Origin of the sequence: Ramlibacter ginsenosidimutans (assembly GCF_016654015.1) — a bacterium.
GTDB lineage: Bacteria > Pseudomonadota > Gammaproteobacteria > Burkholderiales > Burkholderiaceae_C > Ramlibacter > Ramlibacter ginsenosidimutans.
Window position 1 is genome coordinate 497,911 of sequence record NZ_JAEPWM010000002.1, and the last position, 54,881, is coordinate 552,791.

A 54,881-nucleotide genomic window follows, 5' to 3' on the forward strand; every position below is an offset into this window, starting at 1 on the left:
TTGCGGCGTGACGTCGTCCGCCGCGGGGCAGGGCGCATCGGCAAAGGCGCCGCCGGCCAGCAGTGCGGCCGCAAGCGCGAGCAGTGCGCGCTTCACGGCGTCCCAGCCGCCGCCGCGGCCGCAGCCGCATCGGCGCTCTTCTTGGCGAACTCCGCGCGCAAGGCCTTGAGCTTTTCTCGCGGGTCTTCCTTCACCGTGGTCTTGTCGAGGGCCATCTCCGCGATGAAGCGGCTCGGTTGGGCCGCCACCAGCTCGCGGCCCTTCTTGCGCTTCTTGCTCCAGCTCACCACCAGCGAGCGCTGCGCCCGCGTGATGCCCACGTACATCAGGCGGCGCTCCTCCTGCAGGCGCTGCGCGTACGCCTCGCTCGCCGGTCCGCCGTCCTCTTCCGGCTTGAAGGGCAGCATGCCCTCGACGCAGCCGGCCAGCACCACGTGCGGCCACTCCAGCCCCTTGGATGCATGCAGGGTGGAGAGCGTGACCACGTTCTGGTCCTTCTCGCGCTCGCTGATGGTGGACAGCAGCGAAATGGTCTGTGCGACTTCCAGCATCGTCTTGCGCTCGTTCGCGGTGGTCACGCCGGCGGTGTCGTCGATCTGGCCGCCGCAGCGCGCCGCCATCCACTCGCAGAAATCGAGCACGTTGCTCCAGCGGGCCGCCGCGACCTTCTCGTTCTCCTCGCTGTCGACCAGATGCTTCTCGTAGCCGATGTCCTTCAGCCAGTCGGCGAGGAAGGTCTTCGCGTCCTCGGCGCCCACGGTCTGGCGCGCGCGGTACTCCAGGTCGTTCACGTAGCGGCCGAACTCGTGCAGGCTGCCGACCGCCCGCGCGTTCAGCACGCTGGGCAGCGAGGGCGAGAACAGCGCCTCGAACAGCGAGACCTTGTACTGGCTCGCGAACACGCCGAGCGAGGCCAGGGTCTGGTGGCCGATGCCGCGCTTGGGCGTGGTCACGGCACGCAGGAAGGCCGGGTCGTCGTCGTTGTTGACCCACAGGCGGAACCACGCGCACAGGTCGCGGATCTCGGCGCGGTCGAAGAAGCTCTGGCCGCCCGACACCTTGTACGGAATCTGCGCCTTGCGCAAGGCCTGCTCCAGCACGCGCGCCTGGTGGTTGGCGCGGTAGAGGATGGCGAATTCCTTCCACTCCTGGGCGAGCCCGTTCGCCCGGATGGACTGGATGCGCGCGACGGTGCGCTCGGCCTCGTGTTCCTCGTTGTCGCAATCGACCACGCGCACCGGCTCGCCTTCGCCCAGCTCCGAGAACAGCGTCTTGGGAAAGAGCTTCGGGTTCGGCTGGATGACGTTGTTGGCCGCGCGCAGGATCGCGCTGGTGGAGCGGTAGTTCTGCTCCAGCTTGATGACCTTCAGGTTCGGGTAGTCGACCGGCAGTTTGCGCAGGTTGTCCAGCGTCGCTCCGCGCCAGCCGTAGATGGACTGGTCGTCGTCGCCCACGGCCGTGAAGCGGCCGCGTTCGCCCACCAGGAGTTTCAGCAGCTCGTACTGCGTGGCGTTGGTGTCCTGGTATTCGTCCACCAGCACGTGCCCCAGTTGCTGCTGCCACTTCGCGCGGACTTCCGGGAAGTCGCGCAGCAGCTTCAGCGGCATGCCGATCAGGTCGTCGAAGTCCACGCTCTGGTAAGCGGCCAGGCGTTCCTCGTAGCGCTGCATGATGGTGGCGGTGACGCGCTCGTTGTCGTCCTTCGCCTGCGCCAGCGCCTGCGCCGCGTTCAGGCCCATGTTCTTCCACAGGCTGATGCCCCACTGCCACTGGCGCGCGGTCGCCGCATCGGTGGTGCCGCCGGCGTCCTTCAGGATGCTGGTGACATCGTCGGAGTCCAGGATGGAGAACTGGGGCTTCAGGCCCAGCACGCTGCCGTCCTGCCGCATCATCCGCACGCCCAGCGCGTGGAAGGTGCAGACCAGCACGTCCTTCGCACCGCGGCCCACCAGCGACTTCGCGCGTTCGCGCATTTCGGCGGCGGCCTTGTTGGTGAAGGTGATGGCGGCGATGCGCTTCGCTTCCAGGCCCGCCTGGATCAGCCGCGCGATCTTGTGCGTGATGACGCGCGTCTTGCCCGAGCCGGCGCCCGCCAGCACCAGGCAAGGACCATGCAGGTAGTTCACGGCTTCTTGCTGGGCGAGATTCAGGCCGGCGGACATCGGGGGAGCAAAGGACTGCGCGAAAACGGGAGCGGCCAATCATAAGCGCCGCCCTCGGCGCGTCGCTCGCACGCCTTGTGGTATCCGCGCACGGCGCCGTGCCGCGCTTGCATCGACAATACGTCCCGTGCTAAGCATCCTCGCGATCACCTTTCCCTTCTTCGCACTGGTGCTGGCGGGCTATCTCGCGGCCCGCCGGCGCATGCTGCCGTTCGAGGCGATCAGCGGCCTGAATACCTTCGTGCTGTTCTTCGCGCTGCCCTGCCTGCTGTATCGCTTCGGCGCCAGCACGCCGATCGCGCAGTTGCTGGACCCGCTGGCGCTCGCGACCTGGGTCGTGTGCGCCCTGCTCGTGGTGGCCGGGACTGTGAAATTCAGCATGAATGCGCGCATCCGCTGGAACGACGCCGCCTTCGGCGCGCTGGTCGCGGCCTTCCCGAACACCGGCTTCATGGGCGTGCCGCTGCTGGTCGCCTTGCTGGGCGCGCGCGCGGCGGGTCCCGCGATCCTCACGATCCTGATCGACCTGGTGGTGACCAGCTCGCTGTGCATCGGCCTGTCGCGCCTGGACGGCGCCGACGAACACGGCGCTGCCGAAGCGGCGAAGAAGGCGCTCAAGGGCGTGGCGCTCAATCCCATGCCCTGGGCCATCCTGCTGGGTGGCCTCGCTTCCGCCGCCGCCTGGAAGCCGTTCGCCCCCGTGATGAACACCATCGGGCTGCTGGCCGACGCCGCCTCGCCGGTGGCGCTCTTCACCATCGGCGCGGTGCTCGCGCGTTCGCAATTCGTGGGTTCGCAAACGGAGCACGCGTCGCTGCCGGCGCGCGATTTCGTGCCGGTGTCGCTGGTCAAGCTGTTGGTGCATCCCCTGCTGGTGTGGGGCGTGGGCATGGGCGTGCGCGCCGCGGGTCTGCCGCTCGATCCCTTCACGCTGCACGTCATGGTGCTGGTCGCCGCGCTGCCCAGCGCGAGCAACGTGTCGCTGCTCGCCGAGCGCTTCGGCGCCGATACCGGGCGCATCGCGCGCATCATCCTGCTCACCACCGCGGCCGCTTTCCTCACCTTCTCCGCCGCGGTCGCGTTGCTGGAGTGAAGCTTGCGCGCGGCGCGGGCGGTCGCGTGCGCGGGATGAGCGGCCTGCCTTGTGGCGAACTGCCAGGAAGCGCGTTGCGCGATGCGCGCCGGCGCTGACGCGCCGCGTCCCCCTCGATATATTGGTTCCGAAAGAGGCCGCGGGCCTCGCAGGAGGACGTCATGGGGACGGAGGGTGGTTTCTATGCACTGTCGGACGACCAGCTGAAACGGCTGCTGGCCGGCGAGCTCGCGCATGACCCCTTCCTGCAGGCCGGCGCCGGCGAGAAGCCGCGCGAGGCGCACCTCGATGCGCTGCCGGTCTGGTATGAACTGAGCCAGGTGCTGCAGTCGGAAGCCGCCTGCGGCGCCGAGCTGACCGACCGGATTCCCATGATGGCCGCCTATTCCTGGTCGCACCAGGTGCAGGACACCGCGATGCAGCTGGCCGCGCTCGCCGAAGGCACCGTGCGCCAGCGCTGCGAGGCGGCGCTGATGGATGCGACGCCCGAGCAGGTGCTGCAGGCCGTCCAAGGCCTCAAGGCGTTCTACCAGCGTGCCGCCGCCAACAAAGACGCGGTGCTGTTTCGCATCGCCTGAAGCCCCTTTTCCGTTTTTTTTTCATCACCAAGCAGTAGCAGTTCCATGTCCGCCCCTACGCAGATCCGCCTCGCATCCCTCACCGCCGCCGCCTACGGCGCGCTCCTGGTCAGCGGCGCCGTCTACCGGTTCCAGCGCACCGGCAACGTCCCCGCGCTCGTCCACGCGCTGTCGCATCCCGCGTTGTGGGTGGCGCTGCTGCTCGCCGCGTTGATCACGTTCGGCCTGTGGAAGCGCTACGCGTGGGCATGGTGGCTGGCGATCGCGGCGGCCGTGTTCCAGGGCTGGCGCATCGTCTCGGGCTGGTTTGCCCGCGGTTTCGCCCATGTGCCCGGCATGCCCACGCTCATCGCGCTCGCGCTGCTGCTGGCCCTGATCGCGCTGCTGTTGCCGCGCCGCTCGCGCCTGGGCTGCAGCCGCTGAAGGAAGCACGATGCGCCGGTGGCTCGCATCCCGACACGCCAGCGCCATGCTGGCGTGGCTGGCCACGCTGGCCTACGGTGTCGCGGCGCTGTGGCCGCACCTGTCGGACCTGCCGCAGCCGCTGCGCGGACTGCGCATGCTCGCGGACCCGCACCTCGGCATCCCGCTCACGCTGGTGAGCGCCGTGCTCGCGCTGTTCCTGTCCGTCCCGGGGTGGCAGTCGCGCGATCGCCTGCTGGTGTGCGCGGGCGCCTCGCTCGCCTTCTGCGCCTTCGTCGCCTTCGCCGTCGCCGCCTCGGCGGCCGTGCCTTTCGCCTTCATCGGCGCCATCATCCTGCGCGACGTCCGTGGACACCGCGCACGGTCCTCGCCCTTGTGGGCGGAGACGCAATGAGAGAGCAAGGAGGAGTCACCATGCGCTTCGTCGGACTCGGCCTCTGTGCCGCGCTGGCCACCCTGTGCGCGACCCAGGTCGCCCGCACCGGGCAGCCGCTCTATGCGGTCCTGATCATCTTCGCGCTGCCGGTGCTGGGCAGCTTCCGCGCGCAACGCCGCTGACGGGCGCGGCGCGCCTCCTGATCACCAGGCGTCCACGCTGCACGCGCCGGAAGGCGGCGCCGTGCGCGCGGACTCGAGTCCGCGCAGCAGCCACGCGCGCGTCGCAGCCGGATCGATCACGGCGTCGATCTCCAGCGTCGCGGCCATGTTCATGGCCTCGCCTTCCTCGTACTTCTTCTGCACCAGCGAGTCGAACAGCGCGTCGCGCTGCGGCCCTTCCGGCAGCGCCTGCAGTTCCTTGCGGTAGCCGAGCCGCACCGCACCTTCCAGGCCCATGCCGCCGAACTCGCCGCTCGGCCAGGAGACCGTGAACTCCGGCGCGTGGAAGCCGCCGGCCACCATCGCCATCGCACCCAGGCCGTAGCCCTTGCGCAGCACCACGCCGAACAGCGGCACGCGCAGGTGCGCCGCGGCGATGAACATCCGGCTCACGTGCCGCACCTGCGCCTGCGCCTCGATCGCCGGTCCCACCATGAAGCCGGGCGTGTCGACGAGGCTCACCACCGGCAGACCGTGCGCGTTGCATAACTGCAGGAAGCGCGCGGCCTTGTCGGCGGCGTCGGCATCGATCGCGCCGCCAAGGTGCAGCGGGTTGTTGGCCAGCAGGCCGACGGGCCGGCCCGCGATGCGGCCCAGCGCCGTATGGATGCCGATGCCGAAACCGGTGCGCAACTCCAGCAGGCTGCCCGCGTCGACCAGCCCTTGCAGCGCGGCGCGGCTGTCGTACACGCGCAGGCGGTTTTCCGGCACGACCGAACGCAGCGCCTGGGCGTCCGGCGCCTCGAAGGCGTCGACACAGCCCTGGAAGTAGGACAGGTAGCGGCGCGCGGCGTCCACCGCTTCCGCTTCGTCCGCGACCAGCAGGTCGATCACGCCGTTGCCGTGCTGCACGGGCGCCGGCCCGATCTCCTCGGGCCGGAACACGCCGAGGCCGCCGCCTTCCACCATCGCGGGGCCGCCCATGCCGATGTTGCTGTCCGCCGTCGCGATGATCACGTCGCAGCATCCCAGCAGCGCCGCATTGCCGGCGAAGCAGCGGCCCGCGACGATTCCGACGACGGGCACCTGCCCGTTCAGGCGCGCGAAGCTCGCGAAGGTGGGGACGTGCAGGCCCGCGACGATGGGCATGTCGGTGTCGCCGGGCCGGCCGCCGCCGCCTTCGGCGAACAGGACGACGGGCAGCTTGTGCTTCAGCGCGATGCCCAGCAGGCGATCGGTCTTCTGGTGATTGCGGAAGCCCTGCGTGCCGGCCAGCACGGTGGCGTCGTAGGCGAGCACGGCGACCTGCGCGCGCTCCGCGGGAAACAATGCGCCATTCACGCGCGCAAGCCCGGTGACCATGCCGTCGGCCGGCGTGTTGCGCTGCAGGTCGTCGTCGCTGCGGCGGCTGCGCTGCGCGGCGACGGCGAGCGCGCCGTATTCGACGAAGGAGTCGTCATCGCAGAGGTCGGTGATGTTCTCGCGCGCGGTGCGCAGTCCGAGCGCGTGCCGCTTCGTGACGGCGTCGGGCCGCGCGGCATCGAGCGTGAGGGCGTGGCGGTCGAGGACGCGCTGCAGGTCGGGGCGGGGAGTGGCGGATGCACTCGCGCTCCCCGGCCCGGAGAGGGGCGGCGTCGCGGCGCTCCCCGCCGCCACCGCCTCCAGCACCAGCAGCAACTCCCCCTCGTTCACCGTCTCCCCTTCGGCGAACAAGCGATCCCGCACGCGGCCCGCGGCGGGGCTGCGGATCTCGTGCTCCATCTTCATTGCTTCCAGGATCACCACGACGTCGCCCGCGCGCACCGCGTCGCCGGGAGCGACCAGCCACTGGACGACCTGGGCCTGCAGGGGAGAGCGCAGTTCGGTCATGGCCGGCATTGTGCGGTGGCCTCGCCGCGGCGGCGCGTCAGGCAGGCGACAATGCCCGCATGAGCGACCTCGTTCCCCTCGTCGAGACCACGCGCGGCGGCACGCGCGAGTGCCTGTACTTCGGCGCCATCGCCGTCGTCGACACGCGCGGGCGCGTGCTGGCGAGCGCCGGCGATCCGTACTGGACCACCTTCACGCGCTCCACGCTGAAGCCGCTGCAGGCGCTGCCCTTCGTGCAAGGCGGCGGCGTGCAGCACTTCGGCCTGAGCGCGTCCAACCTCGCGCTGCTCTGCGCCAGCCACAGCGGCGAGCCCATGCACGTCGAACAGGTGCAGCAGATCCTGGACCACGCCGGCGTCGGCTACCGGCGCCTGCAGTGCGGCTGCCACGTGCCCTATTACGCGGAGCTGGGCGCCTGGCCGCCGCCGGCGCCGGGCACGTACGACGAGCGCAACCACAACTGCAGCGGCAAGCACAGCGGCTTTCTCGCCTACTGCGTGCAGCACGGGCTGCCGCTGGACACCTACCTCGATCCCGCGCATCCGCTGCAGCGCGCGATCCGCGGCACGGTCGCCGAGGCGGTCGGCTTGCAGGAACACCAGCTGGCCATGGGCATCGACGGCTGTTCGGCGCCCAACTACGCGATGCCGCTCGCGAACCTCGCGCAGGGCTTCGCGCGCCTGGCCAGCGGGACGCGCGATGCGCGCTTCGGCGAGAGCTTCGCCGCACTGGCCGACGCGATGACGGCGCACCCCGAGCTGGTCTCCGGCACCGGCCGCAACGACCAGGACTACATGCGCGCGGGCCGCGGCGACTGGGTCACCAAAGTCGGCGCCGAAGGCGTGCAGGTGGTGGCGAGCCGCAGCCGCGGCGAGGCGCTGGCGATCAAGATCGGCGACGGCAACAAGCCGGCGCTGTTCGCGGCGACGGTGGAGGCGCTGGACCAGCTTGGCTGGCTGGACGAGGAACAGCGCCAGGCTTTGCAGCCCTGGCGCAATGCGGTCATCGCCAGCATCAAGGGCGCGCCGGTCGGCGAGCGGCGCGCCGTGTTCCGGCTCGCGACGCCCGCCAAGGCCTGAATCACCGGCGGCGCGTGCGCCGCGCGTTCAACACCAGCAGCACGGCGACGATGCCGCCTGCGATCGCGGCCTTCCGGTAGAAACCGGCGCGGTTGTATTTCCATTCGGCCGGGCCGCCCATCTCCTTGAAGAGATTGGGCACATGCCCGTGCGCCAGGTCGTCGATGATGCCCTCGACCACGTTCACGCGGTCGGCGAACAGCAGCATGAGCCAGTGGCGCAGGTCGTTCTCGCTGTAGCGGAAGGCCACGTCGCGCAACTTGCCGGAGACGCCGGAGGGCGGCTGCGCGGTGCCGAACACCGGGGTCAGTCCGGGACGCTCGGTGGAGTGGAACACCTTGACCGTGCGCGGCTGGTGCTCCAGCTCGTCCCAGTGGCGGTTGATGAAGCGCGGCGGCGTGCGCTCCATCGGGTACGCGGGGCGCACCTGCGGGTCGAGGTCGGCGCCCCAGCCCTCGATGCCGCCGGGAGGCTTCTTCTGGTGCTGCTCGGGCGAGGTCTTCTCGACGTAGATCGTCATGTCGTCGTGGCGGTTGCTCATGGTGCCTCCCTCAGTGCATCGCCAGCTGGCGTTCGTACTGGCGCGCCCCCGGCGGGATCAGCACGGTCTTGACGCAGTTGTCCAGCTTGCTGGAGAAGATGTGGTACGCGTCGGCGACCTCCTCCAGGGGCAGGCGGTGCGTGATGATCTCGCTGGGCTTCAGGCGCCCGGCCTCGATGTGTTCGATCAATCGGGGCAGGTGCCGCTTCACGGCCGCCTGGTTCATGCGCAGCGTGAGGCCCTTGTTCAGCGCGTTGCCGATCGGAACCGTGTTGCCGGTGGGTCCGTACACGCCGACGATGGACACGTTGCCGCCCTTGCGCGCGGCGTTGATCGCCCACCACAGCACGGTGGCCGAGCCTGCCTGCAGCTTCATGTAGCGGCCGGTCACCTGCTGCAGCATGTTGCCCACCGCCTCGGCGCCCACGGCGTCGATGCAGACGTCGGCCCCCAGCCAGTCGGTCATCTTCTTGATGTGGATCGCCATGTCGTCCACTTCCAGGAAGTTCACCGTCTCGCATTGCGCGAACTTGCGCGCGAACTCCAGCCGGTACTCCAGGTGGTCCACGACGATGACGCGGCCGGCGCCCATCAGCCAGGCGCACTTGGCGGCCATCAGGCCGATCGGTCCGGCGCCGAAGACGACGACGGTGTCCCCTTCGGCGATGTCGCCCATTTCCGCGGCCTGGTAGCCGGTGGGACACACGTCCGTGAGCAACACGGCGTCATCCATGGACAAGCTCGCCGGGATCTTCATCGGGCCGATGTCGGCCAGCGGCACGCGCACGAACTCCGCCTGGCCGCCGTCGTAGCCGCCGGTGGTGTGCGAGTAGCCGTAGATGCCGCCCACCGCGGTCGCTTCCGGGTTGACGTTGTGGCAGTTGGAGTACAGCTCGCGCTGGCAGAAGAAACAGCTGCCGCAGAAGATGTTGAAGGGCACCAGGACCTGGTCGCCCTTCTTCAGGCTCTGCACGGAGGGCCCGACCTCCTCGACGACGCCCACGAACTCGTGCCCGAAGGTGTGGCCGATGCGCGTGTCCGGAACGAGCCCGTGGTAGAGGTGCAGGTCGGAGCCGCAGATGCAGGCGCGCGTCACGCGCACGATCGCATCGTTGGGGTGTTCGATCTCGGGCTCGGCCTTCTGGGTCGCACGGACGCGGTAGGGGCCTCGGTATTGCATTGCCAGCATTCAGTTCTCCCTGTTGGTTGCGCCCCATTCTGCGAATCCGAAGCCAGCCATGGGCGACTTCGATGCATCCTGTAGCAATCCTTCCGGCGCCCACCCGCTTGCGACACAATGCGGCCTGCATGAAATGCATCAGCCTCATCGGCGCACCGACCGACGTCGGTGCCAGCGTGCGCGGCGCCGGAATGGGCCCGGACGCCTTGCGCGTGGCCGGAGTGGCCGAGGCACTGCGCGGCCACGGCTACGACGTCATCGACCGCGGCAACCTCGCCGGCCCGCCGAATCCCTGGCAGCAACCCCAGCAGGGGCTGCGGCACCTGCCCGAGGTGGTCGCCTGGAATCGCGCCGTGTTCGAGGCCGTCGCCACCTCGCTGGCGCTGGACCAGGTTCCGCTGCTGATGGGTGGCGACCACTGCCTGGCGATCGGCTCCATCAGCGCCGTCGCCCGCCAGTGCCGGCAGGAGCGCAAGAACCTGCGCGTGGTCTGGCTCGATGCGCACACGGACGTGAATACGGCCGCGATCAGCCCCAGCGGCAACATGCACGGCATGCCGGTTTCCTGCCTGCTTGGCCACGGGCCGGAAGACCTGGTGGGCTGGAGCGGCGAACGCGCGGCGATAGTCGCCGACGCGCTGGATTTCATCGGCATCCGCAGCGTCGACGCCGACGAGAAGCTGGCCATCCGGCAACTGGGCCTGCAGGTGTTCGACATGCGGCACATCGACGAACACGGCATGCGCAACACCATGACCGAGGTGCTGCAGGACGTCGACGAGGACACGCACATCCACGTGAGCTTCGACCTGGACTGCCTCGACCCGTTGGACGCGCCGGGCGTGGGCACGGGCGTGCGCGGCGGCCCCACCTACCGCGAGATGCAGCTGTGCATGGAGATGATCGCGGACACGGGCCGGCTCGGCTCGCTGGACGTCGTGGAGATCAACCCCGCCCTGGACGTGCGCAACCGGACGGCGGAACTGGCCGTCGAATTCATCCAGAGCCTGTTCGGCGCTTCCACGCTGGCCCGGTAAGCCACCGCTAAGAAATCCGCCGGGCCCGGCGGCCGGACACGGTAGAGTTCGTCCGTGGAAGCCGCTCCTGCCAGCCAGCCTGCCGATCGCGCACGCGAGCTCCGCCGCGTCGAGGCGCTGCATAGTCTCGGTGTGCTCGACACCCCGTCCGAGGCGCTGCTGGACGGACTCACGCGCAGCGCGGCGGCGGCCTGCGCCACCCCGATCGCCGTGCTGAACCTGCTGGACGGACAGCGCCAGTGGACCAAGTCGCAAGTGGGCTTGCCCGGGCTCGGCGAGCTGCCCCTGGAGGAATCCATCTGCGGCTTGACGGTGCCTACCGGCGCGTTCCTCGAAATACCCGACACCCGCCTCGACGCCCGCGTGTCCGCCAAGGCCTGCGTGCGCGGCGACCCCGCGCTGGTCTTCTATGCCGGCGCGCCGCTGGTCACCTCGGACGGACTGGTGATCGGCGCGCTGGCCGTGCTCGACTACCAGCCGCGCGCCGGCCTCACGCCGACGCAGCGCGCCACGCTGGAGGAGCTCGCGCGCACGGCCATGCAGGCGCTGCTGCTGCGCCAGGCCGCGCACCGTTCGCTGCATGCGTCCAGCGAGCAGATGTTCCGCGAAGTGTCGGAGTCCTGCCCGGTCGGCATCTTCCACACGGATGCGCCCGGCCAGGTCGTGTACGCGAACCCCGAGGCGGCGCGCATCTTCCAACGGCCCGTGGCGGAGCTGATGGGGGACAGCTGGGTGGGCAGCCTGCACCCGGACGATCGCACCGAGGTCCTCGTGCGCTGGCAGCAAGCGTCCGCGGCGGGCCGGGTGTTCGACCACACCTACCGCGTGCAGCGTCCCGACGGCAGCAACGTGAACGTGCGGGTGCGCGCGCAAGCCGTGCGGCTGCCCGATAGCTCCACCGGCGGCTACGTCGGCTCCATCGAGGACGTCACCGAGCAGCTGCGCTCGCAGGAGCAGATGCGGGCCAGCAACGAATTCCTCGCGCGCGCCGAACAGATCGCGGGGATCGGGGCGTGGCGCATGAACCTGCTCACCCGCGAGGTGTTCTGGACGAACCAGACGCGCCGCATCTACGAGCTGCCGCCGGACTACCAGCCGCGCGGCGACGAGCAGTCGCTCTATTTCGACGCCGACGCGCAGAAGCTGATCCGCGACACGGCCAAGGCCTGCATCGAGAGCGACCAGCCCTGGGACCTGCTGCTGCGCATGACGACGGCGCGCGGGCGCAGGATCTGGGTGCGTTCGGTGGGCCAGGTGCAGCGGCGCGGCGGCAAGCCGTATGCGCTGGTGGGCGCGCTGCAGGACGTGACCGAGAGCCAGCTCGCGCGCGCCGCGCTGGAGCGCAGCGAGGAGAGGCTGCAGCGCGCCCTGGAGGGCTCGGCGCTGGCCTTGTGGGACCTCGACGTGGCCGCGGGCGACGTGTACCTGTCCGAGCAGTGGGCCGTGATGCTGGGCGGCGAGCCCGGGGAGACGCGCTGCGCGGTGCAGGAGCTGCTCGAACTCGTGCCGGCCGAGGACATGCCGCAGATCCAGCGCGCGCTGGAAGCGGTCCTGGGTGGCAGCTCCGCCAACTACGTGGTGGAGCACCGCGTGAAGAAGCGCGACGGCTCGCTGCTGTGGATCCACTGCGAAGGCCGGGTGGTGGACCGCAACGCCAAGGGCGCGCCGGTGCGCATGGTCGGCACCAACCGCGACATCAGCCAGGGCAAGGCGGCGGAGCACGAACTGCGCATCGCGCGCGACGCGGCGGACGCGGCCAGCAAGGCGAAGAGCCAGTTCCTGGCCACCATGAGCCACGAGATCCGCACGCCCCTGAACGGCATCATCGGCATGACCAAGCTGATGCTCGACGAGCCGCTGACGCCGGAAGTGCGCCGCCATGCCGACCTCATCGACCGCAGCGCGGAGTCGCTGCTGGCGCTGGTCAACGACATCCTGGACGTCTCCAAGATCGAGGCGGGCCAGATGGAGATCGAGCGCGTGCCCTTCGACCTGCACGAGCTGATCCAGGACCTCGCCTCGCTGTACCGCCTGCGTGCCACCGAGAAGAGCCTGCTGTTCCACGTGCGGCTGGACCCGGGCGTGCCGCAGTACGTGCTGGCCGATCCCACCCGCGTGCGCCAGGTGCTGGTCAACCTGCTGGGCAACGCGCTGAAGTTCACCCAGTCCGGCTGGATCGGCCTGGACGTGCGAGCGACGCCGGAAGAAGCCGCGTTCGTGCTGCGCTTCATGGTGGCGGACACCGGCGTGGGCATCCCGCCGGAGGTGCAGCCGCAGCTGTTCCAGCGCTTCATGCAGGCGGACAGCTCCACCTCGCGCCAGTTCGGCGGCACCGGCCTGGGCCTGTCCATCGTGCGCCAGCTGGTGGACCTGATGGGCGGCGCCGTGGAAGTCGCCAGCACGCCGGAGAAGGGCTCGCGCTTCACCGTCACCATCCCCGTGCTTGCCGCGCAGGAGCCGGCGGCGCCTTCGGCGTGGGTGGACCTCAGCTCGGCGGCGCAGCACGCGCGCATCCTGCTCGCCGAGGACAACCCGACCAACCAGGTGGTGGCCTTCGGCATGCTGCGCAAGCTGGGCTACGACGACGTGAGCATCGCCAGCGACGGCGCCGAGGCGTGCGAGATGGCGCTCACGGGCGACTACGACGTGATCCTGATGGACTGCCAGATGCCCGAGATGGACGGCTACGAGGCGACGCGCCAGTTGCGCGCGGCCGGCTGCACGATCCCGATCATCGCGATGACGGCCAACGCCATCAAGGGCGATCGCGAACGCTGCCTCGAAGCGGGCATGAACGACTACCTGAGCAAGCCCATTGACCTGCGGGTGATGCGCTCGATGCTTGCGCGCTGGGCCGGCCTGCAGCCCTCGCGCCTCGCGGAGCTGCCGCTGTTCGACGCCGGCGGCCTGCACTCGCGCTTCGGCGGCGACGAGGAACTGAAGGAAGTGGCGCTGGCCGCGTTCCGCCAGACCACGCCCGCCTTGCTGGAGAAGTTGCGCCTCGCGCTGCAGGCGGGAGATCGGCAGAAGGTGGGCCTGTTCGCGCACTCGGCGAAGGGGGCCGGCTCGATGATTGCGGCGGAACGGTACGCGGCGATTGCCGCGGCCCTGGAGGAGCGCGCCGCCACGGCCCCCGTCGAGGAACTGCAGCGCCTGCAGGAGGACCTGCAGGCGGCGTTCGATCTGTTCCTCGTGTTCGCCAGCCCGGCGTAGAAGGCCGCCGCGCAGCCTCCTGCGCTTACTGCGGCTCGAGTCCGACCTTCTTCACCAGCGCCGCGTACTTCGCCATCTCGCTGCGGAACGCGACCTGCGCCTGTTCCGGCGTGCTGATGTTGATGGTGTTGCCCTGCCTGGCCATCGCCTCCTTGACGGCCGGGTCGTTGAACGCGGCGACCACGGCGTCGTGCGCCTTCTTCACGTTGGCGGCGCTCAGGCCCTTGGGCCCGATCACCGCGAACCACGCGTCGACGGAGAAGTTGGCGAGGCCCTGCTCGGCGAAGGTGGGAATCTCCGGTGCGGCGGGCGTGCGCTGCGCGGTGAGCAAGCCGATCGGGCGCAGCGCGCCGGCCTTGATCTGCCCCTGCACGCTGGGCAGGGCCGCGGTGGCGAAGTCGATCTGGCCGCCCATGAGGTCGGTCACCATCGGACCCACGCCCTTGTAGGGGATGTGGCGCGCCGTGGCGCCGCCGGCCTCGAGCACCATCTCGCTGGCCAGGTGCAGGATGGTGCCGTTGCCGCCGGAGCCGAAGTTGTAGCTCGCCGGCTTGGCCTTCAGCAGCGCGAAGAACTCGCGCGCATTGTTCGCCGGCATCTTCGCCGGGTTCACCACCAGCACCATGGGCGTGGCGCCGACGATGGCGATGGGGGTGAAGTCGCCGGGCATATCGAAGGGCAGCGACTTCAGCACGCTCGGGAAGATGACCACGTTGTTCGACACCACGGACAGCGTGCTGCCGTCGGCGGGCGAGCGCGCCAGCGCCTGCAGTCCGACCACGCCGCCGGCGCCCGAGAGGTTCTCGACCACCACGTTCGCACCGAGCGCCTTGGACAGCGCAGGGCTGGCGGCGCGCACGATCGCGTCGACGCCGGAGCCGGTGGCGTTGGGCAGGATGAACTTCACGACGCCGGACTGGGCCAGCGCCGGGCCGGCAGCTGCGGCGGAGGCGAGTGCCAGCAGCAGGCTGCGGCGCGACAAGGTGTTCTTCGGGTCTTGCATGGTGTGTCTCCAGGTTCGGTGGTTCAGGCGACGACCGCTTGCGCCTTCAGCGCATCGATTTCGGTGTCGGGCAGGCCGAGGGATTGCAGCAGCTCTCGGCTGTGCGCACCCAGCACGGGCGGGTCCAGCCGCACGCCCAGGCGCTCGCCGGCGAGCGTGAAGGGCAGCAGCGTGGTCTTCACGGTCTCGCCGGCCCGCGGCCCGTCGGGCAGCTTCACGTCGGCGAGCCCGCCGGTGGCCAGCAGGTGCTCGTCATCGTACAGGTCCTCGGGGCGGCGGATCGGCGCGTAGGGCAGGCCCGCCTTCTCCATCAGCGATGCCAGCTCTGCCGCGCCGCGATGGGCCAGGCGCTCGCGCAGCGTCGCGAGCAGGCGCGGGCGCTGCTGCACGCGTTCGTTGTTGGTGGCGAGACCGGGTTCGGCCAGCAGGTCGGCGAAGCCCAGCACCTGGCAGAACTTGGTCCACTGCGCGTCGCTGACGGCGGCCAGGAAGATCTGCTCGCCGCCCTGCACGGTGAACACGTCGTACACCGCCCAGGGGTTGTCGCGCGCGGGCAGCGGCGCAGCGGGCTTGCCCGTCATCGCGTACTGCATCATGTGCTGGCCGACCAGGAACACATTGTTCTCGTACAGGGCCGACTGCACCTCCATGCCGCGTCCGGTGACCCCGCGCTGGATCAGCGCGCCCAGCACGCCCATCGCGGCGAAGAGGCCGCCCATGATGTCGTTGACGCTCGTGCCGGCGCGCAGCGGGTCGCCCGGCCGCCCCGTCATGTAGGCGAGGCCGCCCATCATCTGCACCACTTCGTCGAGCGCCGTGCGGTGCTCGTACGGGCCCGGCAGAAAGCCCTTGCAGGTGGCGTAGATCAGTTTCGGATTCACCGCCTGCAGCGACGCGTAGTCCAGTCCGTACTTCTCCATGGTGCCGGGCTTGAAGTTCTCCGCCACCACGTCGGCGCTGGCGCACAGCCGGCGCGCCAGCGCCGCGCCTTCCGGCCGGTGCAGGTCGATGGCGATGCTCTTCTTGTTGCGGTTGAACATGGGGAAGAAGCCGCTGCCGGCGCCGAGCAGCCGGCGCGTGCGGTCGCCATCGATCGGCTCCACCTTGATCACTTCGGCGCCGAGGTCCGCGAGCACCATGCCGCAGGTGGGCCCCATGACCATGTGGGTGAATTCGACGACGCGCAGGCCCTTCAGGGGCTGGTTCACGGAGGCCTCAGGCATGCGCGGCCTCCATCGCCTTCATCGTCCTGGGCAGGCCGGCCTTCCAGATCGTGCCGTGCGTGGGTTCGCCGGCCAGCCAGTGCACGATCTTCGCGCGCAGCGCGAGCAGCCGGTCGAAGTCCAGACCGGTGGCGATGCCCATGCTGTGCAGCATGTACACGAGGTCTTCGGTCGCCACGTTGCCGCTCGCACCGGGCGCGTGCGGGCAGCCGCCGATGCCGGCGCTGCAGGCATCGAAGCGCGCGATGCCCAGTTGCAGCGCTGCGTACACGTTGGCGAGGCCGAGGCCGCGCGTGTCGTGGAAGTGGGCGGCGACCAGGCGCTCGCCCGCGACCTTCAGCACCTGCTCGAACAGCCGCGACACCATGGCGGGATCCGCATAGCCGACCGTGTCGGCGAGGCTCACCGCATCCACGCCGATGTCCAGCACGGCCTGCACGAGGCGCACGACTTCGGCAGGATCGACCGCGCCCTGGATGGTGCAGCCGAAGGCGGTGCTGAGGCCCACCTCGATCTGCGTGCGCGCGCCGCTGGCGTCGCGCTCCGCGCGCATGCGGGCGATCTCCGCGAGCACCTGGTCCGGCGTCTTGCGCAGGTTGGCGAGGCTGTGCGCGTGGCTGGCCGACAGCGGCACCAGCATCATCTCGGCGCGCGCCTCGAGTGCGCGCTGCGCGCCCTTGAGGTTGGGCACCAGCACCGTCGCGCGCAGCCCGGGCAGCGTCTGCGCGAAGGCGAGCACTTCGGCGGTGTCCGCCAGTTGCGGCAGCAGCCGGGGTGGCACGAAGGAACCCACCTCGATCTCGCGCTCGCCGGCGGCGTAGGCGTCGCGGATCCATTCGATCTTGGCGGCGGTGGGGACGATGGTGGCCACGCTTTGCAGGCCGTCGCGCAGGCCCATCTCGCGGACGACCACGCGGCGCGGCAGGGAGGCCGTCGCGGATGGAGGGGTCGCTTGCATGGCCGGGAGTCTAGAATTTCCGAAACGAGCGGATGGCTCATTTTGGGAACGCTCATGTTCCCGATCGGAATATCTTGCGCGACCTCGACCTGACCACGCTGCGCCTGTTCGTCTCCGTCTGCGAGACGGGCAACATCGCGCGCGCCGGCGAGAAGGCAAGCATCGTCGGCTCGGCGATCAGCAAGCGACTGGCCCAGCTGGAACACCAGGTCGGCACGCCGCTGCTGGTGCGCAAGCGCCATGGCGTCGTGCCGACGGCCGCGGGGCAGACGCTGCTGGAGCACGCGCGCGGCATGCTCGATTCGGCGGCACGCATCGAGCGCGACATGCAGAGCTACGTCGCCGGCGGACGCGGGCAGGTGCGCATCCTCGCTTCCGTTTCGGCAATGACCGAGTCCCTGGCGGACGACGTCGCCTCGTTCCTGCGCCGGCCGGCGAACCGCAACATCCGCGTCGACCTGGAGGAACGCGTCAGCCCCGAGATCGTCCGAGGCGTGCGCGAAGGCCTGGCCTCGCTGGGCGTGTGCTGGGATGCGACGGAGCACAAGGGACTGCACGCGCGGCCCTATCGGAAGGACACACTCTGCGTGGTCGTGCCGCAAGGGCATCCGCTCGCCGCGAAGCGCAAGCTGCGCTTTGCCGACACGCTGGACTACGAACACGTGAGCCTGCCGGTGAACAGCGCGGTGCAACTGATGCTGCAGCGGAACGCATCGCAGCTGGGGCGCACGGTGAACCATCGCGTGGTCGTCACCAACTTCGAGGCGGCACTGCGCGTCGTGCACGCCGGGCTCGCCATCAGCCTCGTGCCGCGCGAGGTCGCCGAGGCGCCCGCCGCGTCCATGGGCCTGCGCCTCGTCCCGCTTGCCGAGCCCTGGGCGGAGCGGCGCTTCATCCTGTGCTTCCGCGACGCTGGCTCGCTCACGCCGGCGGCGCAGATGCTCGTCGATCATCTCGCTTCGCTCGCTCCCCCATGAACGACACCCTGGACCTCGGCCGCGCGCCGCGCCTTCTGTTTCTTGCGCGCGGCGGCGACGTCGTGCGCGCGCAGGTCGCCGGCGCGCGGATGGATCGCGCTGCCGCCGGCGCGCTGCGCGACGACATCTCCACCGACGAGATCACGCCCGTGCGCATCCTCTCGCACTACGACGCGCGCCTGGCGCGCTTTCCCTACACGGGTTTCACGGCGGAAGACGGGACGCGGCCGATCGCTGCTGGCGCGGTGCAGGCCGGCGGCTTCCAGGTGACCGTGGCGGGCCGGCGCTACGGCAAGGGATCGTCGCGCGAGCACAGCCCCGCGGCTGAAAAGCTGGCGGGCATCCGCCTCGTGATCGCGAAAAGCTTCGAGCGCATCTACCGGCAGAACGCGGACAACATCGGCCTCTTCACGTCGACCGACTTCGGGCTGGTCGAGCGCATCCAGCGCGGCGAGGCGATCCCGGTGGACGAACTCGTGGCCGGCCGCGATGCGCTGGCCGCCGCCATCCTGCGCAGCGGCGGGCTGCTGCGCTTCGGGCAGCAGCACTTGCGCGCGGCCAGTCCGGCCCCTGCGCCAGTCGCGAGCGGAGCGCGCACGCTGTTCGAGAAGATCGTGCAGCGCCACCTGCTGCGCACGACAGCGACGCCGGACGCGCCGGCGCCCGGCGAAGGCTGCTTCGTGCGGGCGGACTGGCGTTTCATCCACGAGTACTACACGGGCATGGCGGCGCACATGCTGCATGCCACGTTCGGCCAGCCGCTCGCGCTGCGCGATCCGGCCTCCATCGTGGTGTTCGAGGATCACACTTCCTACGTGGACGAGAGTCCCGCGCATGCGGGCTCCCCGCTGCTGCCCAACATGCGGGCGATGCAGGAGGCGCAGCGGCAATTCGCGCAGCAGTACGGATTGCGCCAGCATCGCACCTTGACCGAGCAGGAAGCGCGCGCGGACGACGGCAGCAACGTCGCCGGCATTTCGCACGCCATGATGGCGGAGCACTACGCCTTGCCGGGCCAGCTCGTTGCGGGCACCGATTCCCACACGCCACACAGCGGCGCTCTTGGCTGCGTCGCCTTCGGCGTGGGCACGACCGACATGGCCAATGCCTTCGTCACGGGCGCCGTGCGCCTGACGATGCCGCGCGTGCTGCGCGTGGAGCTGGAAGGCGCGCTACCCGACGGGGTCGCCGCGAAGGACATCGCGCTGCACCTGCTGCAACTGCCATCGATCCGTGCGGGCGGGGGCGTCGGCCAGGTGTTCGAGTTCGCCGGTCCCGTGCTGCGCGCGCTGTCCACCGACGAACGCGCGACGCTCACCAACATGACGGCGGAACTGGGCGGCCTCACCGGCATCGTGGAACCCGATGCGGAGACCGTGCGCTTCCTGCGGGAACGGCGCGGCGTGGCGTTCCAGCTGGAAGACTGGATGCGCAGCGACCCGGGTGCGAGCTACAGCGACGTGCTGCGCGTGGATTGCGGCGGCTTGTCGCCCATGGTGGCGCGGCCGGGCGATCCGGGACAAGGCGTGCCGCTGGCAGCACTCGGCGAGCGCGTCCGCGTCGACATCGCGTACGGCGGCTCCTGCACGGCCGGCAAGCGCGAAGACTTCGACCAGTACCACGCGGTGCTCGCGTGGGGACTGGAGCAGGGCCTGCGCGTGGCGCCCCACGTGCAGCTGTTCCTGCAGTACGGCACGACGGCCGTGCGCGACTACTGCAGCGAGCGTGGCTACGACCGCACCTTCGCCGCCGCGGGTGCGCGCATCCTGCAGCCGTCCTGCGGGGCCTGCGCCAACTGCGGCCCGGGCTCGTCGACCGACGCAGGGCAGGTCACCGTGAGCGCGATCAACCGCAACTTCCCCGGCCGCTCGGGGCCGGGGCAGGTCTGGCTGGCGAGTCCCGCGACCGTGATGGCCAGCGCGCTCGCCGGCGAACTCACGTCCTGGGCGCAGCTGCGGGCGCATCCGCGCTGAGCAGCCCGCGCGCGACGAGCGCCTGTCGCACATCGTCCGGGCTGGTCACGCGCACCGCCTGCAGGCCGAGCGCGGCAGCGGCCTCGACGTTCGGCTCCAGGTCGTCGAACAGCAGCACTTCCGCGGGCGGCACGCCGATGGCGCGCAGCACGTGCTCGAAGCTCTCGGGTTGCGGCTTGCGGTGGCCGATCTCGTGCGAGGTGAACACGCGCGCGAAGCGGTCCAGGAATCCCGGAAAGCCGCGCTGCATCTGCGCGACGTGCGACGGATTGGTGTTGCTGATCGCATAGCAGGGCACACGATCGCGGATCGCGTCCAGCATCTGCACGGTCTGCTCGATCTCGCCGGCCAGGATCGCATCGAAGCCCGCGCGCACCTGCTGCGGCTCGCACTCGAGCTCCAGCACGTGGCGCAGGTGCGCGAAGTAGCCCTCGTCGGGCAGGTGGCCGGTCTCGTGGCGGCGGAAGGCTTCGTCGAACGAGAAGCGCTCGCGCAGCCCCTCGGCGGGCAGGCGCGAGTGCGGCGCCCAGGTGGCGAAGGCGCGCTCCCAGTCAATGGTGAGCAGCACGCCGCCGAGGTCGAAGAGCACGGCGCGCGTGGCGGGACGATGGTCGGGCATGGCGCCATTGTCCCCGCGGCCGCGCGCTTTCGGATAAGGTCGCGCAGCATCCATGTCCGTCCTCGACCTCATCGCCGTCCTGCTCAGCGCCGTCGGCGTGCTGGGTTACTTCAACCATCGCGTGCTGCGCCTGCCGGACACGATCGGCATCACCGCGATGGGCGTGGTGGTCTCGCTCGCCATCGGCATCGCCGGCCATGCGGTGCCGGGTGCGGCGGACTGGGCGGGCAAGCTCGCCGACCGCTTCGACTTCCCGGAACTGGTGCTGCACGGCTTGCTGAGCGTGCTGCTGTTCGCCGGGGCCCTGCACGTGAGCTTCGGCGACCTCGCGCGGCAGAAGCTGCCCGTCCTGGTGCTGTCGACGGTGGGCGTGGTGCTGTCCACCGCACTCGTCGGCGGCGGCGCGTGGCTGCTGCTGCACGCGCTGCACGTGCCGGTCGCCCTGCGGCACTGCCTGCTGTTCGGCGCGCTGATCTCCCCCACCGATCCGATCGCGGTGCTGGGAGTCCTGAAGACCGTCGGCGTGCCCAAGGCGCTGCAGACCGACATTGCCGGCGAGAGCCTGTTCAACGACGGGACGGGCGTGGTCGCCTTCCTGGTGATGCTGTCGCTGACTGCCGGAGGCGGTTACCCGAGCGCCGAAGGCATCGGCCTGCTGTTGTTGCGCCAGGTGGTGGGTGCGCTGCTGCTGGGGATCGCCTGCGGCTACGTCGTGTTCGTGCTGCTGCGGGGCGTGGACAGCTACCCGGTGGAAATCATCCTCACCCTGGCGCTCGCGACCGCAAGCTACAGCCTGGCCGAGCGCCTGGGCGTCTCGGCGCCGCTCACGGTGGTGGTGGCGGGACTCGTCATCGGCAACCACGGCGTGCGCCACGCGATGAGCGAGAGCACGCAGGAGCACCTGCTGTCGTTCTGGGACCTGCTGGACGAGGTGCTGAACCTCGTGCTGTTCGGCCTGGTCGGACTGCAACTGCTCTCTTGGGACGGCGGACGCATCGCCTGGGCCGGCGCGTTCCTGATGATCCCGGTGGTGCTCGTGGCGCGCTTCGTGAGCGTCGGCGTGCCGGCGCTGCTGCTGCGTCCGTGGCTCAAGCGGCGCACGCCGCACGCGGTGAAGGTGCTGACCTGGGGCGGGCTGCGTGGCGGCATCTCGATTGCGCTGGCGCTCAGCCTGCCGGCCTTCCCGGCGCGCGACACGCTGGTGATGGGCACCTATGCCGTGGTGTTCTTCAGCCTGCTGGTGCAGGCGCCGTCGCTGGGCTGGTTCCTGCGGCGCATGCGCGTCGGCGAGCCGCGCTGATCAGTCCGCCTTCGCACCCGAGTCCTTCGCGAGCTTCGCCCAGAAGCGGTTCTCGTCCTGCACGAAGGCTGCGAATTCCGCCGGCGAGGCGGACGCCGAGACGTCGGTGCCTTCGCGCGCCAGCGCCGCCCGGACCTCCGGCTTCTGCAAGGCGAGCTGGGTTGCATCGAACAGCTTCTTCACGATCTCGGGCGGCGTGCCGGGCGGCACGAAGAAGCCGTACCAGAAGTCGATCTTGTAGGCGGGCAGGCCGGCTTCCTTCATGCCGGGCAGTTCGGGTACGAGCGGGAAGCGTTCGGTCGTGGTCACGCCCAGGCCCACCAGCCGGCCGCCCTTGATCTGCGGCAGCACCGAGGGCGGCGTGGCGAAGGTCACCTGCGTGTCGCCGGCGATCACCGATTGCACGGCGGGCGCGCCGCCCTTGAACGGAATGCCCACGAGGTCCGTGCCCGCGAGCTGGTTGAACAGCACGCCGCCCAGGTGCGGGGCCGATCCCATGCCGGCGTGCGCGAAGTTCACCTTGCCCGGATTCTTCTTCGCGTACGCGATCAGCTCGGGAATGCTCTTGACGCCCAGTTGCGGATTGGCCGCGACCACCAGGGGCGAGGCGGTGAGCTTGGAGACCGGCACCAGGCTCTGCACCGATGGCGCGCGCCTGGGATCGATCGCAGGGTTCACCGAGATCGCGCTGGGGCTCGCGATGAGCACCGTGTAGCCGTCGGGCGCCGCCTTCGCGACATAGTCCGCCGCCAGGCTGGAGCCCGCGCCCGGCCGGTTGTCGATCACCACAGGTTGCCCGAGCACGCGGCCCAGCGCGTCACCGACGCTGCGGCCCACGTAGTCGGCGGCGCCGCCGGGCGTGAAGCCCACGACCAGCCGCACCGGCCGTTCGGGCCAGGATTGCGCCGCGGCATGGCCGCACAGAGCCACTGCGAATGCGAAGGCGAGCCAGCTACGGGTCATGGAAACTCCTTGCGGCTCACTTGCCACGGAACACCGGCGTGCGTTTCTCCATGAAGGCGCGGCGGCCTTCGGCGTAGTCATCGCTTTCGAAGCAGTCGAGGATCAAGCGCTTGCACAGGTCGCGGTCGAGGTCGGCATCGTCCTTCAGCATCTCCTCGATGATCCGCTTGCCCGCACGGATCGTGAGCGGCGCATTGGCCGAGAACATCGTCACGTACTCGCTGAGCAGCGAGGCCAGTTGCTCGCCCGGGCACACCCGCGTCACCAGCCCGAGCGACTTCGCCTCGGGTGCGCCGATGCGGCGGCCGGTGAAGAACAGGTCCTTCGCGGCGCCGACGCCGACCAGGTTGACCAGGTTCTTGAGCGCGGACAGGCGATAGCCGAGGCCGAGCCGGGCGGCGGGAATGCCGAACTGCGCATCCTCGCTGGCCAGCCGGATGTCGCAGCTGATCGCGACGTTGACGCCGCCGCCGATGCAGTAGCCGCGGATGCAGGCGAGCGTCGGCTTGGCGCAGCGGTAGATCGCCATCAGCGCTTCTTCCGCCATCGCTTCGTACACCTTCACCGCCTCGCGCGCGGCCCGCATGTCCTCGAACTGGGAGATGTCGGCGCCCGAGACGAAGGCTTTCTCGCCGGCGCCGGAGAACACCACGAGCCGGATCGCGTCGTCGGCCTCGGCCTGCGCGAGCAGCGGCGGCACCGCCTGCCACATGTCCACGGACAGCGCGTTGTGCTTGGCAGGCTGGTTGAATCGGATGTGCAGCGCGGCCCCTTCGGTCCAGGCCTGCACGCGTTCGGTGTCGGAGCGGTAAGCCCCTGGGGTCGTCGCCTCGGTCATGGGCGGCAGTATGTGGTGCGCGACCCGCTCACGGATGCGGGCTTTCCCGCTGCGCACACCAAAGCATCAACCGCGCGTGCGCGGCCAGGCCGGCGCCTCAGCCGCCGTGGAAGCCTTCGAGGATGTCGTCGGGCGGCTTGTCCGGCTGCACCGTCGATTCGTTGGTGCGCGCCGGCGAATCCAGCTTGCGGCTTTCCTCCTCGGCGCGGCGCAGCTTGGCCTCGCTCTCGGCGGGCGGCGTGGGTTGGGCGTTGTTCAGATCGGCCATGAGGGCCATGCTAGGCGGCGGGTGTGGGCGCCGGGATCGTCCTGCGCGCCATCGTGCTGTAGTCCGCATGTGCGCCCGAGCTCGGGCGTGGCTTCTGCCGCGTGATCCGTGTTCAGTGCAGCGCCGTCTCCACGGCCGGCACCGACAGTTCGCGGCCGACCATGGCGCGGGCGTAGAAATAGTTGTTGCGCGCGCGCTCGGTCATGCTGTCGAGGTCCACGTGGCCGGTGGGGTCGCAAGGGAAGGCATAGCCCCGGCCGCTATGGAACAGCGAGCGGAAGCACAGCTGGTGGACTTGGGACCGGGACTCGTTCATGTCTCTCTCTCCTTGGCCTGGAGGGCGTGTCGCCCTTCCTGTGCCTTCAATATGGTTTGCGTCCTGGGCTCCCGCCATCAGCACTTGCTGAATTGCAGCCTAGGCCGGCGGCCCTTCGCAGGCGGGCGCGCGGCCGAGGCGGCATCGGCGCCGTCCTATGCCGAGTCGGGTCAACGCTGACCCAGCCGCGGTCCGTTTCTTCTGCCTTGTCCTAGCACATGTCGGCCGGCGCCCACAGGGGAACGCACGTGAGCCCGACTGCGCCGGCCGCGCATGCGGGACACGATGGCCTGCACACCACAGGAGCAAGCATGAGCGACAAGAACCCGCACGAGGTCCTCTGGGACCTGATCCAAGACACGCGTTTCTGCATGCTGGCGCACCGCCACGCGGACGGCACGCTGCACTCCCACCCGATGACGACGCAGAACAAGAAGCTCGAGGCCGATGCCTGCCTGTACTTCTTCGTCTCGCGTTCGACCGAGGTGGGCGAGCGCCTGCAGCAGGACGGCAACGTGAACCTCGCCTACGCCAACCCGGGCAAGGACTCGTGGGTTTCGATCACCGGCACGGCGCGCCTCCTCGAGGACATGGAGAAGAAGAAGGAGCTGTTCAACGCGATGGCCAAGGCCTGGTTCCCGAACGGGCCGGACGACCCGGACATGGAGCTGGTCGAAGTGAGGATCGACGAGGCCGAGTACTGGAACGTCAAGGAGAACAAGCTGGTGCAGATGATGAAGATGGGCAAGTCGGCCGTGACCGGCAAGCGTCCCGGACTCGGCGAGCACCGCGAGCTGCAATTCCACTGAAGGCGACGCGCCTACGCGGGCGCGCCGTCCTGCGCGCGCTGCTGGCGCGGCGCGCGTGCCCGCCGCACGAATTCGGGCAGGAAGCTGCGGCGGCTGCGGTCGGCAAAGGCGACGGTCACCTGCGTCGCAGTGGCTTCCTCCACCACGCCGCGGCCATAGCGGCGCACCTCGACCAGGTCGCCACGCGTGAAGACCGCCGGCGCCTGCTCGTGTTCGCCGTCTCCGTTTTCCTGCGCATCCGCTTCCTTGCGCCGCAGCAGGTCCTCCACGACGGCTTCGTGCGCGGCGATGCGGCGGCAGTTGTCGCAGTGGCCGCAACGCTCGAACGGCGCGGCGTCCTCCTCCAGGTGCTCGAGCAGCACGCGCCAGCGGCACTGGCCCGTCTGCGCATAGAACACCATCCGTTCCAGCGCCTCGCGGTCCAGGTCGCGCTTGCGGCCATAGCCTTCGGTGAGCGCGCGCAGGCGCGAGGCCGGCGCGGATTTCGCCAGCAGGCGCAGCGTGCCGTCGCGGGCCATCGAGACGATGCGGTCCTTGCGCAACAGGCCCAGCGTGACCTGCAGCTTCGAGCGCGGGCGGCCGATGCGTGCCTGCAGCAGCGGCAAGGTCCAGGCCGGCGCTTCCGCGGGCTGCTCCTGCAAGGCATGCACGATGGCCATCGCGTCTTCCTCGCCGGGGTAGCGTCCGGCCATGAAGAACTGCTGGATCGCCTTGTCGCCGCGCAGGAACAGCAGCGTGCAGCGCGCCGTTTCGCCGTCGCGTCCCGCCCGCCCCGCTTCCTGGTAGTAGGCCTCCAGCGTGGCCGGCAACTGGTAGTGCAGCACGAAGCGGATGTCGGGCTTGTCGATGCCCAGGCCGAAGGCGTTGGTCGCGACCATCACGCGGCGCTCGCCGTTCATGAAGGCCTCCTGCACGGCGGCGCGTTCCGCCGCGGGCAGCTTGCCGTGGTAGAGGCCCACCGATTCATCGGCTGCGGCCAGCGCCTCGTGCACTGCCGCTGCCGCCTTCACGGTCGCGGTGTAGACGATCCCGCTGCCCTGGACCGCACGCACGATCTTCAGCACCTGCGCCAGCTTGTCCGCTTCCTTCGCCAGGGACACCACGCGCAGGTCGAGGTTGGGGCGGTAGGCGCTCGTGTTGACGACGCCGTCCGCGGGGATCTGCAGCTGCTGGCAGATGTCCTGCGCGATGCGCTCGGTCGCCGTCGCGGTGAGCGCCAGCACCACGGGCCGGCCCAGGCGGGGCAGCACGTGCGCGATCTCCAGGAAGGCCGGGCGGAAATCGTGCCCCCACTGCGAGATGCAGTGCGCCTCGTCCACGGCCAGCAGGCCGACCGGATGTTTCGTGAGCAGCTCGAGAAAGGCCGGGTCCGACAGCCGCTCGGGCGTGGTCATGATGATGCGCGCGCTGCCGTCCGCCACCGCGGCTTCGGCCGCCCGCGCTTCCTCGCCGTCGGTGCCGCTGTTCACCTGCACGGCCGCGATGCCCAGCGCGCGCAGCGACTCGCATTGGTCCTTCATCAGCGCGATCAGCGGCGACACGACGACGGTGCGGCCTTCCAGCAGCAGCGCGGGCAGCTGGTAGCACAGCGATTTGCCGGCTCCCGTGGGCATGATGGCCAGCGTCGGCTGGCCCGCGAGCACGCGCTCGATCACTGCGGCCTGCCCGGGCCGCAGCCGCGACAGGCCGAAGGTGTCGCGCAGCAGGGTGCGAACGCGCCGCATCGCGGCGGTGGGCGATGCGGTGCGGGGCATCCGCTTCAGCGCTCGGTGTCCGGCGAGTCGCCGTCGGCGAGCGACTGCGCGTCGTCGTTGTCGAGGTCGGTCATCTCCATCGCGTCGGGATCGGCTTCGGGAAATCCTTCGCCGTCCGCGAGGTTCACCACGCGGTCGGGCATGATGTCCGCGCCTTCGCGCGCATCGCGGCCGTCGATCGAGGCGCGGTCGCCGGTGAGGCCCGAATCGGTGCTTTCCTGGTCGGCTTCGATCGTGCCGATGGTGTCGCTGCCGCTGTCCGAGTTGTCGCTCGGGCCCAGCAGTTCGGCTTCGCGGCCCTCGGGCTCCAGCGGCGCCTTGTCCGCTCCGAGGATGCTGCTGTACGCCATGGGGTGTCCTTCCGGTTGGTGATGCACCAGTCTGCAACCGGGCCGTGCAGCACGGCGTCGGCACCTGCGCCAGCGACTTGTCGGACGCAGCCGCCCCGGGCGGTCGCGTGCGCAACCGGCGGCCGGCGCCGCCTCGCGTACAGTTCCCCGCAAGGAGACACCATGCCTGCAGCAGCGACGCCGGCGCCCGTGGGGCTGCCGCCTTTCCGGGCCATTCCCGACCTCATCCGCGAACACGCGCGCGCGCGGCCCGCGCAACCTGCCCTGCGGCAGGGTGCGCAGGCGATGACGTGGGCCGAGCTCGATGCGCAGGTGGACCGCATCGCGGCGCAGTTGCAGAGGCAGGGGCTGCAGCCGCGGCAAGCCATCGCGATCGCGGGCGCGAACTCCCTGCCTTATGCCTGCCTGTTCCTCGGCGGCTTGCGCGCGGGACTCGCCGTGGCGCCGCTGCCCACGGGCGCGACGGCGGAACAGCTCGCGGGCATGGTGCGCGACAGCGATGCGCGCATCCTGTTCGCGGACGCCTCGGTGCCCGCGCTCGCCACGCCGGTGCAACGCGTGCGCATGGACCTGGACGAAGGTCCGGACAGCCTGGCAGCGTGGCTCGCCGATGCGCCGCCGCGGCCGTCGTCCGTGGCCATCCAGCCCGACTGGGCCTTCAACATCATCTATTCGTCGGGCACCACCGGCACGCCCAAGGGCATCGTGCAGCCGCACGGCATGCGCTGGGCGCACGTGGCGCGCGGCGAGAACTACGGCTACGGCCCCGACACGGTGGCGCAGGTCGCCACCTCGCTGTGCTCCAACACCACCCTGGTGTCCGTGTTCCCCGCGCTCGCCAAGGGCGGCACGGTGGTGCTGGCCGAGGGCCGCTTCGATGCGCGCGCGTATCTCGCGCTGGCGCAGCAGGTGCGCGCGACCCACGCCATGCTGGTGCCCGTGCAGTACCAGCGGCTGATGGCCGTGCCGGACTTCGACACCTTCGATCTCTCCTCGTTCCGCATGAAGTTCTGCACCAGCGCGCCGTTCGCGGCGCAGCTGAAGGCGGACGTGCTGGCGCGCTGGCCCGGCGGACTGGTCGAGTACTACGGCATGACCGAGGGCGGCGGCACCTGCATCCTGGAAGCACACGCCTGGCCGCACAAGCTGCACACCGTGGGCAAGCCGGCGGAAGGGCACGACATCCGTCTCATCGACGAGGACGGCCGTGAACTGCCGCGCGGCGAGGTCGGCGAAGTGGTGGGCCGATCGGGCGCGATGATGACGGGCTATCACCACCAGCCGGCGAAGACGCGCGAGGCCGAGTGGTTCGATGCGCAGGGCAACCGCTTCATCCGTACGGGCGACGTCGGGCGCTTCGACGAGGACGGCTTCCTCACGCTGATGGACCGGCGCAAGGACATGATCATCAGCGGCGGCTTCAACATCTACCCGAGCGACCTGGAAGCCGTGCTGCGCGAGCATGCCGGCGTGGCCGATGTCGCGGTGGTGGGCGTGCCGTCGCCGGAATGGGGCGAGTCACCGGCGGCCTTCGTCGTGCCCGCCCCGGGTGCGCCGGCGGCGGCGGACCTGCGCGCCTGGGCCAACGCCCGCCTGGGCAAGACGCAGCGGCTCGCGGAACTGCGCTACCTGCCCGAGCTGCCGCGCAGCGACATCGGCAAGGTGCTCAAGCGCCAGCTTCGCGACAGCTTGAGCCGCCCGTCCTGATCCGCCGCCCGGCCGTCGCCTGACGGGGCAGTGTCGGCCTTGACAATATTTGTCTAGGCAAGTATATTCGCCGGCTCCATGGCCACACGCAAGCCTTCCGCCGAGCCCCCGACCGTGTACTACCGGCCGGAGGGTTACGAGCCGCACGAGAGTGCCGCTTACCTGATGAAGCGCATCCTCGCGTGCGTCACGGCCGAGGTCGACAAGGCTTTCGAGCCGCGCGGCCTCACGAACGCCCAGTGGGTTCCCCTGTTCAAGCTCAATCGTGGCGACGCCTCGACGGTGGCCGAGCTGGCCCGCGAATGCCAGCTGGACACGGGCGCGATGACGCGAACGCTGGACCGGCTGGAAGCCAAGGGGCTCGTGACGCGCGAGCGCTCGTCCGAGGACCGCCGCGTGGTCAACATCGTGCTCACGAAGGAAGGCCGGCAGGCGGCCAAGGAAATCCCCGCCGTGCTCTGCAAGGTGCAGAACGCCTTCCTGCAAGGCCTCACCGTGGCAGAGTGGCAGCAGCTGAAGGACTTGCTGGCGCGCGTGCTCGCCAACGGCCTGGCGCTGCAGGACCCATCGCAAGGAAAAGAATGAACACGCCATCGCAGGGCCGGCGCCTCGCCGGACTCGCCGCGGCGCTGCTGCTCGCAGGCTGCGCCAACATGAAGGGCATCGAACCGGAAGCCACGCTGCGCACACCGCCCGTGCCCGGCGCCACGACGCAGGAGCTTGCGCCCGTCTCCGTCGAATGGTGGCGCGAGTTCCGTGACCCCGAACTCGATCGCTTGGAGGAACAGGCGCTGCGCGACAGCCCGAACCTCGGCGTTGCGCGGGCCCGGTTGCGCCGCGCGCAGGCCGCGACGGCAGCAGCCGACGCGAACTTCTACCCGCAGGTGAACGGGCAGCTGGACCTCGAGCGCCAGCGCTTCAGCGAGCACAGCCTCTTTCCGCCGCCGCTCGCGGGCTCCATCCAGAACACCGGCACGTTGCAGGCGAACGCCAATTGGGAGCTCGACTTCTTTGGCAAGAACCAGGCCGCGCTGGAAGCCGCGGTCGGCGCTGCGCGCGCGGCCGAAGCCGACGTGGCCGCGGCGCGCGTGGTGCTTGCCGCCAACGTCGCGCGCACCTACTTCCAGTTGCTGCGAGTGCAGGAGCAGCTCGGCGTCGCGCGCCGCACCCTGCAGCAGCGCGAGGAGCAACTGAAGCTGGTGTCCGACCGCGTCAGCGCGGGACTCGACACGACGCTGGAGCAGCGCCAGAGCGAGGGCGCGATTCCCGAGGTGCGCCAGCAGATCGAGGCCTTGCAGGAGCAGGCGCAAACCACGCGCAACGCGCTGGCGGCGCTGGTCGCATCGCAGGAAGTGCCGGAGGTGGGCAAGCTGCCCGCGATCCGCGACGAGCACCTCGTCACCACCTTGCCGGCGCTGCCGGCCGACCTGCTGGGACGCCGTCCCGACGTGAGCGCCGCGCGGTGGCGCGTCGAAGCCGCGAGCCGCGAAATCAAGGTGGCGCAGGCGCAGTTCTATCCGAACATCAACCTCACCGCCTTCCTCGGCTTGTCCACGCTGGGCCTGGGCCACCTGCTGGACCTGGGCAGCGAGCAGTGGGGCATCGGTCCCGCGGTGCGCCTGCCCATCTTCGACGCGGGCCGGCTGCGCGCGAACCTGAGCGGCAAGACCGCGGATCTCGATGCCTCCATCGAGAACTACAACGGCGCCGTGCTCGAAGCCTTCCACGAAGCCGGCGATGCGGTCGCGAGTTTCCACTCGGTGGAGCTGCAGATCGCGCAGCAGCGGCAGGCCGAAGCGGCTGCCGAAGGCGCCTACGACATCGCCGTGCAGCGCTACCGCGCGGGCCTCGGCACTTTCCTGAACGTCCTGACCGCGGAAACGACGGTGCTCGCGCAGCGCCGCCTCGGCGTGGACCTGGCTGCACGTGCCCTCGACGCGCGCGTGCAGCTCTATCGCGCGCTGGGCGGCGGCTACAGCGCCCCGACCGACGTTGCCGCGCACTGATCACCGCAAGAGAAGTCCAACATGAGTGAACAACAACAGCCCGCAAGCCCCGCACCGGTCAAGGTCGGCAATCCGAAGCGCAAGAAAGCCCTGGTGCTGCTGGCCGTCGGCGTCGCCGTCGTCGGCGTGGCCTGGGGCGCCTGGGAGTGGCTGGTCGCCAGCCATTACGAAGACACCGACAACGCCTACGTGCAGGGCAACGTCGTGCAGATCACGCCGCAGATCGGCGGCACGGTCATGGAGATCCACGCCGACGAGACCGACTTCGTGAAGGCCGGCCAGCCGCTGGTGAAGTTCGACCCGGCCGACGCCAAGGTGAACCTCGAGCAGGCCGAGGCGAACCTGGGCCAGACGGTGCGCCAGGTGCGCACGCTCTACGCCAACAACGGCTCGCTGGGCGCCCAGGTGAACCTGCGCGAGGCGGATGTTGCGAAGGCCGAGGCGGACGTCGCGCGGGCCACCGACGACTACAAGCGCCGCGAGGCGCTCGTGGGCAACGGGGCCGTGTCGCGCGAGGAACTGAACCACGCGCGCGAGCAGCTCTCCGCGGCGCGCAGCACGCTGGCCGCGGCCCAGGCGGCCGTGGTGGGTGCCCGCGAGCAGCTGGCGAGCAACCAGGCGATGACCTCCGGCACCGACGTGGAAAGCCACCCGCAGGTGCAGGCCGCCGCCGCCCGGGTGCGCGAAGCATGGCTGGCGCAGCAACGCTCGGTGCTGGTCGCGCCGGTCGACGGCTATGTCGCCAAGCGTACCGTGCAACTGGGCCAGCGCGTCGCCGCCGGCACGCCGCTGATGTCCATCGTGCCGCTCAACCAGGTGTGGGTGGATGCGAACTTCAAGGAAGTGCAGCTGCGCAAGATCCGCCTGGACCAGCCCGTCACGCTCACCGCGGACCTCTATGGCAAGCGCGTGGAGTACAAGGGCCGCGTGGCCGGCCTGGGTGTCGGCACTGGCGCCGCCTTCTCGCTGCTGCCCGCGCAGAACGCGACGGGCAACTGGATCAAGGTGGTGCAGCGCGTGCCGGTGCGCATCGCCCTCGACTCCCAGCAAGTGAAGGAGCATCCGCTGCGCGTGGGGCTCTCGATGGAAGCGAGCGTCGACGTGAGCAAGCAGGAAGGCAAGACGCTGGCTGATGCGCCCCGTGCGACCGCGGTGACGCAGACGCAGGTGTTCTCCAGCCAGGACGACGGCGCCGAGGCCGAGGTGCGCCGCGTGATCGCCATGAACAGCGGCAGCGCGCACCAGTCGGTGCAGGGCGGCCCCCCGGCGAAGCGCCACTGAGACCTTTCGCATGAGCGCCAACCAACCGCTCCCACACCCGCCGCTGGAGGGCAGCGCGCGCGTGTGGGGCACCATCGCGCTGTCCGCCGCCACGTTCATGAACGTGCTGGACACGTCCATCGCCAACGTGTCGCTGCCTGCGATCGCCGGCGACCTGGGCGTGAGCCCGAACCAGGGCACCTGGGTGATCACCAGCTTCGCGGTGGCCAATGCAATCGCGGTGCCGCTCACGGGCTGGCTGTCGCTGCGCATCGGGCAGGTGAAGCTGTTCGTCTCCAGCGTGATCCTGTTCGTGATCGCCTCCTGGATGTGCGGTCTGGCGCCGAACATGACGACCCTGATCGCCTTCCGCGCGCTGCAGGGCTTCGTCGCAGGTCCGATGATTCCGCTGTCGCAGACCCTGCTGCTGGCCAGCTATCCACGCGCGCAGGCGGGGCTGGCGATGGCGATGTGGTCGATGACCACACTCGTGGCGCCGGTGATGGGGCCGCTGCTGGGCGGCTGGATCACCGACAACATCTCCTGGTCCTGGATCTTCTACATCAACATCCCGGTGGGCATCGCGGCGGCGTTTTCGACGCTGGCCATCTACCGCAAGCGCGAGAGCCGCACGCTGCAGCTGCCCATCGACAAGATGGGCCTCGCCGTGCTGGTGCTCTGGGTCGGCAGCCTGCAGGTGATGCTGGACCTGGGCAAGGAGTACGACTGGTTCTCCTCGAAGACCATCGTCACGCTCGCCATCGTGGCCGTGCTGGGCTTCGCCTTCTTCCTCGTGTGGGAGCTCACCGAAGAACACCCCGTGGTGGACCTGCGGCTGTTCGCGCGCCGCAACTTCTGGGGCGGCACGGTCGCGATCTCGGTCGCCTATGGCCTGTTCTTCGGCAACGTGGTGCTGCTGCCGCTGTGGCTGCAGCAGTTCATGGGCTACACCGCGACGGAAGCCGGCATGGTGATGGCGCCGGTGGGCCTGATGGCCCTGGTGCTCTCGCCCGTGGTCGGCAAGACGCTGGCCAAGGTCGACCCGCGCAAGTACGCGACCTTCGCCTTCATCGTGTTCGCGCTGGTGCTTTGGATGCGCTCGAACTTCAACACGCAGGCGGACTTCCGCACGCTGCTGATCCCGACGGTGATCCAGGGCGTCGCCATGGCGTTCTTCTTCATCCCGCTGACGACGATCACCTTGTCGGGGCTGCCGCCCGACCGCATCCCGTCGGCGTCGGGCCTGAGCAACTTCGTCCGCATCACGGCGGGTGCGATGGGGACATCGATCGCCACGACGCTGTGGGAAAGGCGCGCGGCGCTGCACCACGCGCAGCTGGTCGAGCACATCACGCTCGGCGATCCGGTCGCGCAAGCCACGATGCTGGGACTGAACGCGGCCGGTCTCACGCAGGAGCAGGCGCTGATGCAGGTGAACAACCTCGTCACGCAGCAGGCGTTCATGCTTGCCGCGAACGACATCTTCTACCTGTCGGCGGCGCTGTTCCTGTTGCTGATCCCGCTGGTGTGGCTCACGCATCCGCAGCGTAGCGCGGCGGGCGCCGAAGCGGCCGCGGGCGCGCACTGATGAGGCACCGAGGCGGTGTTGGCTGACAAGCCATTGCCGCTGCTTCGACGGCGAGGGCTGTGCCGTCACTGACGTCGCGAGCGCATCCGCACGGTCACCAAGACACCCGCAACGCCCACAGCGCGGCGCCCGCGCGCGGCGCATGCTGGGAGCATCCCACGGAGATGCTTCCATGAAATACATGCACAAGGCCATCTGGCAATGCGACGGCAACCTGGTCATTCGCGGCAACACCCGCGCGCTGCTGTTCCGCGCGCTGGAGGATGCCCGTAGCGAGCTGGCAAGCCGGGATGGCGCCGACGAGGTGAAGCGCACGCTGGCCGCGCTGCAGGAGGTGCTCGGCGCCTACGACGGCAAGCTCCCCAGCAGCGTCGAGCTGCTCGGCGATCCGGTGAAGGAACGCGTTTCGCGCAACCTGCTCAAGGGCTGAGCGGGGGAAATCGCTGTCAGGTGAGCAGCGCGACGTTGCCGCCGGCTGCGGCGGTGTTGATGGTCACCGTCTGTTCTGCGCAGAAGCGCGGCAGGTAGTTTGGGCCGCCGGCCTTGGGACCGGTGCCGGACAGGCCTTCGCCGCCGAACGGCTGCACCCCGACGACGGCGCCGATCATGTTGCGATTGATGTAGACGTTGCCGATGCGGGCCTCGCGTGCCAGCGCCTCGGCGCGGCTGTCGATGCGGGTCTGGATGCCGAGCGTGAGGCCATAGCCGACGCGGTTGATCGCAGCTATCACCGCCTGCGGGTCGCCGCTCCAGCGCGCCACCTGCAGGACGGGTCCGAAGATCTCGTTCCTGACCTGCTCGACTCCGCCGACCTCGAACGCCTGGGGCGGGATCAGGCGGGTGCGCGGATCGGGCTCGGTCGGCGGGAGCAGGGGACTGGCCCGGGACTGCAGCAGCTCCAGGTGCCGCTGCAGCGTCGCGAACGCTTCCCCGTCGATCACCGGGCCGACGTCCGTGGACCAGCGGGCCGGATCGCCCGTGACCAGTTCCAGGGCCGCGCCCTGCAGCATGTGGATCAGTGGTTCGGCGATCGCCTCGTGCACGAGCAGCAGGCGCAGCGCGGAGCAGCGCTGGCCGGCCGAGCGGAACGCGCTCTGCACGACGGCGTCCACCACCTGTTCGGGCAACGCCGTGGAGTCCACCAGCATGGCGTTGATCCCGCCCGTCTCCGCAATCAGCGGCACGATGGGGCCGTCCTTGTCGGCCAGCGTGCGCTGGATGATCTTCGCGACCTGCGTCGAGCCCGTGAACACCACGCCCGCGATGCGCGGGTGCGCGACCAGCGCCGCGCCCACTGTTTCGCCCGGGCCGTGCAGCAGCTGCAGTGCGTCGGCCGGAACGCCAGCGGCATGCAGCAGGTGCACCGCCTCGGCGGCGATGGCGGGCGTCTGCTCCGCGGGCTTCGCGATCACCGTGTTGCCCGTCACGAGCGCCGCGGCGACCTGGCCCGTGAAGATCGCGAGCGGAAAGTTCCAGGGGCTGATGCAGGCCCAGGTGCCGCGGCCGGTGAGGCGCAGCTCGTTGCTCTCGCCGGTGGGGCCCGGCAGGACCTGCGGCTGCAGGATGCGCTCGGCCTCGTTGGCGTAGTAGCGCAGGAAGTCCACCGCCTCGCGCACCTCCGCCAGTGCGTCGCCCCAGCACTTGAAGCCTTCCTTGACCAGCACTGCGCACAGGCGCGGCAAGTCGTTTTCCATGCTGTCCGCGCACCGCCGCAGGATGGCTGCGCGGTCCGCCGCCGGCTTGCGTTCCCACGCAGGCCCCGCGGCCAGCGCGCGATCGACCGCAGCGCCCACCTGCGCGGGATCGGCGAGCGGGATCGCCGCCACCGTGGTGCGTGCGAACGCGTCGTCCAGCAGCGCGCGCGTGGTCGGCAGCGTCAGGTCCAGCCCGCGGCTGTTGCGGCGCGCGGGCCCGTACAGCTCGGGCGGCAATGGCAGGGCGGACTGCGGCGCCAGGTGCAGCGGCGACTGCAGCAGTTCTTCCATGCCGACGGACTCGTCGGCCAGCTGGTGCACGAAGGATGAATTCGCGCCGTTCTCCAGCAGCCGCCGCACCAGGTAGGCGAGCAGGTCGCGGTGCACGCCCACCGGCGCGTAGACGCGCACTGGCAGGGCTCCTTCTCGTGCGTCGACCGGCACCGGTGTTGCTCCTCCCCCTAGAGGGGGAGGCTGGGTGGGGGGGAGCGTCATCCGCCCCAAGGGGGAGGGTGTATATCGCGAGACCTCGCGATACACACCCTCCCCCATGCCGTGCAGGCGCTGGAGCTCGAAGGCGGCGCCATTCGCGCGCGCCATCTGCACGATGGCGGCGATGGTGCCCGCGTTGTGCGTGGCGAACTGCGGGAAGATCACGTCCTGCGCCTGCAGCAGCGCGCGCGCGCACGCGAGGTAGGAAACGTCGGTGTGGTTCTTGTGCGTGAACACGGGATAGTGCGGCAGTCCCAGTTCCTGCGCGCGCTTGATCTCCGCGTCCCAGTAGGCGCCCTTCACCAGCCGGCACATCAGGCGAATGCCGTGGCGGCGCGCGATGGCCGCGACTTCGCCGACCAGTGCCAGTGCGCGCGTCTGGTAGGCCTGCAGCGCCAGCCCGAAGCCTTGCCAGCGCGGATGGTGCTGCGCCACGTGCGCGGCGAGTGCGTCGAAGACGTCGAGCGAGAGTTCGAGCCGATCCACCTCCTCGGCGTCGATGGTGAGATTGATGTTGGCGCCGGCCGCCTGGTCGCACAGGCGCGCCACCCGCGGCACCAGCTGCGCCAGCACGCGCTCGCGCTGCAGCGCCTCGTAGCGCGGATGCAGGGCACTCAGCTTGATGGAGATGCCATCGTTCGCCTGCACGGGTTGCGCGGGATCCGCCGCGGCGGCGATCGCCGCGATCGCCTCTTCGTAATGCTGGAGGTAGCGCTGCGCATCTTCCTCGGTGCGCGCGCCTTCGCCCAGCATGTCGTACGAGAAGCGCAGGTGCGGCTGGCGGCGTCGCGCACTCGCCGCCTCGTGCTGCGCCTCGGCGATGTCCTGGCCCAGCACGAACTGGCGTCCGAGCAACTGCACTGCGCGCAAGGCGGCGGCCACCACGGTGCGCGCGCCGAGCCGCGCGAACAGGCCGGGTTCGGGCTGTGCGCCGTCGCCGGGCAGGAAGCGCTTGGACAGCGCGATCGCGCTGTGCGACAGCCGCGCCAGGGCACGGTCGGGAGAGCCTTCGAAATCCGCCCGCGAGAGCTGGTCGGCCGTCAGTGCGATCGCGGTCTGCGCATCCGGCACGCGCAGCAGGGCTTCGGCCAGGCGCATGAGCGCCAATCCCTCGGCACTGGAGATGGGGTACTCCTTGAGCAGGCTCTCCATCGCCCAGAACGGCGGTGGATGCTTGCGCACCGCGGCCACCCACGGTTCGGCGACCTGCGCGGCGGCCGCCCAGTCCAGCGCGTCACGCAGCGAGGCAAGCAGCTCCGCCACCACGGCGGCTTCCGGGCGGTACGGGTCGGGCAGGCGTTGGGTGTCGGCGGGCATGGCATCCAGTGTGGGTCCAACGCATGGTCGCTGGAGTCGGGACGAATCTTTCGCTAAAGTGAATGAAATCTGCCGAATATAAATTCGATCATGCAAGCTGCAGCCAGTGATCTGGATCGCATCGACCTCAAGATCCTCCAGGTCCTGCAATCGGATGGGCGTCTCACCAACCTCAAGCTCGCGGAGGCGGTGGCGCTGTCGCCCACGGCCGTGCTCGCGCGCGTCCAGCGCCTCACGCGCGAGGAATACATCGTCGGCTACGAGGCGCGCCTCGACCCGCTGAAACTCGGACTCGGCATGCTGGTTTTCGTCGAGGTGCTGCTGGACCGGACCACGCCGAATGTGTTCGATGCGTTCAAGGCCGCCGTACAGGTGCATCCGCAGATCCTCGAGTGCCACATGGTGGCCGGAGGCTTCGACTACCTGCTCAAGACGCGCATGGCCGACATGCAGGCCTACCGGGACTTCGCCGGCACCGTGTTGTGGCAATTGCCGGGCGTGCGGGAGACTCGCACGTACGCCGTGATGGAGGAGGTGAAGAACTCCGCCCGCCTGCCCCTGGGCGTGTAGCCGCGCGTCCACGTCCCCCGTCCGGCCAGTGGCCGGGCGCGGCATGCGTCGGCAGAATCGGCGCTTTCACCGGAGAACACGCATGCACAAGCACCTGTTCACCGCCGCAGCGGTGCTCGCTCTCGCCCTGCCCGCGGCCGCCCAGACGATGAAGCCTGGCCTGTGGGAAATCAACAACAAGGTCAGCGGCGGGCAGATGGACCAGGCCATGGCCGAAATGCAGAAGCAGATGGCGCAGATGCCGCAGGACCAGCGCAAGCAGATGGAGGCGATGATGGCGCAGCGAGGCGTGCAGGTCACGCCGGGCGCGAACGGGGGCATGGGCGTGCGGATGTGCATGACGCGCGAGATGGTCGAGCGCAACGAGGTGCCCACGCGCCAGGACTGCACGAGCACGCAGGGCAAGCGGACCGGCAACTCCATCCATGTCGCGTTCACCTGCAGGAACCCGCCTTCCAGCGGTGAGGGCGACGTGAGCTTCACGCCCGAGAGCTACACCAGCCACATGGTCGTGACGACCACCGTGCAGGGGCGGCCCGAGACGATGACGATGGACGCGACGGGCAAGTTCCTGAAGGCCGACTGCGGCGACATCAAGCCGGTGGTGCCCCGGAAGTAAGCGGCTCGCCCTGGGGCTTGCGGCTGCGCACCCCGAAGATCGCGGTGCCGACGCGCACCATCGTGCTGCCGGCGTGGATCGCCGCTTCGAGGTCGGCGGTCATGCCCATGGACAAGGTGTCCAGCGGCAGGCCGGCCGCGCGCAGCGCGTCGAACAGCGCGCGGGCGCGCCGATGCACCGCCACCTGCGCAGCGAAATCCCCGGCCGGCTCCGGGATCGTCATCAGCCCGCGCAGGCGTAGCCGCGGCAGGGCGGCGACGGCGCGCGCGAGGTCCAGCGCTTCCTCCGGCGCGACACCCGACTTGCTCGGACCACCATCGATGTTCACCTGGATGCAGACCTGCAGCGGCCCGAGCTCGTCGCGCCGCTGTTCCGAGAGCCGTTGCGCGATCTTCAGGCGGTCGATGGTCTGGGCCCAGTCGAAGTGCTCCGCCACCAGCCGCGTCTTGTTGCTCTGGATCGGGCCGATGCAGTGCCACTGCAGGCGCAGGTCGCGCAACTGCGCCTGCTTCTCGATCGCTTCCTGGATGTAGTTCTCGCCGAAGGCGTTCTCGCCCGCCGCGTGGGCTGCGCGCACGGCGTCGGCTGCAAACGTCTTCGCCACGGGGAGCAGCGTGACTTCGTTCACGTCGCGTCCGGCGGCCGCGCAGGCGCTCGCGATCCGCTCGTGCACGCTCTGGAGGTTCATGGCAATCGTCGTCATAATGGACCGGCAGAGCCACGCTCACCGCGGGGCGCGAAGCACCATAAGGAAGAGGGATTCGTGGATATTACCCAGCTGCTGGCATTCAGCGTCAAGAACAAGGCGTCGGACCTGCACCTGTCCGCGGGGCTCCCCCCGATGATCCGCGTGCACGGGGACGTCCGCCGCATCAACGTCGACCCCATGGACCACAAGCAGGTCCATGCCATGGTGTACGACATCATGAACGACAGCCAGCGCAAGCAGTACGAGGAATTCCTCGAGTGCGACTTTTCCTTCGAGATCGAGGGGCTGGCCCGCTTCCGCGTCAACGCCTTCAACCAGAACCGCGGCGCCGGCGCCGTGTTCCGGACGATTCCTTCCAAGATTCTCACGCTGGAGCAGCTGAACGCGCCCAAGATCTTCGGCGACCTCGCGCTCAAGCCGCGCGGCATGGTGCTGGTGACCGGCCCCACGGGTTCGGGCAAGTCCACCACGCTCGCGGCGATGATCAACCACCTGAACGAGACCGAGTACGGCCACATCCTCACGGTGGAAGACCCGATCGAATTCGTGCACGAGTCCAAGAAGTGCCTGGTGAACCAGCGCGAGGTGGGCCCGATGACGCTGTCCTTCTCCAACGCGCTGCGCTCCGCGTTGCGCGAGGACCCGGACTGCATCCTGGTCGGCGAAATGCGCGACCTGGAGACGATCCGCCTGGCCATGACGGCGGCGGAAACCGGCCACCTCGTGTTCGGCACGCTGCACACCTCGAGCGCCGCCAAGACCATCGACCGGATCATCGACGTGTTCCCGGCCGAGGAAAAGGAAATGGTCCGCGCGATGCTGTCCGAGTCCCTGCAGGCCGTGATCTCGCAGACCCTGTGCAAGACCAAGGACGGCAGCGGCCGGGTGGCGGCGCACGAGATCATGCTCGGCACCTCGGCCATCCGCAACCTGATCCGCGAAGCCAAGGTGGCGCAGATGTACTCCGCCATCCAGACCGGCAACAGCGTGGGCATGCAGACGCTGGACCAGAACCTGACGGAGCTCGTGCGGCGCAACGTCATCTCTGCCGCCGAAGCCCGCGGCAAGGCCAAGATCCCCGAGAACTTCCCCGGCTGAGCGTCGGCGGGCACGGCAGGGTGCCAGGGCGCGCGGTGGGGACGGTTGCTGCCGGACCCCCGCTCCTGGAACCGGGCCGCTGCGAAGGGACGCAAGGAGCAAGAAAATGGAACGCGACCAGGCAACCAAATTCATCAACGACCTGCTGAAGCTCATGGTGGGGCGCAACGGCTCCGACCTGTTCATCACGGCCGACTTTCCGCCGGCGATCAAGGTGGACGGCAAGGTCACCAAGGTCTCGCCGCAGCCGCTCAATGGCGCGCACACGCTGGCGCTGGCCCGTTCGATCATGAGCGACAAGCAGGCCGCGGAGTTCGAGCGCACCAAGGAGTGCAATTTCGCGATCTCGCCGTCCGGCATCGGCCGCTTCCGCGTGAATGCGTTCGTGCAGCAAAGCAAGGTGGGCATGGTGCTGCGGGTCATTCCGCAGGTCCTGCCCACGATCGACGGCCTCGGGGTGCCGCAGGTGCTCAAGGAAGTCGTGATGTCCAAGCGCGGGCTCGTCATCCTGGTGGGCGCGACCGGTTCGGGCAAGTCGACGACGCTGGCGGCGATGATCGACTGGCGCAACGAGCAGAGCTACGGCCACATCATCACCATCGAGGACCCGGTGGAGTTCGTGCACCAGCACAAGAACTGCGTGATCACGCAGCGCGAAGTGGGGCTGGACACCGACAACTGGGAATCGGCGCTGAAGAACACGCTGCGGCAGGCGCCGGACGTGATCCTGATGGGTGAGATCCGCGACCGCGAGACGATGGAGCACGCGATCGCGTTTGCCGAAACCGGCCACCTGTGCATGGCCACGCTGCACGCCAACAGCGCCAACCAGGCGCTCGACCGCGTGATCAACTTCTTCCCGGAAGAGCGCCGCCCGCAACTGCTGATGGACTTGTCGCTGAACCTGAAGGCCTTCGTGTCGCAGCGCCTCGTGCCGCTGCAGGACGGCAAGGGCCGGGGTGCGGCGGTGGAGGTGATGCTGAACTCGCCGCTGATCTCGGACCTCATCTTCAAGGGCGAGGTCTCCGAGATCAAGGAGATCATGAAGAAGAGCCGCAACCTGGGCATGCAGACCTTCGACCAGGCGCTGTTCGACATGTACGAGGGCAATGTCATCACGTACGAGGACGCGCTGCGCAACGCGGACTCCGTCAACGACCTGCGCCTCCAGATCAAGCTGAACAGCCAACGCGCCAAGACCCAGGACCTGGCCGCGGGCACGGAGCACCTGGCGATCGTCTAGGGCTCAGGCGCGCGCGAGCCAATGGAACGCAGAGGGCGCAAAGGTCCGCAGAGGACGCAGAGAAGACCTCATCGGGGGTTCTCTGCGTCCTCTGCGTCATCTCTGCGCCCTCTGCGTTCTTCTGGCCGATGCGCCACCGGTGCTAAATTCGGTCCCATGCCCAGCACCAACCCGAAAACCTACGAACCCACTCCCGCGCGCAAGGTCGCGTTTCTCGGCCTTGGCGTGATGGGGTTTCCCATGGCCGGCCACCTGGCGTTGGCCGGGCATCGCGTGACGGTCTACAACCGCAGCGCGGAGAAGCGCCTCGCCTGGGGCAAGGAGTTCACCGGCGCGGCCGCGCCCACTCCGCGCGAGGCGGTGGCGGATTGCGATTTCGTGTTCTGCTGTGTCGGCAACGACGAGGACCTGCGCTCGGTCGTGCTGGGCGAGCACGGCGCCTTCGGCGGGATGAAGCCGGGCGCGATCTTCGTGGATCACACGACGGCCTCGGCCAACGTCGCGCGCGAACTCTCCGCCGAAGCGAAGCGGCGCGGACTGCACTTCGTCGATGCGCCGGTCTCCGGCGGCCAGGCCGGTGCGCAGAACGGCATGCTCACGGTCATGTGCGGCGGCGAGCCCGCCGCGTTCGACGCGGCGAAGCCCGTCGCGATGGCCTACTCGCGCGCGTTCACCTTGCTGGGCGACAGCGGCGCGGGCCAGCTGGCGAAGATGGTCAACCAGGTCGCCATCGCCGGGCTGGTGCAAGGCTTGTCGGAGGCGATCGCCTTCGGCATGAAGGCCGGCCTCGACATGCAGCAGGTGCTGGAAGTGATCGGCAAGGGCGCGGCCCAGAGCTGGCAGATGGACAACCGCGGCAAGACGATGATCGCCGACCAGTTCGAGTTCGGCTTCGCGGTGGACTGGATGCGCAAGGACCTGGGCCTGGTGCTCGACGAAGCCAAGCGCAATGGGGCGCGCCTGCCGGTCACGGCGCTGGTGGACCAGTTCTACGGCGACATCCAGGCCATGGGCGGCCAGCGCTGGGACACGTCGAGCCTGATCCGCCGGCTGCGCTGAAGCGGGCCGGACCAGGCAGCCAGGGCCGCGATCGCGGCCCTGCGTGTTTCAGCGCACCGGCGTGACGACCGGGCCGGCGGACGCCGGCGGCTCCGCAGCGGCAGGCGGGGTGACGGGAGCGGGCGTGGCGGTGGAGGCGGGCGCGGGTGCGGAGGCGGCGCCCCCGGGCGGCGTGATGCCCGATGCCCGCAGTTCATCGGGCGTCACGATTTCGAAGATGCGCACGACGCGCTGCACGCCCGCGATCTGCCGTGCGATGGACGTCGCGCGCTCGGCTTCACGCGCCGTCACGCGGCCCATCAGGTAGACGACGCCGCGCTGGGTCACCACGCGGAAGGCGTTGGCCTGCAGGTCCGAGGCGTCCACGAACGAGGCCCGCACTTCGCCGGTGATGAGCGTGTCGCTCGAACGCTGCGTCAGGCTGCTGGGAAGGGCGACCACCAGTTCGTTGACGATGCCGCGCACGTTGTCCACGCGCGAGACGATCTGCTCGGCCTGCTGCTTGGCGGCGTCGTTGGGCACTTCACCCGTCAGCAGGACCTGCCGGTTGTAGCTGGCAATGGCAATGTGCGCGCGATCCCCGAAGGCGTCGCTGAGGCGCGAAGCGGCGCGCAGTTCGATCGCTTCGTCGTCGACCTGCGCGCCGGAGCTGCGCCGGTCCGAGGCCATCATGACTGCGCCCGCAGCTGCGCCGCCGACGATGAGGGGGGCGCATCCGGCGAGGGCGCCGGCCAGCAGCGCGGCGGCGAGGGGAAGGAGCGAAAGACGGGAGAAAGAAACTGCGCGATTCATGTGGGGCTTTCCTGGTCACCGAGAAGCTGCGCATCGACGCCGTCGCAGATGCAATGCAGCGCGAGGATGTGGACCTCCTGGATGCGGGCGGTGCGCTCGTGGGGCACGCAGATGTGGACGTCGGTCTCGCGCAGCACGCCGGCCATCTTGCCGCCGCCGCGCCCGGTGAGCGCCACGACCGTCATCTCGCGCTCGTGCGCCGCCTCGATCGCCGCCATCACGTTCGCCGAGTTGCCGCTGGTGGAGAGGGCCAGCAGGACGTCGCCGGCCTGTCCGAGCGCCCGCACCTGCTTGGAGAAGATGCGCTCGTAGTCGTAGTCGTTGGCGATCGCCGTGATGATCGAGCTGTCGGTCGTGAGCGCGATCGCGCCGAGCTCGGGGCGTTCGCGTTCGAAGCGCCCGACGAACTCCGCGGCGAAGTGCTGTGCATCGGCCGCAGAGCCGCCGTTTCCGCAGGCGAGCACCTTGCCCCCACTGGTGACGCAGGCAAGCACGGCCTGCACCGCCTGCGCGATCGGCTTGCTGAGCGTCTGCGCCGACTGGTACTTGAGGTCGGCGCTGTCGATGAAGTTCTGCTGTATGCGTTGCTCGAGCATGGTCCGTGAATGATACCGCCCGCACCGGCGTGACAAATATCCCGCGGCACAGCGCCAGGTGAACACGCGGTTACTCTGTTTGTCGCAATGTTTCTCGCGGGGCGCGGTGTAGTCCCTTTCGGACGGATGCGGGAAGGAATGGCCGACGCATCCGCCGACGCGACCCGACACGAGCTCACGCGCGGAACTGACCTCGCGGATGTTGTGGCTCACTAATCTTGCGCTTGCTGGCTTCGATGCCCGCAGGTCAAGTTTCACAATTCAAGCTCTAGGAGAAGTTGCAATGGCTGTTCTGAAAAAAATTGCTGGACTCGCGGTTGGTATTTCCGCTGTCGCCGTGATCGGCGTCGCCGTGGCTCAGGGTGTGCCCCCGAACCCCTTCGTGATCAACCCCGCCCTGGGCGCCGGCCAGCAAAGCACCCACCTCACCTCCATGGGTGAGACTGGCGTGCCGGGCCTGATCGACCAGGTGCAGACCGCGCAGGTCACCACCGTGCGGGAAGTGGCGCAGGTGCAGCCGGCGCCCGCTCCCGCCCCCGTTGCCCAGGCTCCGGTGGTGGAAGAGCGCCAATCGATGGGCGCGGCCCCGGCCCCCGTGGAGCAACCCGCTCCCGCTCCGGTGATGCGTCGCAAGCACGATCGCAACTAAGCGCGCGTTTCCTTGCTGGGGCGACCTGCGGGCAGCCTCAGCCAGCATCGAAGGCGGCACGCATCCACTGGATGCTGCCGCCTTCCATGCTGATGACGTCGAATCGGCACGGCGGCGCGACCGCCAGCCGCATCAGGTAGTGCCGCGCGGCGAACACGATGCGTCGCTGCTTCTGCCAACCCACGCTGGCCGCAGCGCCGCCGAAGCCGTGGCCAGCGCGCTTGCGCACCTCCACGAACACCAGCGTGCCATCGCGATCGCGCAGGATCAGGTCGATCTCGCCGCCCCCGCGCCCGGGCGTCCGATAATTGCGCGCGACCAGCCGCAAGCCCTGGCGCACCAGGTGTGCGAGGGCCTGGTCTTCCGCGGCATCGCCTTGCTCCTTGGTCGTCACCCGGGGGCCCTTTCGAAGGAGTCCTGTTGAACGCATCCTTTGGCGCCGCACTGGCCGCCGCGCGCGAGGCGGCCGCCGCACAACATTATCCGCAGGGCTGCCTCTACGTGATCGCCACGCCCATCGGGAACCTCGCGGATATCGGCCTGCGGGCGCTGCACGTCCTGCAATTGGTGGACGCCGTCGCCTGCGAGGACACGCGCCACACGCAGGCCCTGCTGCGTGCGTATGGCATCGAGAAGACCGCCTGGCTCAGCGTGCATCGCCACAACGAGGCCGCGGGAGCGCAGGAGGTCGTCGCCCGCTTGCAGCAGGGCCAGCGCGTGGCGTACGCCAGCGACGCGGGCACGCCCGGCGTGAGCGACCCCGGGGCGCGCGTGGTGGCTGCCGTGGCTGCCGCCGGACTGCCGGTGGTGCCCATCCCGGGCCCGAGCAGCGTGACCACCTTGCTCAGCGCCATGCCGTCGCACCTGGAAGACAGCGCCTTCGTGTTCGCGGGTTTCCTGCCGGCCAAGGCGGGCGAACGCCAGCAGGCGGTCGAGGCCCTGCAGCGCGAGTCGCGTCCTGTCGTCGTGCTGGAGGCGCCGCATCGCATCGCCGCCCTGGCCGATGCACTGGCCGCGCTCGGGGAGCGCGGCGTCACCGTCGGCCGCGAGCTGACCAAGCAGTTCGAGGAGATCGCCACCTTGCGCTGCGACGCATTGCCGGCGTGGCTGCAGGCGTCCCCCCAGCGCAGCCGCGGCGAATTCGCGCTCGTCCTGCACGCGGTGGCGCAGGTGCGCGACGAGGGGGAGGCGCGGCGCGTGCTGCAGTTGCTGCTCGCGGAGCTGCCGACGAAGACCGCCGTCAAGCTCGCCGCGGAAATCACCGGTGCGGCGCGCAACGAGCTGTACGAACAGGCCTTGGCATGGAAGAAAGAGGGTGCCGGCTAAGGGACACTTGCACCTGCCCGGCGGCTGGCCCGTAGGCTGGGGTGAGCGCAGCGAACCCCAGCGTTCCCGCCCCGGCGCTTGAGTCAGATCACCAGCGGGTCCACGTCCACCGCCCAGCGGATCAGCCCCTTCATGCGCAGTGACTGCAGCACCGGCTGCCAGGCGGCCAGGAAGGCCTGCAGCGCCGGGCGTGAACTGCTTTCCAACAGCAACTGCGAGCGTTCCACGTTCGCCACGCGTTGCACGGTCATCGGCACCGGCGAGTACACCACGACGTGGCTGGCGCCTGCGAGAGCCGCGCTCTGCGCAGCGGCCGCCTGCAGGAATGCCTGCGCGACTTCCTGCGTGCGCGCCTCGGCGCGCAGCAGCGCCTGGAATGCGAAGGGCGGCATCGCGGCTTGCTCCCGTTCCCGCAGCTGCTGCCCGGCGAAGGCGGGATAGTCATGGCGCTTGAGCGCGCCGAACAGCGGGTGTTCGGGACTGAAGGTCTGCACCCACATCTCGCTGGCAGCCGCATGCGCTGCATCGCGTCCCGCGCGTCCGGCAGCCTGCATCAGCAGGCTGAATAGCCGCTCCGGCGCGCGGAAGTCGCTGGAATACAGCGACCCGTCCGGGTTCACCGCCGCCACCAGCGTGATGCGCCGGAAGTCGTGGCCCTTGGTGACCATCTGGGTGCCGACCAGGACGTCGACCTCGCCCGAGTGCACCTGCGCGAGCTGCTGTTCCAGTGCGCCCTTCAGGCGCGTGCTGTCGGCGTCCATGCGCGCGATGCGCACGGGCTCGCCGTCCGGGCGGCGCAAGTCTCCGAGTAATTCGGCGAGCTGCTCCTCCAGCCGCTCCGTGCCGCGCCCGAGCGGTGCGATGTCCACGTTGCCGCAGCTCGGGCAGGCGCGCGGGACGCGCTCGGTGAACCCGCAGTGGTGGCAGCGCAAGGTCCGGTCGATCTTGTGATAAACGCGGAAGGCGCTGCAGTGGCTGCATTCGCTGCGCCAGTCGCAGGCGGTGCAGGCCAGCACCGGCGCATAGCCGCGCCGGTTCAGGAACACCAGCGACTGCTCGCCGCGCGCGACCCGCTGCCCGATCGCAGCGAGCAGGGGCGGCGAGAACAGCGTGCCCCTGGGCTGGTGGTTCATGTTCACGATGCGCACCGCCGGCAGCGCACCGGCGCCGACGCGCGTCGGCATCTCCAGCACCCGATAGCGGCCCCGGTCGCACGCGTGCCAGCTCTCCAGCGAAGGCGTCGCCGAGCCGAGGATGACCTTCGCGCCTTCCAGCCGGCCACGGTAGACGGCCAGGTCCCGCGCTGAATAGCGGGCGCCTTCCTGCTGCTTGTAGCTCGGGTCGTGTTCCTCGTCGACGACGATCAATCCGAGCTGCGGCAGCGATGCGAACACCGCCATGCGCGTGCCCAGGACGATGCGTGCGCGGCCCAGATGGGCCGCGAGCCAGCTGCGCAGCCGCTGCGGGTTCGTCATGCCGCTGTGCAAGGCCACCACCTCTGGGGCGCCGAAGCGTTCTTCGAAGCGCGCCTGCAGCTGCGGAGTGAGGTTGATCTCCGGCACGAGGACCAGCGCCTGCGCTCCCGGATCCTGCGCCAGCAGGGCTTCCACGGCGCGCAGGTAGACCTCGGTCTTGCCGCTGCCTGTCGCGCCGAACAGCAGGAACGGCCCGGGCTCCTGCGCAATAGTCTCGAGGGCTTGCGCCTGGTCGGGCGTGAGTTCGGGCCGCGACGCAACGGGCGCGGCGGCCGCGGCAGGGCCTGCGCGAGCCAGCCGGCGCGCGAGTTGCGCCGCGTCGAGGGCGCGCAACTGCGGCGGCAGCGCGGCGAGTGCGACTTCGCCCAGGCTGCGCTGGTAGTAGGAGGCCGTGAAGGCGACCAGTTCGCGCCAGGCGGCGGAGAGCGGCGGCAACCCTTCGAGCGGACCGAGAATTTCCTTGAGCTGCGCGGGCGCGAGCGCGTCCGGCCCGCCGGGCGCCTCATCCCAAGCCACGCCGCAGACCTCGCGCCTACCCAAGGGCACACGCAGCAAGGTGCCCGGCGCAAGTGGAAGCTCACTGCGATAGCTGAGAGCACCGCCCAGCGCGCTATGCGCAGGCGTCGCGACGATCACGCTCAGCAAGCAGCTCATCGGTTGTCCTGCTTACGTCTTATGCTTAAGGTTGGATCGCGGAAACGTGGGTAAGTCGTTGATTCCACTTGGATTTGAGTTCGGGTCGTGTTTTGTGTGGATAACTTTGTTGATAGAGGGCCCCCCACGAGCCCAAACCCCACGAAAAATCAAGGGCTTGGCTGGACGGTGGCGAAAAACGCACGGCGCAAGATCCAAGCAAAATCAACAACTTACGAGCGCTACGGATTTCGGAGCGGGGCGCGGGCCGGACCGGCAGCTTAGCTGCGCCGCAACACGGCTTTTGTGCATAAGTCAAGCCGCCGGCCGGATGAAATCCCGCTTCCTGTCATCTAGGGAAGGTCCGGATGCGCAAGTTCACGCCCCGGCGCGCAGCTGGCGCGAATGGGCGTGCACGGCCTCGACGAGCGCCTGCACATGGTCCGGTGGCGTGTGCTGGCTGATGCCATGGCCGAGGTTGAAGATGTGCGTCGGGCCAGTCCCCGGCCCGCGATGGGGCGCCCCGAAGTCGTCCAGAACCCGCCGCGCTTCGGCGGCCACCTGCTCGGGGCGAGCGAAGAGCACGGCCGGGTCGAGGTTGCCCTGCAGGGCCTTGCTGCCGCCCACCAGCGCCCGCGCGCGTCGCAGGTTCACCGTCCAGTCGACGCCGAGCACCTCGCAGTCCAGCGCCTCCATTTCCTGCAGCCACAGCCCTCCGCCCTTGGTGAAGACGATGCGGGGAATGGTCACGCCGTCGTGGCTGCGCAGCAGCCGCGAGAGCACCTGCTGCGTGTACGCGAGACTGAAGCGCTGGAAGGCGCCGTCCGCCAGCGCGCCGCCCCAGCTGTCGAAGATCATCACGGCCTGCGCGCCCGCGGCGATCTGCGCATTGAGGTAGGCCGCAACCGCTTCGGCGTTCACCGCGAGGATGCGGGCCATCAGGTCCGGCCGGCTGTACAGCATGCTCTTGACGCCGCGCCAGTCATCCGCGGAGCCGCCGCCTTCGACCATGTAGCAGGCCAGCGTCCACGGGCTACCGGAGAAACCGATCAGGGGCACGCGGCCGCGAAGCGCATGCCTGATCGAACGCACCGCGTCGAAGACATAGCGCAGCTTGTCGAGGTCCGGCACTTCCAGGGCGGCGACGGAGGCTTCGTCGCGCAAGGGACGCGCGAGCCTCGGTCCCTCGCCTTCGGCAAAGCTGAGGCCCAGGCCCATGGCATCGGGCACCGTGAGGATGTCGGAGAACAGGATGGCCGCGTCGAGCGCGAAGCGATTCAGCGGCTGTAGCGTGACTTCCGTCGCGTAGTCGACGTTGGTCGCCAGCCCCATGAAGCTGCCCGCCCGCGCGCGCGTGGCCTTGTATTCGGGCAGGTAGCGGCCCGCCTGGCGCATCAGCCACACCGGCGTGTAGTCGGTGGCCTGGCGCAGGCAGGCGCGCAGGAAGGTGTCATTGGCGAGCGGCGGGAAAGACATGCCGCGATTGTCGCAGGGCCTGTCCTGCGGCTTCGGGGCTGCCGCGCGCGGCCCCCAGCAGCGGGCCGTGCCAGGCAGGGGTCTAGGCGACGGCTTGGCGCAGGGCCTGGTCGATGTCCCAGAGGATGTCCTCGACATCCTCGATGCCCACGGAGAGCCGGATCATGTCGGGACGCACGCCGGCGCGGGCCAGTTCCGCCTCGTCGAGCTGCCGGTGCGTGGTGGACGCCGGATGGATCACCAGGGTCTTGGCATCGCCGATGTTGGCGAGGTGGCTCAGGAATTCGCAAGCGTCGATGAAGCGCTCGCCCGAGCGCACCGGATCCGCCCCGCGAATCCCGAAGGTGAGGATGCCCGATGCGCCCGGCTTTCCGTCGATCGAACGGAACTGCTTGCGCGCGAGCGCGTGATGCGGTGAATCCTCCAGCCCGGGGTAGTTCACCCAGCCGACGAGGGGATGGTCGCGGAGGAACTCCGCCACGCGGCGCGCATTGCGGCAGTGGGCCTGCATGCGCAGGTGCAGCGTCTCGATGCCCTGCAGGATCAACCACGCGTTCAGCGGCGACAGCGCGGCGCCGAAGGTGCGGTTCACCTCCATGCGGGCCTTCATCGTGTAGCCGAAGTCGCCGAAGGTCTCGTAGAACTTGACGCCGTGGTAGGCGCGGCTCGGCTCCAGCATCTCCGGGAATTTCTCGCGCGCGAGCCCGCTGCCCCAGTCGAACTTGCCCGACTCGACCACCACGCCTGCCATCGTGGTGCCGTGGCCGCCGAGGTACTTGGTCGCGCTGTGCACGACGATGTCGGCGCCGAACGCGAAGGGGTTGCACAGGTAGGGGCTCGCCACCGTGTTGTCGACGATCAGCGGCAGGCCGTGCTCGTGCGCGATCGCCGCGACCGCCTCGATGTCGAACACGTTGACCAGGGGGTTGCCCAGCGTCTCGCCGTACACCGCGCGCGTGCTGGGGCGGATGGCGCGCCGGAAATTCTCCGGGTCCGCGGGATCGACGAAGGTGGTCTCTATGCCGAGGCGCCCGAAGCCGATGCCCAGTTGGCCCACGCTGCCGCCGTACAGCGTGGAAGCGGCGACGATGTGGTCGCCGGCCTTCAGGATCGCCAGGATCGCGGTCATCTGCGCGGCCATGCCCGTCGCGCACGCGAGCGCCGCGCGGCCGCCTTCCAGCGAGGCCACCCGTTCCTCCAGCACGGCGACCGTGGGATTGCTGATCCGGCTGTAGACGTTGCCGAAAGTCTGCAGGTTGAACAGGCTGGCCGCGTGCTCGGCGGAATCGAACACGAAGCTGGTCGTCTGGTGGATCGGCGTCGCACGCGCACCGGTCACCGGGTCGGGGATGGCGCCGGCGTGGATGGCACGGGTGGCGAACGCGTATTCGCGGTCGGCACCCTCTGCCTGCTTGCCGAGCCCGTAGTCGTGGTCGTGTTCGCTCATGTCAGTAGAACAGCTGCTGCGGCCTGCGCGCCGAAATCACCTTGGTGTTCACGCCCGCCCAGTTCAGTCCGCCGAACAGGCGCGCGTGCTCGATCTTCACGCAGCGGTCCATCACCACGTCGAGGCCGGCCGCGCGCGCCAGCGCAGCTGCTTCCTCGTTCACGACGCCGATCTGCAGCCACAGGCACTTCGCCCCGATCGCGATCGCCTCCTGCGCGATCGGCGGGATGTCCGCGCTCTTGCGAAAGCAGTCCACCATGTCGATGGCCTGTCCGTGCGTCGCGAGCGCCTCGGCCGCCGCAGTGACGCTGGAGTAGCTGCGCTCGCCCAGGATCTCCGCAGCCGACGGGTTGATCGGAACGATGCGGTAACCATGCTCCTGCATGTACTTGGCGGCGAAGAAACTGGGGCGGTGCCACTGCGGCGACAGTCCCACCACCGCAATGGTGCGGCAACTGCCCAGGATGCGCCGCAGCGCGTGGATGGTGCTCATGCCCGCAGTGTAGGGACCAAGCGTCTGCGCGGCCCTCGGGCTTCTACCGGCGCCCGCCGCTCAGGAGCCGGCGATGGCCGTGCGCACTTCCTGCACGCCGAGCACCTCGGAGAGGACCTGCGGCGCACGCCCCGGGCGGTAGACTACGTACACGGGCACGCCGCTGCGTCCCAGCTGCGCCAGCGCCGCCGTGATCACCGGGTCCCGGCGCGTCCAGTCGGCGCGCAGCAGCGTGTAGCGCCCGGCGTCGAAGTCCGCGTTGACCTCGCGGTTGGACAGCGTCGTCTTCTTGTTGTACTGGCAGGTCACGCACCACGCCGCAGTGAAGTCCACGAACACGGGCTGTCCCGCAGCGACGAGTTGCTGCACCCGCTCGGGCGACCAGGGCTGCCAGCGCGTGTCCTGCGCGGAGGCCACCGTGCCGCTCGCGGCTGGCCGCGTGATGGCCGCGCCGCCGGACCACGCGATGCCGGCCAGCGCCAGCACGGCCAGCGAGGCCAGGACAATCCGCGTGCGACCGCGCAAGGTGAGCGTCCACGCGAGCATGCTGAGTGCGACGAGCAAGGCGAGCAGGGCGCCGGCACCGTCCACGCCGGTCTGTTGCCCCAGCACCCACACCAGCCATGCGACGGCGGCGAACATGGGAAAGGCGAGCAGGCGGCGGAACGTGTCCATCCAGGCGCCGGGCCGCGGCAGCCACTGCGCCACGGCCGGCAGGAAGCTTGCGAGCAGGTAGGGCAGGGCGAGGCCGAGCCCCAGCAGCACGAAGATGGCGAGCGCCTGCGCGGTCGGCAGGCTGATTGCCAGGCCCAGCGACGCCCCCATGAAGGGCGCCGTGCACGGCGAGGCGACTGCGACCGCGAGCACGCCGGTGAGGAAGGCGTCGAGCACCGGATGCTTCGCTTGCAGGGACGCGACGCTGCTCGGAAGCAGCGAACCGAACTCGAACAGGCCCGCGAAGTTGAGGGCGACCAGCGTGAAGAGCGCCGCCAGTGCCGCGACCACGGCAGGCGACTGCAGCTGGAAGCCCCAGCCCAGTTGCTCGCCCCCCGCGCGCAAGGCAAGCATCAGTCCACCAAGCGCGACGAAGGAGGCGAGCACGCCGGCCGTGTACGCGATGCCGCTGACGCGGTGACCGTGGCGGTCCTCCGCATGCCGCGTGAAGCCGACCACCTTGATGGCGAGCACGGGGAACACGCAGGGCATCAGGTTGAGGATCACCCCGCCGAAGAACGCGAACAGCAGCGCGGTGGCGAAGCCGAGCCCCGCTGCAGGAGGGGCGCTGGCCGTGTTGTTGCGCAGGGCTTCCGCGAGGGCGGGCGAAACCGTCGCAGCCGGGGCCGTGGCCGGCCACGCGCCCGCGACCTTCGGTTCGCTGCGCCAGCCTTGTCCGTCGGCTGCGAGCACGACCGGGAACACGCCGGGGCTGGTGGAGCGCTGCGCCGACAAGGGCACGCGCGCTGTCCACGTGTCACCCTGCCACGACTGCGTCACGCGCGCCGCGTTGTCGATCACCTCGGGCGCTTCCGGAAAGATCTCCAGCGCCTTGCCGCGCACGCTGGCCGGCAGGCGCTTGACCGTGAGTTCCAGTGCATCGCCCGCGACGCGCGCCGCACTGTCGGCGGCGATGGCTGCAGGCAGGGGCTTCGGTTGGGCGGCCAGGGCGGCCGCGAATTCCTGGGCGTGCAAGGCGGTGGTGCTGCGCATCGGCAGCTTCAGGGTGAACTCGCCCTCTTGCGGAATGCACTCCTTCTCGCAGACCAGCCAGTTGGCCTTCAGCTTGATCGGCAGCTCGCCGGTGAACGAGGGCTTGAAGTCCGGCGTGATGGTCAGCGGCACGGGCAGCAGCACCGTGCCCTCGTAGCCGTAGTTCACCAGCGTGCCGATGGGAATGCGTCTCGGCAGCGGCCAGGCGATGTCGCCGGCCACCACGCCGGGCGGCAGCGACCACGTGAGCTCGGTGGGGAGGCCCGAGTCGCCCGGGTTCTTCCAGTAGGTATGCCAGTGCGGCTGATGCGCGATCTGCAGTCCGACCCAGACCGGCTTGCCGGCCTCGACGCCCTCGGGCGCCTGCGCGACCAGCTCGGCGCGCACCTGCGGCGTCGTCACCGTGCTGCCCGGGCCGGCCTGCGCCAGCGCGAGCAGCGGCAAGGCGGCCAGCGAGAGGGCGGCGAGCAGGCGCGGGATTCGCATCCCCGGTTGGGAGCTCTGCGGCATCGTCAAGTTCCGGCCCTTCAGGCGAAGCCGAGCACCACCCGTCGGGTGCTGGCGCTCTTCTTCTCGATCTTCGTGACGACCACGGCGCCGATCTCCGACGTGTTCGCGACGTGCGTGCCACCGCAAGGCTGGTAGTCGATCGCGTTGTCCGCGCCGCCGACCCGGATGGTGCGCACCTGTCCCGTGCCGCGCGGCGGCTGCACGGACATGCTCTTGACCAGCGCCGGATTCGCATCGAGTTCCTCGTCGCTGATCGCGCCGACCTCGACCGGGTGCGCCGCCGCGACCAGGCGCGCGATGCCTTCCGAGAGCGCGTCCTTGTCCAGCGGGTCCGTCATGTTGAAGTCCAGGCGCGCGTAATCGGGCGTGATGGAGCAGCCGTTGACGAGTTGGGGCACGAGGTGGCACAGCAGGTGCGTTGTCGTGTGAAAGCGCATCAGCTTGTGCCGGCGCTCCCAGTCGATGCGGGCGAGCACGTGGTCGCCCGGATGCAGAGCGGCCAGCAGGCCCTCCTGGCCCGGCGCCGGAACATGGGCGATCTCGCCCGTGGGTCGGCCTTCGGCGTCCTTGTGTTTGCGCGTGTCGGCGACCTGCAGGAGGCGACCGTCGGCCAGCACGAGCACGCCGCTGTCGCCGGCCTGACCCCCTCCGAGCGGATAGAACACGGTGCGATCCAGGACGATGCCTTGCTCGCCCACGGAGCGAACGGCAGCCGCCGTCTCGCGCAGGTAAGCGTCCTGGCGGAAGAGCTCTTGCGTCATGGCCGCATTGTCCCGCTTTCGTGGCGCCCCGCTTCTGCGAGGGGCGATCGGCCGCAGCGACGCAGGATGTAGTTGGGAGAGCTGGGCTTTCGGGCGCGCGCCGACTCAGCTGAAGAACTGCGTCAGGATCATCGCGGTGATCGAGGGGCCGCGCGTGCACTGGTCCAGCGTGACCGCCAGGGTCAGCACCAGGGAAGGCCACACGGCGCGGTTCCAGCTCTCCCGCCAGGCCTTGTTAGCGATGGTGCGTACTGTTTCCATGCACTCATGGTGCTGTGGAGGGCAGGTCCTGTGATTCAGACCGCAGCGCGTCGCCATGGTCGCGCACACCTGCGCGGCAGTCAGCGCCGTCTGCGCGCCGCCGGGGGCGGGTACTACGCGTGTCGGTCAGGACGGACGGGCAGGGGGAGCGCCGTCTTGTAGCGGACCTGCTTCAGGGCGAAGCTCGACCGGATCTTCTCGATCCCCGGAATGGGCGTGAGCTGCTCCAGGATGAAGCGCTCCAGGGCGGCGATGTCGGGGACAGCCACGCGGATCAGGTAGTCGCTGTCGCCCGTCATCAGGTAGCACTCCATCACCTCGTCGTGTTCA

Annotated in this window: 53 protein-coding genes (2 of these 53 only partly in view); 25 read left to right on the plus strand and 28 right to left on the minus strand. The window is 69.6% G+C overall.

From position 1 onward, the window contains the following. Window positions 1-96: the start of a hypothetical protein gene (locus JJB11_RS08380; protein ID WP_201168353.1), read on the minus strand. 306 nt of this gene lie to the left of the window's left edge; 96 of the gene's 402 nt are visible here — the first part of the coding sequence; its start codon is at window positions 94-96; its stop codon lies beyond the left edge, outside the window. Then, window positions 93-2,162: an ATP-dependent helicase gene (locus tag JJB11_RS08385; protein WP_201168362.1), complete on the minus strand. Its 2,070-nt coding sequence runs from the start codon at window positions 2,160-2,162 to the stop codon at window positions 93-95. Before JJB11_RS08385 ends, JJB11_RS08380 begins: the two co-directional genes overlap by 4 nt. 127 nt (window positions 2,163-2,289) lie before the next feature. On the opposite strand from JJB11_RS08385, the gene JJB11_RS08390 reads away from it, so the two are divergent. The 5 genes from JJB11_RS08390 to JJB11_RS08410 all read left to right on the plus strand — a co-directional run bounded on the left by JJB11_RS08390 (window position 2,290) and on the right by JJB11_RS08410 (window position 4,814). Continuing rightward, window positions 2,290-3,255: an AEC family transporter gene (locus JJB11_RS08390; RefSeq protein WP_201168365.1), complete on the plus strand. Its 966-nt coding sequence runs from the start codon at window positions 2,290-2,292 to the stop codon at window positions 3,253-3,255. Window positions 3,256-3,416: 161 nt separating this feature from the next. Beyond that, window positions 3,417-3,833: a DUF1877 family protein gene (locus tag JJB11_RS08395; protein WP_201168367.1), complete on the plus strand. Its 417-nt coding sequence runs from the start codon at window positions 3,417-3,419 to the stop codon at window positions 3,831-3,833. Window positions 3,834-3,878: 45 nt separating this feature from the next. Then, window positions 3,879-4,256, plus strand: a complete 378-nt coding sequence (locus JJB11_RS08400; protein ID WP_201168369.1) for a hypothetical protein — start codon at window positions 3,879-3,881, stop codon at window positions 4,254-4,256. Window positions 4,257-4,266: 10 nt separating this feature from the next. Then, window positions 4,267-4,650 (plus strand): hypothetical protein, encoded by a 384-nt coding sequence (locus tag JJB11_RS08405; RefSeq protein WP_201168371.1) that lies wholly within the window; start codon window positions 4,267-4,269, stop codon window positions 4,648-4,650. After that, window positions 4,647-4,814: a hypothetical protein gene (locus tag JJB11_RS08410; RefSeq protein ID WP_207189936.1), complete on the plus strand. Its 168-nt coding sequence runs from the start codon at window positions 4,647-4,649 to the stop codon at window positions 4,812-4,814. Before JJB11_RS08405 ends, JJB11_RS08410 begins: the two co-directional genes overlap by 4 nt. A 21-nt stretch (window positions 4,815-4,835) precedes the next feature. Here the strand turns inward: JJB11_RS08410 and JJB11_RS08415 are convergent, their stop codons facing one another. Continuing rightward, window positions 4,836-6,707: a carboxyl transferase domain-containing protein gene (locus JJB11_RS08415; protein ID WP_422917836.1), complete on the minus strand. Its 1,872-nt coding sequence runs from the start codon at window positions 6,705-6,707 to the stop codon at window positions 4,836-4,838. 14 nt (window positions 6,708-6,721) lie between these two features. Between JJB11_RS08415 and JJB11_RS08420 the strand changes: the two genes are divergently transcribed. Continuing rightward, window positions 6,722-7,741 (plus strand): asparaginase, encoded by a 1,020-nt coding sequence (locus tag JJB11_RS08420; protein WP_201168377.1) that lies wholly within the window; start codon window positions 6,722-6,724, stop codon window positions 7,739-7,741. Between the two features lies 1 nt (window position 7,742). Here JJB11_RS08420 and JJB11_RS08425 read toward each other — a convergent pair whose 3' ends face one another. Together JJB11_RS08425 and JJB11_RS08430 are read right to left on the minus strand one after the other, a co-directional pair. Continuing rightward, window positions 7,743-8,282 carry a hypothetical protein gene (locus JJB11_RS08425; protein WP_201964705.1) on the minus strand — a complete coding sequence of 180 codons (540 nt, stop codon included), beginning with the start codon at window positions 8,280-8,282 and terminating at the stop codon, window positions 7,743-7,745. 10 nt (window positions 8,283-8,292) lie between these two features. Beyond that, entirely contained in the window at window positions 8,293-9,471 is a 1,179-nt protein-coding gene (locus tag JJB11_RS08430) for a zinc-dependent alcohol dehydrogenase (protein ID WP_201168379.1), read from the minus strand. A 119-nt stretch (window positions 9,472-9,590) separates the two neighbouring features. Here JJB11_RS08430 and rocF point away from each other — a divergent pair, with 119 nt between their 5' ends. Continuing rightward, a complete protein-coding gene (gene rocF / locus JJB11_RS08435) occupies window positions 9,591-10,499 on the plus strand; it encodes an arginase (protein WP_201168381.1) in 909 nt (302 codons plus the stop codon). Window positions 10,500-10,553: 54 nt separating this feature from the next. Continuing rightward, window positions 10,554-13,712 (plus strand): PAS domain-containing protein, encoded by a 3,159-nt coding sequence (locus tag JJB11_RS08440; protein ID WP_201168390.1) that lies wholly within the window; start codon window positions 10,554-10,556, stop codon window positions 13,710-13,712. 25 nt (window positions 13,713-13,737) lie between these two features. Here JJB11_RS08440 and JJB11_RS08445 read toward each other — a convergent pair whose 3' ends face one another. From JJB11_RS08445 to JJB11_RS08455, 3 genes are read right to left on the minus strand one after another with little or no spacing between them, the layout of a single operon-like run. Beyond that, window positions 13,738-14,715, minus strand: coding sequence for a Bug family tripartite tricarboxylate transporter substrate binding protein (locus JJB11_RS08445; protein ID WP_201168393.1), 978 nt, complete (start codon window positions 14,713-14,715; stop codon window positions 13,738-13,740). A gap of 23 nt (window positions 14,716-14,738) precedes the next feature. Then, window positions 14,739-15,938 (minus strand): CaiB/BaiF CoA transferase family protein, encoded by a 1,200-nt coding sequence (locus tag JJB11_RS08450; protein ID WP_201168395.1) that lies wholly within the window; start codon window positions 15,936-15,938, stop codon window positions 14,739-14,741. Continuing rightward, window positions 15,931-16,896 (minus strand): hydroxymethylglutaryl-CoA lyase, encoded by a 966-nt coding sequence (locus JJB11_RS08455; RefSeq protein ID WP_201168397.1) that lies wholly within the window; start codon window positions 16,894-16,896, stop codon window positions 15,931-15,933. The genes JJB11_RS08450 and JJB11_RS08455 overlap by 8 nt, the downstream gene beginning before the upstream one ends. Before the next feature lie 74 nt (window positions 16,897-16,970). On the opposite strand from JJB11_RS08455, the gene JJB11_RS08460 reads away from it, so the two are divergent. After that, entirely contained in the window at window positions 16,971-17,873 is a 903-nt protein-coding gene (locus JJB11_RS08460) for a LysR family transcriptional regulator (protein ID WP_201168400.1), read from the plus strand. Further along, entirely contained in the window at window positions 17,870-19,846 is a 1,977-nt protein-coding gene (locus JJB11_RS08465; RefSeq protein WP_201168401.1) for an aconitase family protein, read from the plus strand. Before JJB11_RS08460 ends, JJB11_RS08465 begins: the two co-directional genes overlap by 4 nt. Here JJB11_RS08465 and JJB11_RS08470 read toward each other — a convergent pair. Continuing rightward, entirely contained in the window at window positions 19,809-20,465 is a 657-nt protein-coding gene (locus JJB11_RS08470; RefSeq protein ID WP_201168402.1) for an HAD family hydrolase, read from the minus strand. The two genes, JJB11_RS08465 and JJB11_RS08470, sit on opposite strands and share 38 nt — an antisense overlap. 52 nt (window positions 20,466-20,517) lie before the next feature. Here JJB11_RS08470 and JJB11_RS08475 point away from each other — a divergent pair, with 52 nt between their 5' ends. Beyond that, window positions 20,518-21,765 carry a cation:proton antiporter gene (locus JJB11_RS08475; protein WP_201168403.1) on the plus strand — a complete coding sequence of 416 codons (1,248 nt, stop codon included), beginning with the start codon at window positions 20,518-20,520 and terminating at the stop codon, window positions 21,763-21,765. On the opposite strand, the gene JJB11_RS08480 is transcribed toward JJB11_RS08475, so the two are convergent. The 4 genes from JJB11_RS08480 to JJB11_RS08495 form a co-directional block, all read right to left on the minus strand. Continuing rightward, the gene (locus tag JJB11_RS08480; RefSeq protein ID WP_201168404.1) at window positions 21,766-22,728 is read right to left on the minus strand and encodes a Bug family tripartite tricarboxylate transporter substrate binding protein; all 963 of its coding nucleotides are present in this window, start codon (window positions 22,726-22,728) and stop codon (window positions 21,766-21,768) included. A gap of 16 nt (window positions 22,729-22,744) precedes the next feature. Further along, complete coding sequence (locus JJB11_RS08485) at window positions 22,745-23,566, minus strand: enoyl-CoA hydratase (RefSeq protein WP_201168405.1); 822 nt, start codon at window positions 23,564-23,566, stop codon at window positions 22,745-22,747. Between the two features lie 97 nt (window positions 23,567-23,663). Beyond that, the gene (locus JJB11_RS08490; protein WP_201168406.1) at window positions 23,664-23,834 is read right to left on the minus strand and encodes a hypothetical protein; all 171 of its coding nucleotides are present in this window, start codon (window positions 23,832-23,834) and stop codon (window positions 23,664-23,666) included. 112 nt (window positions 23,835-23,946) lie between these two features. Further along, on the minus strand, window positions 23,947-24,150 hold the full coding sequence (locus tag JJB11_RS08495) for a hypothetical protein (protein ID WP_201168408.1): 204 nt from the start codon (window positions 24,148-24,150) through the stop codon (window positions 23,947-23,949). A gap of 311 nt (window positions 24,151-24,461) precedes the next feature. On the opposite strand from JJB11_RS08495, the gene JJB11_RS08500 reads away from it, so the two are divergent. Then, window positions 24,462-24,959 carry a pyridoxamine 5'-phosphate oxidase family protein gene (locus tag JJB11_RS08500; RefSeq protein WP_201168410.1) on the plus strand — a complete coding sequence of 166 codons (498 nt, stop codon included), beginning with the start codon at window positions 24,462-24,464 and terminating at the stop codon, window positions 24,957-24,959. Window positions 24,960-24,970: 11 nt separating this feature from the next. Here the strand turns inward: JJB11_RS08500 and JJB11_RS08505 are convergent, their stop codons facing one another. After that, on the minus strand, window positions 24,971-26,713 hold the full coding sequence (locus JJB11_RS08505; RefSeq protein ID WP_201168412.1) for a RecQ family ATP-dependent DNA helicase: 1,743 nt from the start codon (window positions 26,711-26,713) through the stop codon (window positions 24,971-24,973). 5 nt (window positions 26,714-26,718) lie between these two features. Then, the gene (locus JJB11_RS08510) at window positions 26,719-27,063 is read right to left on the minus strand and encodes a hypothetical protein (protein WP_201168414.1); all 345 of its coding nucleotides are present in this window, start codon (window positions 27,061-27,063) and stop codon (window positions 26,719-26,721) included. Window positions 27,064-27,225: 162 nt separating this feature from the next. Here JJB11_RS08510 and JJB11_RS08515 point away from each other — a divergent pair, with 162 nt between their 5' ends. The 6 genes from JJB11_RS08515 (at window position 27,226) to JJB11_RS08540 (ending at window position 34,054) form a co-directional block, all read left to right on the plus strand. Then, window positions 27,226-28,770, plus strand: coding sequence for a class I adenylate-forming enzyme family protein (locus tag JJB11_RS08515; protein ID WP_201168416.1), 1,545 nt, complete (start codon window positions 27,226-27,228; stop codon window positions 28,768-28,770). A 78-nt stretch (window positions 28,771-28,848) separates the two neighbouring features. Beyond that, window positions 28,849-29,355: a MarR family winged helix-turn-helix transcriptional regulator gene (locus JJB11_RS08520; RefSeq protein ID WP_201168418.1), complete on the plus strand. Its 507-nt coding sequence runs from the start codon at window positions 28,849-28,851 to the stop codon at window positions 29,353-29,355. Then, window positions 29,352-30,776, plus strand: a complete 1,425-nt coding sequence (locus JJB11_RS08525; protein ID WP_201168420.1) for an efflux transporter outer membrane subunit — start codon at window positions 29,352-29,354, stop codon at window positions 30,774-30,776. The genes JJB11_RS08520 and JJB11_RS08525 overlap by 4 nt, the downstream gene beginning before the upstream one ends. A 21-nt stretch (window positions 30,777-30,797) precedes the next feature. Beyond that, window positions 30,798-32,057, plus strand: coding sequence for an HlyD/EmrA/EmrK family protein (locus tag JJB11_RS08530; protein WP_201168423.1), 1,260 nt, complete (start codon window positions 30,798-30,800; stop codon window positions 32,055-32,057). 10 nt (window positions 32,058-32,067) lie between these two features. Beyond that, on the plus strand, window positions 32,068-33,624 hold the full coding sequence (locus tag JJB11_RS08535) for a DHA2 family efflux MFS transporter permease subunit (RefSeq protein ID WP_201168433.1): 1,557 nt from the start codon (window positions 32,068-32,070) through the stop codon (window positions 33,622-33,624). A 181-nt stretch (window positions 33,625-33,805) separates the two neighbouring features. Beyond that, window positions 33,806-34,054, plus strand: a complete 249-nt coding sequence (locus JJB11_RS08540; protein WP_201168435.1) for a hypothetical protein — start codon at window positions 33,806-33,808, stop codon at window positions 34,052-34,054. A 16-nt stretch (window positions 34,055-34,070) separates the two neighbouring features. On the opposite strand, the gene JJB11_RS08545 is transcribed toward JJB11_RS08540, so the two are convergent. Then, complete coding sequence (locus JJB11_RS08545; protein WP_201168445.1) at window positions 34,071-37,127, minus strand: L-glutamate gamma-semialdehyde dehydrogenase; 3,057 nt, start codon at window positions 37,125-37,127, stop codon at window positions 34,071-34,073. A gap of 90 nt (window positions 37,128-37,217) precedes the next feature. On the opposite strand from JJB11_RS08545, the gene JJB11_RS08550 reads away from it, so the two are divergent. Together JJB11_RS08550 and JJB11_RS08555 are read left to right on the plus strand one after the other, a co-directional pair. Beyond that, window positions 37,218-37,697, plus strand: coding sequence for an Lrp/AsnC ligand binding domain-containing protein (locus JJB11_RS08550; protein WP_201168457.1), 480 nt, complete (start codon window positions 37,218-37,220; stop codon window positions 37,695-37,697). An 82-nt stretch (window positions 37,698-37,779) separates the two neighbouring features. Further along, on the plus strand, window positions 37,780-38,316 hold the full coding sequence (locus JJB11_RS08555; RefSeq protein WP_201168460.1) for a DUF3617 domain-containing protein: 537 nt from the start codon (window positions 37,780-37,782) through the stop codon (window positions 38,314-38,316). Here JJB11_RS08555 and JJB11_RS08560 read toward each other — a convergent pair. Beyond that, the gene (locus tag JJB11_RS08560; RefSeq protein ID WP_201168463.1) at window positions 38,291-39,019 is read right to left on the minus strand and encodes a YggS family pyridoxal phosphate-dependent enzyme; all 729 of its coding nucleotides are present in this window, start codon (window positions 39,017-39,019) and stop codon (window positions 38,291-38,293) included. The two genes, JJB11_RS08555 and JJB11_RS08560, sit on opposite strands and share 26 nt — an antisense overlap. Window positions 39,020-39,079: 60 nt before the next feature. Here JJB11_RS08560 and JJB11_RS08565 point away from each other — a divergent pair, with 60 nt between their 5' ends. The 3 genes from JJB11_RS08565 (at window position 39,080) to JJB11_RS08575 (ending at window position 42,425) form a co-directional block, all read left to right on the plus strand. Beyond that, on the plus strand, window positions 39,080-40,123 hold the full coding sequence (locus JJB11_RS08565) for a PilT/PilU family type 4a pilus ATPase (RefSeq protein WP_201168466.1): 1,044 nt from the start codon (window positions 39,080-39,082) through the stop codon (window positions 40,121-40,123). A gap of 106 nt (window positions 40,124-40,229) precedes the next feature. Continuing rightward, entirely contained in the window at window positions 40,230-41,366 is a 1,137-nt protein-coding gene (locus tag JJB11_RS08570; protein ID WP_201168469.1) for a PilT/PilU family type 4a pilus ATPase, read from the plus strand. 156 nt (window positions 41,367-41,522) lie between these two features. Then, window positions 41,523-42,425: an NAD(P)-dependent oxidoreductase gene (locus JJB11_RS08575; RefSeq protein WP_201168472.1), complete on the plus strand. Its 903-nt coding sequence runs from the start codon at window positions 41,523-41,525 to the stop codon at window positions 42,423-42,425. A 48-nt stretch (window positions 42,426-42,473) separates the two neighbouring features. Here JJB11_RS08575 and JJB11_RS08580 read toward each other — a convergent pair whose 3' ends face one another. Further along, window positions 42,474-43,217 (minus strand): BON domain-containing protein, encoded by a 744-nt coding sequence (locus JJB11_RS08580; RefSeq protein ID WP_201168475.1) that lies wholly within the window; start codon window positions 43,215-43,217, stop codon window positions 42,474-42,476. After that, entirely contained in the window at window positions 43,214-43,813 is a 600-nt protein-coding gene (locus tag JJB11_RS08585) for a phosphoheptose isomerase (RefSeq protein WP_201168478.1), read from the minus strand. The genes JJB11_RS08580 and JJB11_RS08585 overlap by 4 nt, the downstream gene beginning before the upstream one ends. Window positions 43,814-44,096: 283 nt before the next feature. Here JJB11_RS08585 and JJB11_RS08590 point away from each other — a divergent pair, with 283 nt between their 5' ends. Beyond that, a complete protein-coding gene (locus JJB11_RS08590) occupies window positions 44,097-44,462 on the plus strand; it encodes a hypothetical protein (protein ID WP_201168481.1) in 366 nt (121 codons plus the stop codon). A 37-nt stretch (window positions 44,463-44,499) separates the two neighbouring features. On the opposite strand, the gene JJB11_RS08595 is transcribed toward JJB11_RS08590, so the two are convergent. Continuing rightward, window positions 44,500-44,892 carry a YraN family protein gene (locus tag JJB11_RS08595; RefSeq protein WP_340643140.1) on the minus strand — a complete coding sequence of 131 codons (393 nt, stop codon included), beginning with the start codon at window positions 44,890-44,892 and terminating at the stop codon, window positions 44,500-44,502. On the opposite strand from JJB11_RS08595, the gene rsmI reads away from it, so the two are divergent. Then, entirely contained in the window at window positions 44,883-45,788 is a 906-nt protein-coding gene (gene rsmI, locus JJB11_RS25865) for a 16S rRNA (cytidine(1402)-2'-O)-methyltransferase (RefSeq protein WP_201964707.1), read from the plus strand. The two genes, JJB11_RS08595 and rsmI, sit on opposite strands and share 10 nt — an antisense overlap. A gap of 83 nt (window positions 45,789-45,871) precedes the next feature. On the opposite strand, the gene JJB11_RS08600 is transcribed toward rsmI, so the two are convergent. The 8 genes from JJB11_RS08600 to JJB11_RS08635 form a co-directional block, all read right to left on the minus strand. Further along, entirely contained in the window at window positions 45,872-47,917 is a 2,046-nt protein-coding gene (locus tag JJB11_RS08600) for a primosomal protein N' (protein WP_201168484.1), read from the minus strand. A 357-nt stretch (window positions 47,918-48,274) separates the two neighbouring features. Then, on the minus strand, window positions 48,275-49,372 hold the full coding sequence (gene hemE, locus JJB11_RS08605; protein ID WP_201168487.1) for a uroporphyrinogen decarboxylase: 1,098 nt from the start codon (window positions 49,370-49,372) through the stop codon (window positions 48,275-48,277). An 82-nt stretch (window positions 49,373-49,454) separates the two neighbouring features. Further along, on the minus strand, window positions 49,455-50,819 hold the full coding sequence (locus JJB11_RS08610; protein ID WP_201168490.1) for an O-acetylhomoserine aminocarboxypropyltransferase/cysteine synthase family protein: 1,365 nt from the start codon (window positions 50,817-50,819) through the stop codon (window positions 49,455-49,457). Window position 50,820: 1 nt separating this feature from the next. Further along, a complete protein-coding gene (locus tag JJB11_RS08615; protein ID WP_201168493.1) occupies window positions 50,821-51,312 on the minus strand; it encodes a CoA-binding protein in 492 nt (163 codons plus the stop codon). Between the two features lie 60 nt (window positions 51,313-51,372). Then, entirely contained in the window at window positions 51,373-53,505 is a 2,133-nt protein-coding gene (locus JJB11_RS08620; RefSeq protein ID WP_201168496.1) for a protein-disulfide reductase DsbD family protein, read from the minus strand. Between the two features lie 41 nt (window positions 53,506-53,546). Continuing rightward, complete coding sequence (locus tag JJB11_RS08625) at window positions 53,547-54,290, minus strand: alanyl-tRNA editing protein (protein WP_201168498.1); 744 nt, start codon at window positions 54,288-54,290, stop codon at window positions 53,547-53,549. A 105-nt stretch (window positions 54,291-54,395) separates the two neighbouring features. After that, the gene (locus JJB11_RS08630) at window positions 54,396-54,551 is read right to left on the minus strand and encodes a hypothetical protein (protein WP_201168500.1); all 156 of its coding nucleotides are present in this window, start codon (window positions 54,549-54,551) and stop codon (window positions 54,396-54,398) included. A 113-nt stretch (window positions 54,552-54,664) separates the two neighbouring features. After that, window positions 54,665-54,881, minus strand: the 3' portion of a protein-coding gene (locus JJB11_RS08635; protein ID WP_201168503.1) for an Lrp/AsnC family transcriptional regulator. 266 nt of this gene lie beyond the right edge of the window; the window shows 217 of its 483 coding nt (coding positions 267-483); its start codon lies beyond the right edge, outside the window; it ends in the stop codon at window positions 54,665-54,667.

Excerpts from the sequence above, each read along its gene's own strand:
- JJB11_RS08385 (WP_201168362.1), bottom strand. The coding sequence starts at position 2,162 with ATGTCCGCCGGCCTGAATCTCGCCCAGCAAGAAGCCGTGAACTACCTG.
- JJB11_RS08395 (WP_201168367.1), top strand. The coding sequence starts at position 3,417 with ATGGGGACGGAGGGTGGTTTCTATGCACTGTCGGACGACCAGCTGAAA.
- JJB11_RS08400 (WP_201168369.1), top strand. The coding sequence starts at position 3,879 with ATGTCCGCCCCTACGCAGATCCGCCTCGCATCCCTCACCGCCGCCGCC.
- JJB11_RS08405 (WP_201168371.1), top strand. The coding sequence starts at position 4,267 with ATGCGCCGGTGGCTCGCATCCCGACACGCCAGCGCCATGCTGGCGTGG.
- JJB11_RS08410 (WP_207189936.1), top strand. The coding sequence starts at position 4,647 with ATGAGAGAGCAAGGAGGAGTCACCATGCGCTTCGTCGGACTCGGCCTC.
- JJB11_RS08420 (WP_201168377.1), top strand. The coding sequence starts at position 6,722 with ATGAGCGACCTCGTTCCCCTCGTCGAGACCACGCGCGGCGGCACGCGC.
- JJB11_RS08425 (WP_201964705.1), bottom strand. The coding sequence starts at position 8,282 with ATGAGCAACCGCCACGACGACATGACGATCTACGTCGAGAAGACCTCG.
- JJB11_RS08430 (WP_201168379.1), bottom strand. The coding sequence starts at position 9,471 with ATGCTGGCAATGCAATACCGAGGCCCCTACCGCGTCCGTGCGACCCAG.
- rocF (WP_201168381.1), top strand. The coding sequence starts at position 9,591 with ATGAAATGCATCAGCCTCATCGGCGCACCGACCGACGTCGGTGCCAGC.
- JJB11_RS08445 (WP_201168393.1), bottom strand. The coding sequence starts at position 14,715 with ATGCAAGACCCGAAGAACACCTTGTCGCGCCGCAGCCTGCTGCTGGCA.
- JJB11_RS08450 (WP_201168395.1), bottom strand. The coding sequence starts at position 15,938 with ATGCCTGAGGCCTCCGTGAACCAGCCCCTGAAGGGCCTGCGCGTCGTC.
- JJB11_RS08455 (WP_201168397.1), bottom strand. The coding sequence starts at position 16,896 with ATGCAAGCGACCCCTCCATCCGCGACGGCCTCCCTGCCGCGCCGCGTG.
- JJB11_RS08465 (WP_201168401.1), top strand. The coding sequence starts at position 17,870 with ATGAACGACACCCTGGACCTCGGCCGCGCGCCGCGCCTTCTGTTTCTT.
- JJB11_RS08470 (WP_201168402.1), bottom strand. The coding sequence starts at position 20,465 with ATGCCCGACCATCGTCCCGCCACGCGCGCCGTGCTCTTCGACCTCGGC.
- JJB11_RS08475 (WP_201168403.1), top strand. The coding sequence starts at position 20,518 with ATGTCCGTCCTCGACCTCATCGCCGTCCTGCTCAGCGCCGTCGGCGTG.
- JJB11_RS08480 (WP_201168404.1), bottom strand. The coding sequence starts at position 22,728 with ATGACCCGTAGCTGGCTCGCCTTCGCATTCGCAGTGGCTCTGTGCGGC.
- JJB11_RS08485 (WP_201168405.1), bottom strand. The coding sequence starts at position 23,566 with ATGACCGAGGCGACGACCCCAGGGGCTTACCGCTCCGACACCGAACGC.
- JJB11_RS08490 (WP_201168406.1), bottom strand. The coding sequence starts at position 23,834 with ATGGCCGATCTGAACAACGCCCAACCCACGCCGCCCGCCGAGAGCGAG.
- JJB11_RS08495 (WP_201168408.1), bottom strand. The coding sequence starts at position 24,150 with ATGAACGAGTCCCGGTCCCAAGTCCACCAGCTGTGCTTCCGCTCGCTG.
- JJB11_RS08500 (WP_201168410.1), top strand. The coding sequence starts at position 24,462 with ATGAGCGACAAGAACCCGCACGAGGTCCTCTGGGACCTGATCCAAGAC.
- JJB11_RS08505 (WP_201168412.1), bottom strand. The coding sequence starts at position 26,713 with ATGCCCCGCACCGCATCGCCCACCGCCGCGATGCGGCGCGTTCGCACC.
- JJB11_RS08510 (WP_201168414.1), bottom strand. The coding sequence starts at position 27,063 with ATGGCGTACAGCAGCATCCTCGGAGCGGACAAGGCGCCGCTGGAGCCC.
- JJB11_RS08515 (WP_201168416.1), top strand. The coding sequence starts at position 27,226 with ATGCCTGCAGCAGCGACGCCGGCGCCCGTGGGGCTGCCGCCTTTCCGG.
- JJB11_RS08520 (WP_201168418.1), top strand. The coding sequence starts at position 28,849 with ATGGCCACACGCAAGCCTTCCGCCGAGCCCCCGACCGTGTACTACCGG.
- JJB11_RS08525 (WP_201168420.1), top strand. The coding sequence starts at position 29,352 with ATGAACACGCCATCGCAGGGCCGGCGCCTCGCCGGACTCGCCGCGGCG.
- JJB11_RS08530 (WP_201168423.1), top strand. The coding sequence starts at position 30,798 with ATGAGTGAACAACAACAGCCCGCAAGCCCCGCACCGGTCAAGGTCGGC.
- JJB11_RS08535 (WP_201168433.1), top strand. The coding sequence starts at position 32,068 with ATGAGCGCCAACCAACCGCTCCCACACCCGCCGCTGGAGGGCAGCGCG.
- JJB11_RS08540 (WP_201168435.1), top strand. The coding sequence starts at position 33,806 with ATGCACAAGGCCATCTGGCAATGCGACGGCAACCTGGTCATTCGCGGC.
- JJB11_RS08545 (WP_201168445.1), bottom strand. The coding sequence starts at position 37,127 with ATGCCCGCCGACACCCAACGCCTGCCCGACCCGTACCGCCCGGAAGCC.
- JJB11_RS08550 (WP_201168457.1), top strand. The coding sequence starts at position 37,218 with ATGCAAGCTGCAGCCAGTGATCTGGATCGCATCGACCTCAAGATCCTC.
- JJB11_RS08555 (WP_201168460.1), top strand. The coding sequence starts at position 37,780 with ATGCACAAGCACCTGTTCACCGCCGCAGCGGTGCTCGCTCTCGCCCTG.
- JJB11_RS08560 (WP_201168463.1), bottom strand. The coding sequence starts at position 39,019 with ATGACGACGATTGCCATGAACCTCCAGAGCGTGCACGAGCGGATCGCG.
- JJB11_RS08570 (WP_201168469.1), top strand. The coding sequence starts at position 40,230 with ATGGAACGCGACCAGGCAACCAAATTCATCAACGACCTGCTGAAGCTC.
- JJB11_RS08575 (WP_201168472.1), top strand. The coding sequence starts at position 41,523 with ATGCCCAGCACCAACCCGAAAACCTACGAACCCACTCCCGCGCGCAAG.
- JJB11_RS08580 (WP_201168475.1), bottom strand. The coding sequence starts at position 43,217 with ATGAATCGCGCAGTTTCTTTCTCCCGTCTTTCGCTCCTTCCCCTCGCC.
- JJB11_RS08585 (WP_201168478.1), bottom strand. The coding sequence starts at position 43,813 with ATGCTCGAGCAACGCATACAGCAGAACTTCATCGACAGCGCCGACCTC.
- JJB11_RS08590 (WP_201168481.1), top strand. The coding sequence starts at position 44,097 with ATGGCTGTTCTGAAAAAAATTGCTGGACTCGCGGTTGGTATTTCCGCT.
- JJB11_RS08595 (WP_340643140.1), bottom strand. The coding sequence starts at position 44,892 with ATGCGTTCAACAGGACTCCTTCGAAAGGGCCCCCGGGTGACGACCAAG.
- JJB11_RS08600 (WP_201168484.1), bottom strand. The coding sequence starts at position 47,917 with ATGAGCTGCTTGCTGAGCGTGATCGTCGCGACGCCTGCGCATAGCGCG.
- hemE (WP_201168487.1), bottom strand. The coding sequence starts at position 49,372 with ATGTCTTTCCCGCCGCTCGCCAATGACACCTTCCTGCGCGCCTGCCTG.
- JJB11_RS08610 (WP_201168490.1), bottom strand. The coding sequence starts at position 50,819 with ATGAGCGAACACGACCACGACTACGGGCTCGGCAAGCAGGCAGAGGGT.
- JJB11_RS08615 (WP_201168493.1), bottom strand. The coding sequence starts at position 51,312 with ATGAGCACCATCCACGCGCTGCGGCGCATCCTGGGCAGTTGCCGCACC.
- JJB11_RS08620 (WP_201168496.1), bottom strand. The coding sequence starts at position 53,505 with ATGCGAATCCCGCGCCTGCTCGCCGCCCTCTCGCTGGCCGCCTTGCCG.
- JJB11_RS08625 (WP_201168498.1), bottom strand. The coding sequence starts at position 54,290 with ATGACGCAAGAGCTCTTCCGCCAGGACGCTTACCTGCGCGAGACGGCG.
- JJB11_RS08630 (WP_201168500.1), bottom strand. The coding sequence starts at position 54,551 with ATGGAAACAGTACGCACCATCGCTAACAAGGCCTGGCGGGAGAGCTGG.